The 57,671-nt window shown below is 44.9% G+C and carries 58 protein-coding genes, 1 other RNA gene and 3 pseudogenes (2 of these 62 only partly in view); 37 read left to right on the top strand and 25 right to left on the bottom strand.

All coding sequences use genetic code 11. From position 1 onward, the window contains the following. The 3 genes and pseudogenes from nadA to ACTHTA_RS05130 all read left to right on the top strand — a co-directional run. Positions 1–416, top strand: partial view of a quinolinate synthase NadA gene (gene nadA / locus ACTHTA_RS05140; protein ID WP_440364072.1) — the final stretch only. It extends 697 nt beyond the left edge of the window; the window shows 416 of its 1,113 coding nt (coding positions 698–1,113); the start codon falls outside the window, past its left edge; the stop codon is at positions 414–416. A gap of 194 nt (positions 417–610) precedes the next feature. Continuing rightward, complete coding sequence (nadB, locus tag ACTHTA_RS05135; protein WP_440364073.1) at positions 611–2,119, top strand: L-aspartate oxidase; 1,509 nt, start codon at positions 611–613, stop codon at positions 2,117–2,119. Positions 2,120–2,731: 612 nt separating this feature from the next. After that, positions 2,732–2,950, top strand: a pseudogene (locus ACTHTA_RS05130) (IS5/IS1182 family transposase); the annotation flags it as partial. Between the two features lie 192 nt (positions 2,951–3,142). Here the strand turns inward: ACTHTA_RS05130 and ACTHTA_RS05125 are convergent. Beyond that, positions 3,143–4,459 carry a lipase gene (locus ACTHTA_RS05125; RefSeq protein WP_308887548.1) on the bottom strand — a complete coding sequence of 439 codons (1,317 nt, stop codon included), beginning with the start codon at positions 4,457–4,459 and terminating at the stop codon, positions 3,143–3,145. Further along, a complete protein-coding gene (locus ACTHTA_RS05120; RefSeq protein ID WP_283126924.1) occupies positions 4,456–5,124 on the bottom strand; it encodes a hypothetical protein in 669 nt (222 codons plus the stop codon). Before ACTHTA_RS05120 ends, ACTHTA_RS05125 begins: the two co-directional genes overlap by 4 nt. 503 nt (positions 5,125–5,627) lie before the next feature. On the opposite strand from ACTHTA_RS05120, the gene ACTHTA_RS05115 reads away from it, so the two are divergent. Both ACTHTA_RS05115 and ACTHTA_RS05110 read left to right on the top strand, forming a co-directional pair. Beyond that, complete coding sequence (locus tag ACTHTA_RS05115) at positions 5,628–7,571, top strand: PEP/pyruvate-binding domain-containing protein (protein ID WP_308887549.1); 1,944 nt, start codon at positions 5,628–5,630, stop codon at positions 7,569–7,571. A 91-nt stretch (positions 7,572–7,662) separates the two neighbouring features. After that, positions 7,663–8,295: a histidine phosphatase family protein gene (locus ACTHTA_RS05110; RefSeq protein ID WP_308887550.1), complete on the top strand. Its 633-nt coding sequence runs from the start codon at positions 7,663–7,665 to the stop codon at positions 8,293–8,295. A gap of 282 nt (positions 8,296–8,577) precedes the next feature. On the opposite strand, the gene ACTHTA_RS05105 is transcribed toward ACTHTA_RS05110, so the two are convergent. The 17 genes and pseudogenes from ACTHTA_RS05105 to ACTHTA_RS05025 form a co-directional block, all read right to left on the bottom strand. Continuing rightward, positions 8,578–8,886: an FMN reductase gene (locus tag ACTHTA_RS05105; protein ID WP_308887553.1), complete on the bottom strand. Its 309-nt coding sequence runs from the start codon at positions 8,884–8,886 to the stop codon at positions 8,578–8,580. 32 nt (positions 8,887–8,918) lie between these two features. Next, positions 8,919–9,506, bottom strand: coding sequence for a hypothetical protein (locus tag ACTHTA_RS05100; protein ID WP_308887554.1), 588 nt, complete (start codon positions 9,504–9,506; stop codon positions 8,919–8,921). 39 nt (positions 9,507–9,545) lie between these two features. Further along, a complete protein-coding gene (locus tag ACTHTA_RS05095; RefSeq protein WP_297931765.1) occupies positions 9,546–9,806 on the bottom strand; it encodes a hypothetical protein in 261 nt (86 codons plus the stop codon). Between the two features lie 161 nt (positions 9,807–9,967). Continuing rightward, a pseudogene (locus ACTHTA_RS05090) lies at positions 9,968–10,648 on the bottom strand (autotransporter domain-containing protein); the annotation flags it as partial. A 30-nt stretch (positions 10,649–10,678) separates the two neighbouring features. Continuing rightward, a complete protein-coding gene (locus ACTHTA_RS05085) occupies positions 10,679–12,304 on the bottom strand; it encodes a hypothetical protein (protein WP_440364074.1) in 1,626 nt (541 codons plus the stop codon). Between the two features lie 222 nt (positions 12,305–12,526). Continuing rightward, complete coding sequence (locus ACTHTA_RS05080; RefSeq protein WP_224783485.1) at positions 12,527–13,123, bottom strand: hypothetical protein; 597 nt, start codon at positions 13,121–13,123, stop codon at positions 12,527–12,529. Further along, positions 13,020–13,292, bottom strand: coding sequence for an oxidoreductase (locus ACTHTA_RS05075; RefSeq protein ID WP_283122183.1), 273 nt, complete (start codon positions 13,290–13,292; stop codon positions 13,020–13,022). The genes ACTHTA_RS05080 and ACTHTA_RS05075 overlap by 104 nt, the downstream gene beginning before the upstream one ends. After that, the gene (locus ACTHTA_RS05070) at positions 13,253–13,579 is read right to left on the bottom strand and encodes an oxidoreductase (RefSeq protein WP_283122184.1); all 327 of its coding nucleotides are present in this window, start codon (positions 13,577–13,579) and stop codon (positions 13,253–13,255) included. Before ACTHTA_RS05070 ends, ACTHTA_RS05075 begins: the two co-directional genes overlap by 40 nt. A 74-nt stretch (positions 13,580–13,653) precedes the next feature. Beyond that, the gene (locus ACTHTA_RS05065) at positions 13,654–13,965 is read right to left on the bottom strand and encodes an ArsR/SmtB family transcription factor (RefSeq protein ID WP_070512429.1); all 312 of its coding nucleotides are present in this window, start codon (positions 13,963–13,965) and stop codon (positions 13,654–13,656) included. A gap of 271 nt (positions 13,966–14,236) precedes the next feature. Further along, the gene (gene virB11, locus ACTHTA_RS05060; RefSeq protein ID WP_049329383.1) at positions 14,237–15,256 is read right to left on the bottom strand and encodes a P-type DNA transfer ATPase VirB11; all 1,020 of its coding nucleotides are present in this window, start codon (positions 15,254–15,256) and stop codon (positions 14,237–14,239) included. A gap of 84 nt (positions 15,257–15,340) precedes the next feature. Beyond that, positions 15,341–17,050, bottom strand: coding sequence for a calcium-binding protein (locus ACTHTA_RS05055; protein ID WP_053090744.1), 1,710 nt, complete (start codon positions 17,048–17,050; stop codon positions 15,341–15,343). A gap of 11 nt (positions 17,051–17,061) precedes the next feature. Beyond that, positions 17,062–17,715: a hypothetical protein gene (locus ACTHTA_RS05050; RefSeq protein WP_224783486.1), complete on the bottom strand. Its 654-nt coding sequence runs from the start codon at positions 17,713–17,715 to the stop codon at positions 17,062–17,064. A gap of 63 nt (positions 17,716–17,778) precedes the next feature. Continuing rightward, positions 17,779–19,470 carry a type IV secretory system conjugative DNA transfer family protein gene (locus ACTHTA_RS05045; RefSeq protein ID WP_070748297.1) on the bottom strand — a complete coding sequence of 564 codons (1,692 nt, stop codon included), beginning with the start codon at positions 19,468–19,470 and terminating at the stop codon, positions 17,779–17,781. A 330-nt stretch (positions 19,471–19,800) separates the two neighbouring features. After that, positions 19,801–20,979: a TrbI/VirB10 family protein gene (locus ACTHTA_RS05040; protein ID WP_313971132.1), complete on the bottom strand. Its 1,179-nt coding sequence runs from the start codon at positions 20,977–20,979 to the stop codon at positions 19,801–19,803. Between the two features lie 2 nt (positions 20,980–20,981). Then, positions 20,982–21,707, bottom strand: a complete 726-nt coding sequence (locus ACTHTA_RS05035; RefSeq protein ID WP_003683393.1) for a TrbG/VirB9 family P-type conjugative transfer protein — start codon at positions 21,705–21,707, stop codon at positions 20,982–20,984. A 2-nt stretch (positions 21,708–21,709) separates the two neighbouring features. Then, a complete protein-coding gene (locus ACTHTA_RS05030; RefSeq protein WP_003683260.1) occupies positions 21,710–22,603 on the bottom strand; it encodes a virB8 family protein in 894 nt (297 codons plus the stop codon). Positions 22,604–22,614: 11 nt separating this feature from the next. Then, positions 22,615–23,079 (bottom strand): hypothetical protein, encoded by a 465-nt coding sequence (locus tag ACTHTA_RS05025; protein WP_036472431.1) that lies wholly within the window; start codon positions 23,077–23,079, stop codon positions 22,615–22,617. Between the two features lie 167 nt (positions 23,080–23,246). Here ACTHTA_RS05025 and ACTHTA_RS05020 point away from each other — a divergent pair, with 167 nt between their 5' ends. The 12 genes from ACTHTA_RS05020 to ACTHTA_RS04965 all read left to right on the top strand — a co-directional run bounded on the left by ACTHTA_RS05020 (position 23,247) and on the right by ACTHTA_RS04965 (position 31,684). After that, on the top strand, positions 23,247–23,885 hold the full coding sequence (locus ACTHTA_RS05020; RefSeq protein ID WP_081451764.1) for a lytic transglycosylase domain-containing protein: 639 nt from the start codon (positions 23,247–23,249) through the stop codon (positions 23,883–23,885). Between the two features lie 51 nt (positions 23,886–23,936). Next, a complete protein-coding gene (locus tag ACTHTA_RS05015) occupies positions 23,937–24,326 on the top strand; it encodes a TrbC/VirB2 family protein (protein ID WP_154953599.1) in 390 nt (129 codons plus the stop codon). Positions 24,327–24,335: 9 nt separating this feature from the next. Beyond that, the gene (locus tag ACTHTA_RS05010) at positions 24,336–24,641 is read left to right on the top strand and encodes a type IV secretion system protein VirB3 (protein WP_036490852.1); all 306 of its coding nucleotides are present in this window, start codon (positions 24,336–24,338) and stop codon (positions 24,639–24,641) included. A gap of 62 nt (positions 24,642–24,703) precedes the next feature. Next, positions 24,704–27,154, top strand: coding sequence for a VirB4 family type IV secretion/conjugal transfer ATPase (locus tag ACTHTA_RS05005; protein WP_308887562.1), 2,451 nt, complete (start codon positions 24,704–24,706; stop codon positions 27,152–27,154). A gap of 117 nt (positions 27,155–27,271) precedes the next feature. Continuing rightward, entirely contained in the window at positions 27,272–28,036 is a 765-nt protein-coding gene (locus ACTHTA_RS05000) for a hypothetical protein (protein WP_308887563.1), read from the top strand. A gap of 46 nt (positions 28,037–28,082) precedes the next feature. Beyond that, the gene (locus ACTHTA_RS04995) at positions 28,083–29,210 is read left to right on the top strand and encodes a type IV secretion system protein (RefSeq protein ID WP_308887564.1); all 1,128 of its coding nucleotides are present in this window, start codon (positions 28,083–28,085) and stop codon (positions 29,208–29,210) included. Between the two features lie 40 nt (positions 29,211–29,250). Then, on the top strand, positions 29,251–29,760 hold the full coding sequence (locus tag ACTHTA_RS04990; RefSeq protein ID WP_308887565.1) for a DUF4189 domain-containing protein: 510 nt from the start codon (positions 29,251–29,253) through the stop codon (positions 29,758–29,760). 66 nt (positions 29,761–29,826) lie between these two features. After that, positions 29,827–30,129 carry a TrbM/KikA/MpfK family conjugal transfer protein gene (locus tag ACTHTA_RS04985; RefSeq protein WP_308887566.1) on the top strand — a complete coding sequence of 101 codons (303 nt, stop codon included), beginning with the start codon at positions 29,827–29,829 and terminating at the stop codon, positions 30,127–30,129. Between the two features lie 46 nt (positions 30,130–30,175). Beyond that, a complete protein-coding gene (locus ACTHTA_RS04980) occupies positions 30,176–30,478 on the top strand; it encodes a type IV secretion system protein (RefSeq protein WP_440375721.1) in 303 nt (100 codons plus the stop codon). 9 nt (positions 30,479–30,487) lie between these two features. Beyond that, on the top strand, positions 30,488–30,712 hold the full coding sequence (locus ACTHTA_RS04975) for a hypothetical protein (RefSeq protein WP_440364076.1): 225 nt from the start codon (positions 30,488–30,490) through the stop codon (positions 30,710–30,712). Between the two features lie 80 nt (positions 30,713–30,792). Beyond that, on the top strand, positions 30,793–31,314 hold the full coding sequence (locus ACTHTA_RS04970; RefSeq protein ID WP_308887568.1) for a DUF4189 domain-containing protein: 522 nt from the start codon (positions 30,793–30,795) through the stop codon (positions 31,312–31,314). Between the two features lie 67 nt (positions 31,315–31,381). Then, positions 31,382–31,684 carry a TrbM/KikA/MpfK family conjugal transfer protein gene (locus ACTHTA_RS04965; protein ID WP_308887571.1) on the top strand — a complete coding sequence of 101 codons (303 nt, stop codon included), beginning with the start codon at positions 31,382–31,384 and terminating at the stop codon, positions 31,682–31,684. A gap of 257 nt (positions 31,685–31,941) precedes the next feature. Here ACTHTA_RS04965 and ygiD read toward each other — a convergent pair. Further along, positions 31,942–32,727: pseudogene (gene ygiD, locus ACTHTA_RS04960) on the bottom strand (4,5-DOPA dioxygenase extradiol). 239 nt (positions 32,728–32,966) lie between these two features. On the opposite strand from ygiD, the gene ACTHTA_RS04955 reads away from it, so the two are divergent. The 4 genes from ACTHTA_RS04955 to ACTHTA_RS04940 all read left to right on the top strand — a co-directional run bounded on the left by ACTHTA_RS04955 (position 32,967) and on the right by ACTHTA_RS04940 (position 35,500). Beyond that, positions 32,967–33,485 (top strand): GbsR/MarR family transcriptional regulator, encoded by a 519-nt coding sequence (locus ACTHTA_RS04955; RefSeq protein ID WP_063068990.1) that lies wholly within the window; start codon positions 32,967–32,969, stop codon positions 33,483–33,485. Positions 33,486–33,750: 265 nt separating this feature from the next. After that, positions 33,751–34,140 carry a DoxX-like family protein gene (locus tag ACTHTA_RS04950; protein WP_308887573.1) on the top strand — a complete coding sequence of 130 codons (390 nt, stop codon included), beginning with the start codon at positions 33,751–33,753 and terminating at the stop codon, positions 34,138–34,140. After that, a complete protein-coding gene (locus ACTHTA_RS04945) occupies positions 34,137–34,619 on the top strand; it encodes a DUF2269 family protein (RefSeq protein WP_308887574.1) in 483 nt (160 codons plus the stop codon). The genes ACTHTA_RS04950 and ACTHTA_RS04945 overlap by 4 nt, the downstream gene beginning before the upstream one ends. A gap of 41 nt (positions 34,620–34,660) precedes the next feature. Continuing rightward, on the top strand, positions 34,661–35,500 hold the full coding sequence (locus ACTHTA_RS04940) for an NAD-dependent epimerase/dehydratase family protein (protein ID WP_440364077.1): 840 nt from the start codon (positions 34,661–34,663) through the stop codon (positions 35,498–35,500). Between the two features lie 125 nt (positions 35,501–35,625). Here the strand turns inward: ACTHTA_RS04940 and mobA are convergent, their stop codons facing one another. Then, positions 35,626–36,207 (bottom strand): molybdenum cofactor guanylyltransferase MobA, encoded by a 582-nt coding sequence (gene mobA, locus ACTHTA_RS04935; RefSeq protein ID WP_049328535.1) that lies wholly within the window; start codon positions 36,205–36,207, stop codon positions 35,626–35,628. Between the two features lie 258 nt (positions 36,208–36,465). Here mobA and ACTHTA_RS04930 point away from each other — a divergent pair, with 258 nt between their 5' ends. From ACTHTA_RS04930 to trmB, 3 genes are all read left to right on the top strand, one after another. Beyond that, positions 36,466–38,226, top strand: coding sequence for a histidine kinase (locus ACTHTA_RS04930; RefSeq protein ID WP_440364078.1), 1,761 nt, complete (start codon positions 36,466–36,468; stop codon positions 38,224–38,226). Next, positions 38,223–38,879, top strand: coding sequence for a response regulator (locus tag ACTHTA_RS04925; protein WP_049333503.1), 657 nt, complete (start codon positions 38,223–38,225; stop codon positions 38,877–38,879). Before ACTHTA_RS04930 ends, ACTHTA_RS04925 begins: the two co-directional genes overlap by 4 nt. A gap of 137 nt (positions 38,880–39,016) precedes the next feature. Further along, positions 39,017–39,733: a tRNA (guanosine(46)-N7)-methyltransferase TrmB gene (gene trmB, locus ACTHTA_RS04920; RefSeq protein WP_003683649.1), complete on the top strand. Its 717-nt coding sequence runs from the start codon at positions 39,017–39,019 to the stop codon at positions 39,731–39,733. 59 nt (positions 39,734–39,792) lie between these two features. Here trmB and ilvA read toward each other — a convergent pair whose 3' ends face one another. Continuing rightward, the gene (gene ilvA / locus ACTHTA_RS04915) at positions 39,793–41,316 is read right to left on the bottom strand and encodes a threonine ammonia-lyase, biosynthetic (protein ID WP_313971365.1); all 1,524 of its coding nucleotides are present in this window, start codon (positions 41,314–41,316) and stop codon (positions 39,793–39,795) included. 204 nt (positions 41,317–41,520) lie between these two features. Here ilvA and ACTHTA_RS04910 point away from each other — a divergent pair, with 204 nt between their 5' ends. Continuing rightward, the gene (locus tag ACTHTA_RS04910) at positions 41,521–42,738 is read left to right on the top strand and encodes a D-alanyl-D-alanine carboxypeptidase family protein (RefSeq protein WP_308887579.1); all 1,218 of its coding nucleotides are present in this window, start codon (positions 41,521–41,523) and stop codon (positions 42,736–42,738) included. Positions 42,739–42,967: 229 nt separating this feature from the next. Here the strand turns inward: ACTHTA_RS04910 and ACTHTA_RS04905 are convergent, their stop codons facing one another. Then, the gene (locus ACTHTA_RS04905; protein WP_440364079.1) at positions 42,968–44,590 is read right to left on the bottom strand and encodes an ABC-F family ATPase; all 1,623 of its coding nucleotides are present in this window, start codon (positions 44,588–44,590) and stop codon (positions 42,968–42,970) included. 186 nt (positions 44,591–44,776) lie between these two features. On the opposite strand from ACTHTA_RS04905, the gene ACTHTA_RS04900 reads away from it, so the two are divergent. The 5 genes from ACTHTA_RS04900 to ACTHTA_RS04880 all read left to right on the top strand — a co-directional run bounded on the left by ACTHTA_RS04900 (position 44,777) and on the right by ACTHTA_RS04880 (position 48,446). Beyond that, positions 44,777–44,971: a hypothetical protein gene (locus ACTHTA_RS04900; RefSeq protein ID WP_308887581.1), complete on the top strand. Its 195-nt coding sequence runs from the start codon at positions 44,777–44,779 to the stop codon at positions 44,969–44,971. Between the two features lie 13 nt (positions 44,972–44,984). After that, positions 44,985–45,434 carry a DUF4124 domain-containing protein gene (locus ACTHTA_RS04895; RefSeq protein WP_250600550.1) on the top strand — a complete coding sequence of 150 codons (450 nt, stop codon included), beginning with the start codon at positions 44,985–44,987 and terminating at the stop codon, positions 45,432–45,434. A gap of 160 nt (positions 45,435–45,594) precedes the next feature. Beyond that, positions 45,595–46,431, top strand: a complete 837-nt coding sequence (cysT, locus tag ACTHTA_RS04890; RefSeq protein ID WP_308887582.1) for a sulfate ABC transporter permease subunit CysT — start codon at positions 45,595–45,597, stop codon at positions 46,429–46,431. 84 nt (positions 46,432–46,515) lie between these two features. Next, on the top strand, positions 46,516–47,376 hold the full coding sequence (gene cysW / locus ACTHTA_RS04885; protein ID WP_308887583.1) for a sulfate ABC transporter permease subunit CysW: 861 nt from the start codon (positions 46,516–46,518) through the stop codon (positions 47,374–47,376). Beyond that, on the top strand, positions 47,373–48,446 hold the full coding sequence (locus ACTHTA_RS04880; protein WP_308887584.1) for a sulfate/molybdate ABC transporter ATP-binding protein: 1,074 nt from the start codon (positions 47,373–47,375) through the stop codon (positions 48,444–48,446). The genes cysW and ACTHTA_RS04880 overlap by 4 nt, the downstream gene beginning before the upstream one ends. Positions 48,447–48,500: 54 nt before the next feature. Here ACTHTA_RS04880 and ung read toward each other — a convergent pair whose 3' ends face one another. Further along, a complete protein-coding gene (gene ung / locus ACTHTA_RS04875; protein WP_308887585.1) occupies positions 48,501–49,160 on the bottom strand; it encodes a uracil-DNA glycosylase in 660 nt (219 codons plus the stop codon). A 125-nt stretch (positions 49,161–49,285) separates the two neighbouring features. Between ung and ACTHTA_RS04870 the strand changes: the two genes are divergently transcribed. From ACTHTA_RS04870 to ACTHTA_RS04845, 6 genes are all read left to right on the top strand, one after another. Continuing rightward, complete coding sequence (locus ACTHTA_RS04870; protein ID WP_003683491.1) at positions 49,286–49,711, top strand: NfeD family protein; 426 nt, start codon at positions 49,286–49,288, stop codon at positions 49,709–49,711. A gap of 9 nt (positions 49,712–49,720) precedes the next feature. After that, positions 49,721–50,683: an SPFH domain-containing protein gene (locus ACTHTA_RS04865; protein ID WP_070712929.1), complete on the top strand. Its 963-nt coding sequence runs from the start codon at positions 49,721–49,723 to the stop codon at positions 50,681–50,683. A gap of 75 nt (positions 50,684–50,758) precedes the next feature. Further along, entirely contained in the window at positions 50,759–52,021 is a 1,263-nt protein-coding gene (locus ACTHTA_RS04860) for a multifunctional CCA addition/repair protein (RefSeq protein ID WP_308887586.1), read from the top strand. Further along, positions 52,021–52,632 (top strand): hypothetical protein, encoded by a 612-nt coding sequence (locus ACTHTA_RS04855; protein ID WP_308887587.1) that lies wholly within the window; start codon positions 52,021–52,023, stop codon positions 52,630–52,632. The genes ACTHTA_RS04860 and ACTHTA_RS04855 overlap by 1 nt, the downstream gene beginning before the upstream one ends. A gap of 63 nt (positions 52,633–52,695) precedes the next feature. After that, positions 52,696–53,007: a hypothetical protein gene (locus tag ACTHTA_RS04850; protein ID WP_063075720.1), complete on the top strand. Its 312-nt coding sequence runs from the start codon at positions 52,696–52,698 to the stop codon at positions 53,005–53,007. A gap of 167 nt (positions 53,008–53,174) precedes the next feature. Further along, complete coding sequence (locus tag ACTHTA_RS04845; protein WP_003679234.1) at positions 53,175–54,392, top strand: uracil-xanthine permease family protein; 1,218 nt, start codon at positions 53,175–53,177, stop codon at positions 54,390–54,392. 117 nt (positions 54,393–54,509) lie between these two features. Here the strand turns inward: ACTHTA_RS04845 and ffs are convergent. Then, positions 54,510–54,606: signal recognition particle sRNA small type (ffs, locus tag ACTHTA_RS04840), an RNA gene on the bottom strand. A 260-nt stretch (positions 54,607–54,866) separates the two neighbouring features. Here ffs and ACTHTA_RS04835 point away from each other — a divergent pair. Further along, positions 54,867–57,671 carry the 5' portion of an FAD/FMN-binding oxidoreductase gene (locus ACTHTA_RS04835; RefSeq protein ID WP_308887588.1) on the top strand. Its footprint extends 1,029 nt past the window's final position, so the window shows 2,805 of its 3,834 coding nt (coding positions 1–2,805); its start codon is at positions 54,867–54,869; its stop codon lies off the right edge, out of view.

Genomic DNA, 57,671 nt, shown 5'->3' with positions numbered 1-57,671 from the left:
ATCCCGACGCAGTGGTGCTGGTTCATCCCGAATCGCCGCAAAGCGTCATCGAACTGGGCGACGTGGTCGGCTCGACCAGCAAACTGCTCAAAGCCGCCGTATCGCGTCCCGAAAAAAAATTCATCGTGGCGACCGATTTAGGCATCCTGCACGAAATGCAAAAGCAGGCGCCCGACAAAGAATTTATCGCCGCACCGACGGCGGGCAACGGCGGAAGCTGCAAAAGCTGCGCGTTCTGCCCGTGGATGGCGATGAATTCGCTGGGCGGCATCAAATACGCCCTGACAAGCGGACACAACGAAATCCTGTTGGACAGGAAGCTGGGCGAAGCCGCCAAACTGCCTTTGCAGCGTATGCTTGACTTCGCGGCAGGACTCAAACGCGGGGATGTGTTCAACGGCATGGGCCCCGCCTGATTTGCCGTCCATATTTATAGTGGATTAACAAAAATCAGGACAAGGCGACAGTACAGATAGTACGGAACCAATTCACTTGGTGCTTCAGCACCTTAGAGAATCGTTCTCTTTGAGCTAAGGTGAGGCAACGCCGTACCGGTTTAAAGTTAATCCACTATACCGTTTCAGACGACCTCTCAAACAAGGACAACACCATGCAAACCGATTGCGACGTATTGATTGCCGGAAACGGGCTGGCGGCACTGACGCTCGCCCTGTCGCTGCCTGAATCGTTCCGCATCGTCATTTTGTGCAAAAACCGGCTGGACGACACCGCCAGCCGTCATGCGCAAGGCGGGATTGCGGCGGCGTGGTCGGGAGAGGACGACATCGAAAAACACGTTGCCGATACCTTGGAGGCGGGCGCGGGTTTGTGCGACGAAGCCGCCGTCCGCACCATCCTGTCGCAGGGCAAACCGGCAATCGAATGGCTGCTGGCGCAGGGCGTGGCGTTCGACCAAAATAATAACGGCCTGCACCTGACGCGCGAAGGCGGGCATACCTGCCGCCGAATCGCCCACGTCGCCGATTACACGGGCGAAGCCGTCATGCAGAGCCTGATTGCCCAAATACGCCGCCGCCCGAACATCCGCGTTTGCGAGCGGCAGATGGCGTTGGACATTCAAACCGAATCAGGCGCAGCGTGCGGACTGACCGTCCTCGACTGCCGAACGCAAGAAACCTACCGCATCCGCGCCCGCCATACCGTACTCGCGGGCGGCGGCCTCGGGCAAATTTACGCCGCCACCACCACGCCGCCCGAATGCACGGGCGACGCCATCGCCATGGCGATACGCGCAGGTTGCGCAGTCGAAAACCTCGAATTTATCCAATTCCACCCCACAGGCTTGGCAAGGTCGTCTGAAAACGGCCGCACCTTCCTGATTTCCGAAGCCGTGCGCGGCGAAGGCGGCATTCTGACCAACCAAGCGGGCGAACGGTTTATGCCGCATTACGACCGCCGCGCCGAACTCGCGCCGCGCGACATCGTTGCCCGCGCCATCGCCGCCGAAATCGCCAAGCAAACGCAAGACTTCGTCTCGCTCGACATCAGCCATCAACCCGCAGAGTTCGTCCGTCGGCATTTCCCGTCCATCCATCGACACTGTTTATCCCAATGCGGTTTGGATATCACGCGCCAAGCCATCCCCGTCCGTCCAGTGCAACACTACACCTGCGGCGGCATCCAAACCGACCCCTGCGGCAGAACTTCCCTGCCACAGCTCTACGCCTTAGGCGAAACCGCCTGCACAGGGCTGCACGGAGCCAACCGCCTCGCCAGCAACTCCCTGCTCGAATGCGTCGTTACCGCCAGGCTTGCCGCCCAAACCATCGCAGACGGACAAGCGTTCCAAACCGCACTGCCCCAAAGGTCGTCTGAAAACCCCTCCGCCGAAGCAGGCATCTTTTCAGACGACCTCCAAAACACATTCAGCCGCCCTACCCTGCAAGCGTTCAATCAACGCCATCTGGGCATTCTCCGCAATGATACCGACCTGCACCGCGCCATCGCCCAACTGCGGCTTTGGAAGCAAAACCAAACCGAGCCGTACACCGCGTCCGAATACGAAAACCACAACCTGCTCGAATGCAGCCTCGCCGTCGCCCAAGCCGCATACAGGCGGAGACAGAACATCGGAGCACATTTTAATAGTGATTGTTAAGGCTGATAGTGAAAACATTTCTTCAATAAAGTCATTGACTGAAAAAGAAAAGGTTCACACATGATTAAGGAAAGATTGAAAGAAAGTAGGAGAAACGGTGGAAACTAAAATGCAGGGATTGACAGTAGTTATAAGCGATAATAACTAATCAACAATGGTCTTTGCATTTTGTAGAGAGAAAAAAGATAGGATTAATGAAATAAGACCATCTGAACAGTTTTGAATAAGTTCAAACAAAGTTAGCACAATTCACTATCTTTTCCCTACCCTATTTTGTCAGGGATAATAGAGTCACAGTAAAATTAAACAGCCGGATTTCTATTAAAATCTATTGATTTTATACTAAAAATTAGAATACTATTGACCTACTCTATAGAGTATCATTAATTCTCATTTAACATATAGGAACAAAAAGCGGAATTTGTAGAAGAATAGGAAAAAGGAAAATAATTTATATTATGTTAAATTCATAATGCTAGTATTTTAGCCTGCTAACTCCTGTTTCTCTTAATTCTACAATCACTTACAATATTCAAAAACAAAAAGGCCGAGACCTTTGCAAAATTCCCCAAAATCCCCTAAATTTCCACCAAGACATTTAGGGGATTTTTCATGACCACCTTCTTCCAGCAAACCGCTCAAGCCATGATTGCCAAACACATCGACCGTTTCCCACTATTGAAGTTGGATCAGGTGATTGATTGGCAACCGATCGAACAATACTACCTGAATCGTCAAAAGACCCGTTACCTTCGAGACCACCGCGACCGTCCCGCCTATCCCCCGTTGTCCATGTTCAAAGCCATCCTGCTCGGACAATGGCACAGCCTGAGACCTTTGCAATAACATAGGTTACTAAAATTTTATGCTCAATCTCATTTTCAAAATACAAAACTTTTCTGATTTTTCCTACTTTTTGCTTAATATTAGGAAGGTTTTAGGCAATTGAAAATTTTTTGGCGCATTTTTATGCGTCAAATTTCGTTAACAAACTATTTTTGCAAAGGTCTCATTCCATTTCTTTTACGACAAGCTCATACCTCGTGTCTGGGTTTGCGCTATCTGTCTTTGTTGTTCATCATATTCAAATTGCCGTGTAGCTTGTTGAATTTGATTCAAACTTTCTACTGCTGGTATAGAGGCAGATTCATTTATATGCATTCCAACACGATTTAGATGGGGGTTGAGTTCACCAATTAGATATTGACCTCTTTGCACACTGAACAGAGTGGCATTAGTCATTCCTTGTGATGTCCCTAAAGCAGTAAGAGCCATTACGGAATTTTGGAATTTTTCTTTATCAATAGGCAAACCGTTTTTCTCATGGTAAGCGGTCATATGCCCTTTGACAGAATCAAAAAGTTTTTGTGCCTCAGGTGGAAGAGATTGTGGGTTGAATGAAGCAACTGTCTGCATAAAATTGTACTGCTCTTCCTTATCATTCCAAGACATCAGGTTCGGATCTTCATTATTTTTCCGGACCTTATGGTACATTTCTTGGGTTTTGCTTAAACCTTTGCCTATCTTATGTAACGTGTTACGGTAGTCATTAACATCATCCCTATAATCAGTTATCAATTTTTTATTGCGTTCTGCCAATTCCAAAGCAGGCTGATAATTGCGTTCTGAGAGTATTGAATTAATACCGGTAAAATTAGCAATACCGTGTGACCACAACAGAGATCCAGCAGCTGGTGAAACTGTCTCCTTTAAATAAGGTATACCGTTACTGTCATTGCTGTATCCATTAAGTTTCAGCATGATTAATTCTCTTTCTTTAGCTAGGATAACCATTTTACCATAATGAGGCGCTGCAGCTGATACTGCATCTGACGCCAATGAGTAATTGATTACTTTATCCCCCCCTTTGGGAATGCCATTTAAAGCTGCCGCACCATAGGCGTTAAAGGTAACGCCCTCCTGCTTGAAACGATAAGATTGAATTTGAGCTAACGTCCCTCCTAAGGAATGACCAACTTGTGTTATACGAGGTTGACTTTGTTCAGGATGTTTATTGTGAAATTTATCTGCTTCTTTTAATGCCAGCATAGTTAGTTTTGCTGCATCTTCTGCCTGGATATTGGCCTTATGGATAACCATTTTCAGATCAACTTTGGCATCCATCAGGGATGACGTCCCCCTATGTGCGACAACAATCTCATTGGTACGGACATCTTGATAAACCACACCTTGGTAGTCTGTGGTCGGGTTTTTATGGACAGCTAGGACTTTATAATGATTTCCACCAATAAGTAAGGTTTTATTAGCGGGTGTAACCACACGGTTTTCATAGGAATCTTGAGCAAGGTCTGCATACTGTTGTTTACTTAGTCGGGTCATGGTTTAACTTCCTCTAGAGTAACGGTGATACTAAAAAAATCATTGTCATTATGAGGTCCCGCCCCATAGGCAGACAGGCTTTTTTCACCAAAATCCACATCAGGAGAATCTTCGCTTCCATATGGTAAACCATCTTTATTTTTATAATACGGATACCCTCGCTTCCAATAATATTTGGTCAGTGTTTTTTCTTTTTCAAGATTTTCCATTACATCGCTGATATTGAATTCAGTTTCTTCCTTTTTACCTGTTGCCTTAAATGAAGCTCCAAAATTTTCAGGCTTCCATTGGCAGACACCTTCTCCGAAATAATCTTCGTCCAGTACAGCATCAGCATAGAAGAGTACTTCGTATTCGTCATGTCCGACCAAATTCATTTTGATTGGAACATTTTTTTCAGGAGATGCTTTCGCACCTGCCAACCGACTAATGGTATAAGAACAGTTTCTTGCTGCATAACCAATATACATATCATTTATAGGTTTCATCGGCCCCGGTGCATTATTAATCTTAACCTTGATCCTGTATGGCTGTTTCGGATCGGGGTTCAATTTGAAACGTGCTTCTGTTTGTTCTTGGACACTCATATTATTTCTCTCCGTACAAGCATTTAGGCTAAAAGTTGTCAATAAAGCTGCAGATAACAGCAGGATAAAAGGTTTCATCAGTAAAGTCCTTATTCAATATCATGAGCAAATTAAATATTAATTTAGGATAACTTGATCAGGATACATTCATGTTCGTTGATTGTCTGATGCTCCAACGTATTTACCACATTACTCTAAATAGTGGTTATTGAGGTATATTATAACAATATTCAGACATCTTAACTGAGATGATGCTTATCATAAATAGATAGTGATTAACGGGGAAAATGTAGTCTGAATGGTAATATTTAAGAAATATTGGAAACTCTACTTTACCTTATCCTACTCATTGTTCATCGTTTTTTTTTCATTGCTTCTTACTTCTTATAAATTACAATAACTTGTTTTAAAGTATTCAAGTCTATAAATATTTTAGGAGTGTTGGCAATTTAAAAGGCCGTCTGAAATCACGTTTCAGACGGCCTTTAAAATTGGATTACAAAACTGATTTATCTAGGCAACAAACAGTTTGATTTAGATGGTATATTTCTTTTCATCTGATTTAGATAACCGACAACATCATGAAGCCTACTTTTTGCCTCCCAATATTGCTTTTACTTTCAGCCTGCTGTCCTGAAGCTGAGACAGTCGACACGGCTGCACCAACGGCGCGTAAACCTTCTTATTACGAGTCTGAAAAGCGTCAAACTGTAGCCACTCCAGTTAAAACACAAATTCCTGCGTTATCTGCAATCAAAAGCCAGGCCGATTTTGACTTGCTTTCGCGTATTTATGAGCAAGGTAGTGAATATGAAATTCCTCATATCCTCTTTCTTATCGATCGTGAAGACGATAACCGTACCGACTACATCAATACTCCCAAATTTCGGCTGCATGAACACTATCTGGCTACTATCTTAAAACCCATGCTGTCAAAAACTGAATTGAATCAACAATACCGTAATCCCAACCGGCGTTATCTGTTTGGTACTATCAGTTGGCAAAATAGTACTCAGGAATATGTTTATGAGTTTTGGGAAGGAGATAAAATCACGCCTGAATTATTGAAATTGGCAGCAGACCGTCTGAAAGACAGTTTCTACGCTCCATTGCGTTATAAAACCAATTCTTTATGGCAGGAAACCGTTGCCGAGCAAAGCAAAGTTCCTTTTATTACCCAAGAAAGTTTGATTAAGAATTTCCCCTACCTGCCTCTAAACCAAGGTCTAGCGATAGGTACATTACGCGTTATTGCCAAAGAAGATGATCTTTATAATGTCGGCACCGACGATATTATTATTTTGAAAGAGGTTCCCCTAGAATTGCCCCCTGTGGCGGGGATTATTAGTGAGAAACCATCTACTGCATTGTCCCATGTGAATGTATTGGCACGCGGCTGGGGGATTCCCAATATTTACCTTAAAGACGCAGAAAAAATCCTAGCCTCATATATTGGCCGTCGTATCGAATTTGAAGCGACTGCTAAGCAATACCGAATTGTCCAAACCAATCGGAACACTACCAGCAAAAGCTTTTCAGACGGCCTTACCCTGCCCCAACCTGATGTTTCCGATTACAGCCTTCGGGCTTTGGCAAACTTGCGCCGTGATGACAGCCGTTACTGCGGCAGTAAGGCTGCCAACCTCGGCCATATCCGCGCCCATATTGCAAACAGCAACGTTCCTGACGGATTCTGCATTCCGTTTGCCTACTATCAAGCCATGATGGATAGGCTTGGTATTAACGCAACAACACTGGCACAAATCGAAACGCAAAGTGATGGAGACAACCGCAAGCGCCGCACTGCTTTACTCACGCTGCAGAAAAAAATTACCGATGCCGAAATCCCGTCGGAATGGAAACATAAATGGGCTGAACAATGGCGAAATCAATTAAACAGCAAAGGCGTGTTTGTCCGCAGCTCCTCTAATTCCGAAGACCTACCCAATTTCAGCGGCGCAGGGCTGTACACCACCGTGCCAAATGTTACCGATGAAAACGCGTTAGCCAAAGCGGTGAAGCAATCTTGGGCTTCCGTTTTCAATTACAGCGCATATGAAGCCCGCCGTATTGCCGGATTGCCTCACGATAGCGTGAAAATGAGTGTCTTTGTGCAACAAAGCATCAATGCAGATCTCTCCGGCGTGTTGGTTACCATCAATCCTTATGATATTGCTCAGAAAAATAGCGCCTACATTGCCGCCAAACGCGGGTTGGGTATTCGTGTCGTTGAAGGCAAACGGGTAGCCGAACAGGTGGTCTATAACCGTCGCAATGATTCTGTACAACGTCTCAGCTCCTCTAATGAAACCACAGCGTTGCAACTGGATAAAAACGGTGGAGTACGAGAGGTGCCTGTAACCAGTGGTAACGTGATGAATCAAGAACAAATACGTCGCCTTGACCAAACCGGCCAACAAATCAAACAGCTATTTGCCAATGGTGAGCAGGATATCGAATGGGCGTTTGACAATGGTAAGCTTGTTATCCTCCAGGCACGACCGTATCTAAACGGCACACGTTAAAGTAAAAAGGCCGTCTAAAATTATCGTTTCAGATGGCCTTTGCATCATAAGTTAGTTATACCCTATACTTCCCGGTCTCAAAGGAACTATGATGTCAAAACAACTCACTTTTTATTTTATTCGCCATGGCCGTACCCAATGGAACGAACAAGGGCTTTTGCAGGGATCCGGCAATTCACCACTGACCGAACAAGGAATTACAGGAGCTCAGAAAACCGGGGCGGCGCTACAACAAGTAGAATTTACCGCTGCTTATTCCAGTATTTTACAACGCGCCATTGATACGGCTGGCCATATTATCGGCCAGCGTCCCATCCCTCTTTTTCAACACTGTGGACTAAATGAGCAATCATTTGGAAGTTGGGAAGGTATGCAGATCGCTGACCTGCGGAAGCTAACAGAATTCAAACAACTGACCAATGACCCGGCAGCTTATAAAGCATTAAGCAATGGTGGCGAAACCTTTGAACAATTGGCAGTACGTGCAATGGCCGCCCTTTACGATATCATTAAGGTACATCAATCGGGCGCTAATATTTTAGTGATATCGCATGGCCACACCTTGCGGCTTTTATTGTCCTTATTAGGCGGAGCGACTTTGGAAAACCATCGTGATGAGGGTAAATCCGTGTCATTATTGAATACTTCTATCAGTATTGTGAAATACGATAGTGAAAGTGGTTTTCATATTGATCAGCTTAACAATGTGGCTCATTTACAATGATCACAATCTGTTACCTAATTCACACATCGACACACTGTTAGTCTGTTAGCTCAAGCCCCAATACGCTCGTTTTAAATCTACTCATTATTTTTTATTTTAAATCTCAACCAAAGCAGCGTCTTTTCTGTATTAATGCCTCTACCGTAACTTCTAAAAAACCGTTTGTACTTAACGATTTAAACGGTTTTTTAGTATCAATTTATTTATATTCCATGCTTTTAAATACGGTCAAATTTTCAGATGTTTTTGCAAATCAACTTTAAAATCCAACTGCTTGCCCCATCAAGCTCTACCCGTACTTAACTCTGCCTTGCCGTTTTCCCACAAAGTTTTCAGTAAAACTTTCCACGCCGACAATTTAGGATTGGGCTGTTTGCCTTGTCCGATCAAGTCCATTTGCGTCATATACCAGTTCATTTCCAGCATCGCGCCCGCTTTTTTATCAACCAACGCTACGCCCGTTTGGATGCGGTCGGTCTGCACGGTTTGGTAAGTGCCGTTTTGCATTTTGTTTGCCAAATCAGGGACTAAGGCAAACGGGCGGGCGACGCCGACCAAATCCAAATGGCCGCTGGCGAGTGCATCTTCCATGGCGTTTTGCGAACGGAGGCCACCCGTAATAATCAACGGAGCTTGGCTGAATCTCTACCAACTTCTAATGTACCGTTAGTAATACTGACATTAGAGCTAATATCACTCATGTTTCTTGGTGCAAATAAAGTGGTGCCACTCCCTCTTTGAACAAAGTCAACAATCTTAGTAGTAGGGGAAGCTGAGGTCATTTCAGGCGTGAAGTTAAAATCATCTGTTTGTGCGAAATCAAATTTGACCTTTTGAGGATTCTCTTCAAGTTTAATTTTTTCTACATCAAACGTGCCTGCTTTGTTGTTATCACCAATTTGGATGTTGGTTGTACCATTTCCTACTCTTAATGTCCCCGCAGTAAGTTTACTTTCATCTGCAACTAATACATTAACAGTATTGGTTTTAGAGCTCCAATCACTTGTGGCAACACGAATTTCGGCGTTTTTCGGGTACTGAAGCAATGAACCTTTACCAGTAACTGAAATTACCGTATTGGTGACATCTTCCGGGGTATCACGAAGCCATCCCCAAAAGTGAGGTGTCGGTTCAGTCCCTTCAAATTCACCGATTACCTGCCCACCATTGGAAACATATAAATTACCACTACCAAAGTTACCGATATTCATTGGATTATTGGCATCACTGGTTACAATGAGTTTACTGCCTTACCCGTCAACGACAACAGTTCCTTTAGACTGGCGATGGTTGGCTATATGTAATGTCCCTTGTATATTTACAACAGAGCCCCCATCAATTCTAAGATTACCTTCATTACCATTACCACTACCAACTTGAACTAAGCCGTTAACCGTATCTGGGTTTACTTTCCCAAGGGTTTCCGGAATTCCGTCATTAGTCCCTGACCAAGTAACGCTTGCATTCGCAGCCAATGGCGCGGCTAATAGAAGCAACGTTTTAAATTTCATAGTTTTTTTTCCTCTCTGTCTCAGAATTAAGACGGGGCGCGATCATATCACTTTTTTATTACTGAAACAAATCAGCAACCATATTATAAAAACTAAATCATCTAATAAAAAACCACCTTCAACAGAAGGTGGTTTTTGTTTTTATATATTCGTTATTTGAATTACCAAGCGTAACTATAACCTAACACGGCTTTCGCACCGGAACGGTTACCTTTATTGCCTAGAGAATGTTCTAAACGAAGATCTGCATGAATAGCGTGATTACCGAATGGTACATTTAAACCTGCACCACCTTCCAACCAAGTGCGGGAATAATTCTCGCCATATTTGGTATCACCGATTAAGACAGATTTTGCTTTAACAAAATCATGCCATACGTTTGCGACAAAATACACGTTTGGGTTACGTTGGAAGTCTTTGCTGTGGCTTAAACGCACACCAATACGTCCACGTAAGTTGTTGTCCGAACCTTGTGCAACATCACGAACTCCATCATGGAATGATTGAAGTTTTAAATGTTGGTAAACCAATTGGGTTTGTGGTTCAAGGCGCCAGTTGGAATTGCCTAATGCAAAGCTGTGACCACCCTCAACAGATACCGCACCGCTCCAACCATGTTGTCTTACTTCTGGATTAGATACAAAATTGTATTTGTTAGTTAAGTAAGAGAATTGCGCTACTGTGTCCACATAGGCATTATTTGGTGCACGGTATAAGTGATATACACCGATATTTGCTGCTGTTGTTTTACCTTTACCGGTATATTTATCAGCAGCTACAACACCGTTTTCAGCACGATATTGGTCGTAGAAGCGACTATCTGCACGAGAATAAGCAAAATATACACCGCTTAGAGATTGTGGTACGCCATTTTACATTTCGCTGCGGTTAAAGTCATAACCTACTTGTGCGACATATTGTGAACTATCAACGTCTAAACGGGAACGTCCCTCGGTTTCCAAGCGTTTACCGGAAACACGCGCCCAAACGGAAGAATTTGGTGATTGACTAATTTCACCACGACGTTGGTGTAACGTATCCAACACGCTATAACCTAATTCCATGTTGACTCGTGGCATTTGGATATATGCAGAAACCGGTGCCGCATAAATATCATGACCAAATGCTTTTAATGTCCACGCGTAAATAGAACGATCCTTCTTGGTTAACTGAGCTTCTCCGGCATTTCTTGTTTTAGCCGTTCCAGTAAACGTAGCTTGAGAATTTATATTTGCGTCCCAAACCACAGGAGCTGAATAAGCATCTTCATGAGCTTTACGAAGAATATCTCCTTCAATATAACCACTAGCCGTTTCAACTACAGTATGGCCGGTTGCTGAACGTAGAATATACAAAAGATCTGACTTGGTTGTACTTGAATCATTATTCCAAACGGAACTGACAATCAATTTTCCGTTATTAGAAGTATAGTCAAGCACTCGAAGTGTTTTATCTGCCGATTCATCATCAGAGGCAAGACGAATGGTACCTTCATTATTAACGGTTAACGCATCAGCATTATGACCATTTAATGCTAATGTACCTTTGGAACCAATATTAATCTCATTGTTTTTAGTTCCTGCACCTAAAAAGACATTATCTCTACCGACTTTCAATGTACCATCGGTAATATCAATTTTAGAATTTACGCCTCTCATGCTTGTTGGCGCAAATAAGGTTGTGCCAGAACCACTTTGTATGAAATTAACATGAGATTCTTTCAGTGAACCATACGTGTGGATAATAGGGGTAAAATTCAACTCATCATTTTGGTCAAAGGTGAATGTTGGTTTTGTAAGACCAATAGAAAAACGTTTAACATCTAGTGTTCCACCTTTACCTTTGTTGCCAATTTGGATATTGGCTGTGCCATTTTCTAATTGCAACACACCTGCGCTGAGTTTACCGCCATTAGAAATCAATACATCAACATTTGTTTCTTTGTGGCCGCCACCAACTACACGAATTAATGAGTCTTTATGATAAGAAAGTTCAGAACCTTCACCATCAATAATAATTTTAGTATTAATAGCTGTTCGACCATCTGGCTTATGAAGAAGCCATCCCAAAAAGTGAGGCGCGTTAGGATCACCATGAAATGTTGAGCTTACCTTTCCGCCCTCTAAAATAGAGAGATTCGCATTACTGTAGTTACCGATATTTAATATCCCGCCTACATTTAATTCACTTCCGGCACCAGTGACAGTCAATTTACCACCGAAACCGTCATTGTTTTGATTTCCAATCATTACTGTATCACTGATATTTAACTTAGAGCCATTATCAATGGTCATTTCACCATTTGCTTGCCCTGCAGGGGTTGTTTTACTCCCCTCCGCAATGGTTAAAAACCCATTTATAGTATGCTCTTGATTATCCGTGATGCTTGTAGCTAAGCCACTAGGCAGAACGTTGGTTCCGTTATGAGTGATACTTGCATTAGCAATAAGCGGAGCTGATAATAAAACTAATGTAAGTTTATTAAGCTTAAATTCCATTATTTTATCCTCGTTTTTAATTAAATAGAGCTCAAATTTTAGCACGACATATACCCCAACACAAATCAAAGGAGTGTTTCGGAAAAAACTGACAGAAAACTCACCGCACTTTTCTAATTAAATCCAAAAAGTGCGGTAATTTTTCAAGGTATATTTCATATAAAAAATCGCCTTACTGCGGAACAATAAGGCGATTTATTTTTAGATAAATAAGTCAGAATATTATTTTGCGTCTTGTGCCGGCGCTGCGACCGGTGCAGGATTAAATTTTTGTTCTAATTCGACACTTTGTTTTTGTAACTCGGCCATTGCTTTTCTTAATACTTCAGCTTTTTCAGCATAAGCTTTTTGTTGCTCCGGTGTTTGTGTCGGGTTAGTGAAACTCATATTAGCTTGATCAACCAATAAACCACTCGCAAAGCTTAATACATTTTTGGTTTGCTCTTTGATAGATTTAATTGATTCTGCTTTTACATCTAATGCATCTAAGCTTGTAATTGTATCTTTTACTGATTGATTAAATGTTTCAATCGCTTCTTTCACTTTTTTCTCATCTTGAGCTTGAACTGCAGCCACCAAATCTTGTTGGAATTTTTGTTGTGATTGTAACTGTGTTTGTTCTTGTGCCTTGTTCCAAAAATTATGAATGGTGAAAACCGATTTAGCCGGACGACCTTTATTAAATAAATAGGCTGCGGTTAAACCGGCATGCGCCTCATTGGTCTTGGCGGCGGTTGTGGTGCGGCGAGAGGAATTGGCTGATGAGATAGCCGTGCGTGGCGTGAATTTGTACGCCTGAAAAGCCTGCCTGCTCGGCAATTTTGGCGGTTTGCACGAATTGCTGAATCAGCCCGTTGATTTCATCGGCAGTCAATTCGCGCGGCGGATTGATAAAGCCATCCATGCCTACCAATGGTACAGCGCTCGGTGCAAGCGGCGTTTTATTGACTACCGCAGGTGACTGTTTGCCCGCATGATTGATTTGCATGATGAGCAGCGTGTCGTTTTGCGTGCCGGCTTTCGCCCATTTTTCAGCATCTCAAGCCCCCGGTCGTCTGAAATCACCACATCGTTTATCAAACCTTTGCCGCTTTCAGCGACCATCACATTGCCCGTAACCAAAACACCCGCGCCGCCTTGCGCCCAAGTGCCGTACAGGCGGACGAGTTTTTCAGACGGCTGGTCGTTTTGGGCAAGTTGCTCTTCCATGGCGGATTTGAAGATACGGTTTTTAGCAGTCTTTCCGTTTGGAAAAGTGAACGGGGTAAATAACATAATTCTTTCCTTTAAGTTGATAAGTTTAAAAATGTAAACGTATTTGGGTAAAAATAAAGGGTTAACGGATAACCCTATTTTGAAAGCGGGCAATTTTGAGCCATCAAATCAGCAAGTTGTTTCAATCTCGCCACCGCATCCGCCATGGCAATACTGTAAAACCGCTCTTTGCCGACCTGCTCCACCGCCACCGCCCCGGCTTGCAGCATGATTTTCAAGTGATGCGACACAGCAGGGCGCGACAGATGCAGATGTTCGGTCAGCTCATTCACATTCATCCTACCGTGTTCCCACAGCACGCGCAGGATTTGATGGCGGTTTTCATCACTCAACACGGTAAAAATGGGAATGCACTCGCGCATTAGATTCATGGTTTGTTGCGGCATATTCGGCTTCTTGAGTTTATATGTTTAAAAACTTAAACTCATTTTAAAGGGAATGAGGGGGAATGTCAAAGGGAATTTAAGAAGGTTTTTTAAATCAGGATTATTTAACCTTAGCTGCTTAAAAGAAAAGGCCGTCTGAAAGATTTTCAGACAGCCTTTAAACCTTCATTAATATCACAACCTTAACAACATAAGCCTACAGTTGCTTTGCATGTTTCACACATTCTGTATCATCCAATGATATATTGCTTCAATTGCGTCATCTTCAACATTAAGTTTTAATAGGGTTAAAATCAATACCCGTAATATAACGTTGTCCAGCATGAGCTTTAATGTGCACAACAATATCAATGGTCTGCCTAAGCAGGTTTTTAATAACTTCAAACTCCAGACCACTTCCTTCTGGTGATGCTTTTACCATTAATGCCAATTGATCCCATGTTTGTTCTGTGCTACCAGCATGGCAACTTGTAATAGATCCCGGGTGTCCAGATGCACAATTTCGAATAAAATAAAATGATTCGTCACCACGTAGCTCTGCTAGAATAATTCTGTCCGGCTTCATACGCAGACAGGATTCCATACAACTTTTTGCCGTAATATTTGAACTACCTTGTCCACCTTTTGAGTAAAGCAAATGAACTACATTTTCATGAGGAATAAATAGTTCCCTAGCATCCTCAATGCTGATTAGTCGCTCACTTAAAGGAATGTGATTAACCAATGCTTTCATGAAAGTAGTCTTACCACTGCCAGTTGCACCTGAAACGACTATATTCTTTTTATATTCAACGGCTTTTTTAAAAAATTCTTCGTAGTTCCGATTGTTCTTCAGTTCTACTAATTCCTTATCTTGAGGAGATAATTCTCCATTTAACTCAATAATCTGACTAAAGAAACCATCTTTACTATACTGACTTAAGCTCTTTGTGTGTTTTGATGGCAAACGGATCGTAATTGAAGCTTTTCCTGCATCACAGGCAGGAGGAATCACAAATTGGGCACGTTGTCCTGTTGGGAATGTCAACGATACCATCGGCTCTGCTTCTGTAATTCGTTGACCAGTATTACTTTCATTAACAACAGCTGTACAGAACTGACGTGCCCTATCAAAGTTTAGCGTATTTACTTCTACCTTTTTCCAACCCTGAGAGGTTTCTAAAAATACCTCTCCTGGTCTATTAATACAAATCTCAGTCACATCAGGATCTTTTAAGAAAGAGGTAATTCCCAATACTTCATATTGATAATCTAAGAAATCCGCTGAAATTGTTGAGTTTAATTCATCCATAGTTAAAAATAAATTAATTTAAAATATGCGATTATAATGAAATTTAAAACTTGAGGAAGTTTTTTATTCAAGATTAAGAAACACCTATATTCCCCGAGCTTGTACTTGTGACAACTGTCTTTGCTGTGTTTCTAATTCAAATTGCTGAGCTGTTACCTGTACCTTTATAAGACTTTCCTCTATCGGTGTAACTGCAGCTTTTTGCATATCCACAGAAGCAGTTCTTAATTCAGGAGCCTTATCACCAATAAGAATCTGACCATTCTCTTTGATATTGATTAAAGAAGCCCCTCGCATCTTATTTGCATATCCTTCAGCAGCCAATGCCATAGCAATATTATCTAAGCTTCTTTCATCGTAGCTAATATCCTTTTTATTACAGAATTCAGTAAAAATTTGTTTACTTTGCTGATAGATATTTTGAGCATGTTGTGGGATAGCTTCCAACTTTAAAGGCTTCACAGATTGCATATTATCCCAATCGCCAGGAACAGGAGCATGCGCTATGTTGCTCTTAGGTTGATGTAAAATCTTAGTACTCTCTATTCCTGTAGCAGAATGTACTCTAATACTATTACTATCTCTGACACCACTACTATATTGGCCTGTTTTCTTTTCTTGTAAATGAATGCCTAAATCCCCATTTTTGAAATTTTCAATTTTAAGACCATTTATATCTAATGTCCCCGTATTTCTATCCCATTCATATACCATTCCAGCACTACGGTAAACGAAACGGTTTGGTTGAGATAAATCACGTACACCACCCTGTAATATATAGCCATTCAATGATACTTCACCCTTGCCGTCTGAATCTCGGATAATATCTAAATTGTCAGCACGATATTTGTCATGTCCTTTACCACCAAACAATTTATCTCTTCCAGAATTACCGGCTAAAATATCATTACCATTACCACCAATTAATACATCATTACCACTACCGCCTAATAAAATATCATTTTGATTAGTACCTTTTAAAACATCATCTCCGGCATCTCCATACATATATGCCCCACTTTTTAAATAAGTCTTAGCCCTGCCTATTAATAAACTATCACGGCTATATGATCCATCAGCAACAATTTTATTGTTGCCCTTATTTCCAAAAGTGTCATAATTTGCCATATGTTTAACAAATACTTGTTTGGAATTAGGGCTTATGGATGCTTCTTTAAAGTCTTTGGAAAAATTAGTACGGGTATTCAGGAAATGTTCAATATCAGTTTCATAATAAGTCATTCTGATTGATCCAGTTCCATTACTTGGGTACATACCATACATATTCTGGCGAGCAATTAAATCTTTAACCTCTCCAAAACTCTTACCTTTAACGTATGGGTAAAGATTACCACTAATTCCTGTACTATATGCCCTACCATTATATCTTTCTTCGTAAGCAACCATACGCGCTTCGTTAAAGATCGCCTCAGCTTCTCCATAGCCTCGCGCTTGAGCATAAGCCTTAGCAGTATCATAATAACTAGCTGATTTAGCTTGATGTTTACCTAATGCATGTCCTACCTCATGAGACATTGTTCTAGCGGTAATATATCGGATATCTTGTTCAAAATGGATACTTTTATTTTTCGGATCATAATATGCTCCTTCACGATTTTTTGGAGCAGGTTTGATATGTCCCCCTTTACTAGCGAAATGGTTAATTTGCTCCACTAATTCTGAGTCTTGCTTAATTCTATCTAGTTCAGACATTTGATTATTGAATCTTATTTTATGAAAACCAAGTGTCATCAATTCTGCTTCTGCTCTTTTATTCAGTATAATCTTTGGCATCCTAAAACTCCTTATGGCATTGGGCTCATTTTAAGATTGCTACAAAACTCTAAAGCTAAAATTGCACCTCCCCCAGAATTAGTAGCAATTATTTCACGGCCTGATTCTCTCCAATAATAATCTAGTCTTTCTTTTATTGAATCATCATCTTTTCTTTTGGCTGAATACTCAAAATCTAAATACACCCCCTCAGGTATTTCATGTGTCATAGGCTTTGGAAAAAATTTAGGGAATGCATTTTCAGGAAATATGCTACCTATTTTATCTAGGTACTCTTTTGTTTGAGTAATATATAAACTAGATTTAAGTTCAGTATGCCTGAAAACGACATACATACCTATAGATGAATGAATATCTTGATTATGTTGCATATAATCATATGCCTCTATTACGGGTATTTGCCAAATCTCTTGTAATTCACTTGCGTACATCGTATAAAGGCAGTCATCTTTAAATGCCGTATCATACATCTGCTTAATTAGATCATCCCGATTTTCCACTTTGTGCAACATACTTCGGCAACGATTGCGCACTTGTTCCATAGTTATTTCCTTTTGTATATTCTGCATCTTGGAAGAATCCTTAATATTTTTATTACTAATCTGCGGAGTACAGGAGGTCACCAAGCATACAGTTAATATGGCTGTAATCGCTGATAGTTTCATATAAATTCCTTTTTAATCATTCTGGAAATTTAATTTTCAGACGGCCTTGAGCTTTTATTACTATTACCGTTTTCCTTTTAACGAGGCAACTTTCACTGCCTCCATCAGTCGTTTGGTAAATGTTCCATCTTGGTAATAACGGATTTTCCCCACTTGCGCCGGATGTGACATACCTTCGTAAAGGATAATTTCTTTATCTTGGCTCATTGCCTTTAACTCTTGCGGCAACATCAGTGCGCGACGCTCTTCGCTTTCTGAGACACTACGTTCACGTCCACGGCTGACATTTTTTCTTTTCACTGTGGTATAACCTAGCATTTCGGAGTATTCATTTGCATCCTGCTGTTCTCTAGGTGTATAGATGATTTGCAAAGCATGGTTAGTGATAATAGTACGCGCATATTCTTTGCCATAAACAGCATCTAGCTGGGCGACTGATTGGATAATCGGAAATAGGCGAATGTTGTAACCTGCCATATAGCTGACGGAATGAGCAATAATTTCAACTTTACCAATACTTGTGAATTCGTCCATTAACAACATACATTGGTGTTTCAAATCTGGGTTGTCCTGAGGCAGCTCTTTCGTATTTTGGTTGATAAGTTGAGAGAAAAAGAGGTTAACAATGACTCTTGACTCAGCAAGTTTGTTAGGAAGAATGCCGATATAAATAGTCATTTTCTTTTTACGTACGTCAGTCAACAGAAAATCATCAGCGGAAGTGGCGGCATCAATGACAGGATTAATCCACGGGTTGAGGGGTTCTTTAAATGTACCCATGATAGAACCGAAGGTTTCTTTTTCTTGAGAGATTAAACCGGAAAAAGCGGTTTTTGTAGCCTCGCTGAGGTATGGTTGTTGTGATAGAGATGTAAAGTATTCCTTGAGTTCTGTTCCATTACCTGATGAAAGACGGTATATTTTTCCTAATGTACAGGCCGGCTCATTTTCTTTGCCCACCACGGGAAAATCAGCCATTGCTTCATACTCATCAAAACAATAAAGTGAAAACGCCAAAAACGCATTTCTTGCCTGCGCTACCCAGAACTTATCACGACTATCCCCATCAGGATATAGCATTGCAGCTATCGACATTAAATCCGATACTCGCTGGTCAGGATTGGAAGAAACATAGGTAAACGGATTCCAACGGTGCGTCCTTCCATCTTCGGCAAACGGGTTGAACAAATAGACTTCCTGACCTAATACTTCTTTGCGGTAGCCACTAGTCAAATTGAAGTTCTCCTGTTTGATGTCCAAAACCACTACCGATCCTTTATAACTTAACAGGTTCGGAATAACGATACCGACACCTTTACCCGAACGTGTTGGCGCTGCCAACAATGCGAATTGCTGGCCATTGTAATGTAACAATTTGCCGTTGTATTTACCGACGACAATTGAAGTATCCGTTTGTTTGAAAAATCCTGCTTTTGTCAAATCAGCCATCCCGGCAAATCGTGCTTCTCCATGAAGACTTTGGGAAGCTGTACGCCAAATAGGAATTAAACCAAGCAGACCAATCAGAAAAGTAAAACCAAATCCAACAATTCCTGATGTTTTAATTTGTAGTGAATATTTGGCAACCTGAGGAATATCCAGCGTATTATAATATTTGAACCATGTTGTAAGTAGTAAGGGAGTTTTATCTAAGCCTAACCATTGCAGCAGGATAAAGCCTGAAAGGTAACAGCCTAATATGAAAGAAATTAATAGTAAAACTACCGTAATAATAGATTTGTTTTTTAGAGTCATTTCAATACCTGTAAGTCAAAGTAATAGATTATTTTAGCTTTCTAGTGAAGATATTAGTTTTCAGATAGCCTAAGGTTAAGGTGATGAGTGTATTATGAAACTTATCACTCTCTTTTAGTACTATCCTTGGCAGTTTCACTGTATGTTTGAACTAAATATTTTTTGCTTTTTTTGATAATACTCATGCACACTGCTCTATACAAACTCTTAGGGATACAGCTGGCAATAGAACTATAGATAATAGTAGGACGAGAGGCTTCATCAGCAATTATCCTTTATGATAAACACATAATGATTAGGCCGTCTGAAAAAACAGACGGCCCTTTAAAATTACTGCATAACCGAACTAAAATCAATGTCCTGGGCAGTATAAATATTAATCAAGGTCCCTTGGTTGATCGTTACTGTATTAGGACGAGCATTATTTCGCTCAAGCTGGCTGATAGCCTGTTGCTTCAATGTATTGGCTGTATCACTCTCGTAAGGATTAGTGGTAGTCGATGTGTTGGTTGTAACTGTTTGTCCTTGTGGACCATATTCAGTAGCAGCATATTTAAAAGCATCTGAAATCATACTAATCAATAAAGCCGATGCCAAACGTGATCCCCAATGAGACTTAAATTTACCAACATGGCCAGCCGCACCAAGATTATCTACTCCAGGGGATTCTAGTGTTACATCAACGCCTTCTGGTGTTATGATTCGATTCCAAATGACCTCCATCCGCGGGCCAGTAGGATTGCTGGAACCATATTGTCCCATTACTTTCGAACCTTTCGGCAACAAGAGATATTTTCCACTTGCAGAGTATACAGGCTCAGTGATGATACAAGATGTAAACCCTTTTACTTCAGAAACAATTTTAGTTTCTAATACACAGCGCAGATAAGTACCCTGTAGAAGTAATTTATCCCTGTTATGCATATAACGAACAGCATTAGTTTGAGCTGTACTTGCTCCCGACTCTTTCTGAGCAGCCTCTCCATCTTGAACAAATGCATTATTCATATTAGCATACATATCACCTGTTGGAATAATCGGCTGTATAGGAAGATTAGGAGTTGTAGGAGTTGTAGGAGTTGTAGGAGTTGTAGGTGGCAAAGTCTCTACTACCGAAGGGATGGATACATTTATTGGTTTCGTAGTCGATGTATCCGTTTCTGATTCAGACTTTTTTTCTTCTAGCAGGTCAACAGGTTGTGTTTCAATAACTTGAGGTTCTGGAGCCGGTAGATCTGGCACTGTAACCACCTGAGGACGTTCTGGAGGAGGGGCTTCCTCAGAGCCACTAAATTGATGGTAGGCAAATGCACCTAGTCCAGCCAGCCCAAAACCCGCAGCTACAATAAATGCAATAGCTTTTTTGTTGACTGTACGATCAACGGGGGCATTTAGCTGAGGAGCATTCTCCTCAAGTCCCGCTAGTTGTTCTTGCTCGTATTGACTTGAATATAAGTTTTGTGATGATTCACTATCTTTGTGATATTCATTATTTAGCTTATCAGACATTCTTAATTTCTCCTTAATCCAACTACATCATTTCCATGTCTCAAAACTAAGAATGGATAAGTCCCATGGACAATAACTACACTACCCTCAACATTACTGTTTAAAACAAACTCGGTTCCTTTCTCAGATTTCCGGCCATAAATGGTAGGAAAATCACCTGTGAATTTACCCTTATTCAAGTGAACATAGGTAAATCTACCATCATCATAGACCTTTAAAGGAACTAGCCAACGAGATGTGTCACTTACAGCCACATCATAATTAGTATTGTAAGTTTTAGAAGAATCATATTTCAGGCTATAACCAGCCAAAGTACTAGCACGAAGACTAAAATCTGTAGAATCGGGATATCTGAATTTAACTTGATAATTTACCCCCTTGTCTGAGGCTTCTGCCAAATTACCAACAACATTTTTTAAAACTTTAAGCTCAAAAATATATTGGTGAGCCTGGGTACGAACAATAAGATTAGTATCAACTGCATCAGACTTTGGACGCAGATAAAATACATTCTCTCTACGTACCAAATCCCATCCACCGCTTAGGCCTGCACCAAAATCTTTAACCTTTTCACGAGAATCAAGTTCAATTTGTGTAACTACACCCTGTGCAGTATGAACTGGATATGTCATATTTTCTTGAAACGTATACTCTTGAATAGCTGCAGCATAGACGCTTCCTTGCAACAACCACGATACTGCTGTCGCTAAAAACATTTTTTTTAACATTATTAATTCCCACTTTCAACAGATATAGGAGAAGTACCAGAAACATTATTGTCTAAAGATGTAGGAGCTTCTGACTGAGGAGTACTTTGCATTTGTTGCTGAGACTGACTTTCAGACAATGCTCCTACGGAAAGATAATCCGAGGATAAATCTTGAATAGCTGATTCACTAGCATCAGGATCAACACGATAAGACAACACTTGGAATCCTAGAGGATTTTTTAACCTATACTTTTCATCCATCTTCAAATTACTGTTATAAGTGTAGGTCAGAGTAGCAACATTACTATCTATGAATCTTGATATACCAGTACTCTTATTCAATAAAAATCTTTGGAATCTGACTGTCGCACTGGCATCACGACCATCAGCCTTTCCGCTATTATTAAGAACGATACTCAAAATTTTAACGCGAATTGACTGAGTTGAGCCGTAAAGATTGAACGGGCTGTTAGGATTACTTTTATTCATTAGATTACGATAACTGTCAGACACACCTGCTACCGACATAGAATAAACTGTAGCCCAATCATTATCATAAATAATTTGGCTATCAAAAGATTCTCTAGCAATAATAAAGTGAGAAATATTACTCTTATTTACCGCCTCATTTTTAGTAATATCGAAATTATTCCAATTACCAGCCAACTTGGCAACTGTTGCCTGCCCTGTATAAATATCAGCCATGACAAGATAAGGTTCTTTTTCTTTCAACGGCAAGATATAAAATAACCCCCCGAGCAAGCACAAAGAAGAAAAAGTAGCAACACCGGCAACTACCCATGCCCTTTTCTCACTTTTCTTGCGGATATCGACTAGAGTCGTTTCGAAATCCAAAGATTTTTTGACAGCTTTTTGAATTTTATCATTGGTAGTATTTTTATTTGAGTTAAACATATATTCCCATTTTAGTTTTGAGATTTAACATCAGTTTTTACTGATTTCTCATGCTTTCTCTTTTCGCTGTTTTTTACAGCAGCCCCCATTTTTTTATGCGCCATAATGACACCATTCTGAATGTAGAAAACCATTCCACGATCCTCATAGAGTTTGGATAATTCACCTAACGCATTTTCAAGATTGGTATTTCGTACAGTCAATACCTTCTTATACAATGTAAAATCAAGCGTATGGTCATAAACGACAGGCATTTTTGCCTCTTCCCCCCAACGCTCTAGCAAACCTTTTACAGTCGTATCAAGTTGCGTCACCTGATAAACATGGGGCCTAACAAGAGGAATTTCAGTTACCTGATCTGGCAATTCATTTAATTGCTTCCATGACTTTGGAAAATCTGGAGCAGACTGGCTTGCGCAACCCACCACTAGCACGCCTACACCCACAGACAGCAACAACGTTCTTAAAAGAAACATACATAGCACCTTAATAAAACAACTGTAGTAACAACCAAAGCACCTTAACCAAAAGTTAAGAAAGACAATTTACGCTTGGTTATTTTTATTGATTAAAATCTTGTGAATTATTTTAATCTGTGCTAAATTTCGCGTCAATACAAATTCATATTTTCATCTCTACTATCATGTTTTTTTCCTGCACTGACTTAGCTGTTCCTCATGACGTCATGCATCATGTTGTGAGAGTTGAATCCTCAGGCAATCCATATGCCATAGGTGTTGTAGGTGGCCGACTACAAAGACAACCAAAAAATTTAGCTGAAGCAGTTGCTACTGCCAAGATGTTGGAACAAAAAGGATTTAACTTCTCCTTGGGACTAGCTCAAGTCAATCGATACAACTTGAAAAAATACGGATTGCATTCCTACGAACATGCGTTCCAAGTATGCCCAAACGTAAAGGCTGGCTCTCATATATTGCGAGAATGCTACAATCGTGCGAAAGACTGGGGAAAATCTTTCAGCTGCTATTATTCCGGCAACTTTGTAACAGGATATAAGCATGGATATGTGCAAAAAATTTTTTCATCCATGAGGCAAGGAAGAAAAACTCTTCCACAAAATGCTATCCCTGTCATCAGTAATACCTCAAATGCTCCTCGCACTATAGTACAAATGACAGCGCAACAGCCTAACCGCCAAAATTCGACAATCGCAACTAATCCACAATCATATCCGGTCACTGTCTCCAAAAACCGACATAACCTGCAAGACAATAACACTGCACCAAGCAATATTTATACAGATAGTGCAGCAGTCTTTTAGACAATACGATTTTTTTCCACATCAACCTGTAATAAACATAGGAAATTTCAAATGAAAAACACTCAGATCCAAAAAAAATCCCGCTTTACTGCTGAAAATGTTGCAACAGCAGCTTTTGTTGCTGCAGCATTTTTAGCACCAGCTGCAGGTATGGCAGCCGATGATTTCACCTCAGCTTCTGGTGGTGCATGTAAATTTATTAAAAACATCCATACCGTATTGAACTTGATGTCTGTCGCTGTCGTAACCATCGCCATTATCTTTGCCGGTTATCAAATTGCTTTTGCTCACAAACGCATTTCCGATGTCGCACCTATTTTAATTGGTGGTGTGTTGATTGGTGCAGCTGGTCAAATCGCAAAAATGCTGGTTGGTAATGCAGACTCCTGCTCTGCAGGTACAACTTCAGCAATGATGCAAGTATTGCAATTCTTCGCATAATTATTCATTATGCAAAAAAACATCGTTTTTCGAGGATGTACTCGTCCGGCAACCTTTCTCGGCGTACCCTATATACCTTTCTTTATAGGAGCCGGTTCAGGATTATTAATGGGAATGTACTTCAATATGTTTTTTTTGCTAACCATCCCATTCATCATTCTGATTATGAGGCAGATGGCCAAGCGAGATGACATGATTTTTCGTTTTCTAGGCTTACGCCTGAAATTTAGGCTTAAAGCCAGAAATCGAGAAGAGTTTCCTGACACATGGTGCTTCTCGCCTAACGAGTACCGCAACAATCCTCCCAAACAATGACAACAAAACGTCCGACAGATACTTTTGTCTGTCGGACAATTCCAACACAAAAAACAAATAAAATGTTTACTCCTGACGCATCAATCAGTCAATTCGTATCCCTCTCCACTCATGTCTCTCCAACCATTGTTAAAACCACTGGTGGAGATTACCTGACAACATGGCATCTATCTGGCCTTCCCTTCGTAGGTCGTGAAGAATGGGAGCTTGAGCACAAGCACAATACATTTAACCGTCTGCTCCAATCCTTGCGTGCACCCGACTACGTAAATGTCGCCTTTTGGGTACATGACATTCGACGTCATCGTAGTATCGATTTACGTCCTGAATTTCAAGAGTCTTTCAACCAAAGCCTCTCTAATCGTTATTTCTCTCGACTCTCCCAAGAAAAGCTCATGAATAACGAGCTTTACTTGACCATGATCTATCGCCCAGTTGTTGATGGCAAAAAATTCGTTGATAAATCGGGTAATATCGATCGTCTGAAGGCCGAGCAGGAACAAGCTATTGGTACACTTAACGAATTAGCAACCAACCTTGAGGCTGTTCTCAAAGACTACCATCCATACCGACTTGGTATGTATGAAGGTAAAAACGGGACTGTATTCTCTGAAACCCTCGAGCTTTTCGGTTACATCCTTAACCGTGTTAACGAGCCAGTTCCCGTACTTCCAGCCCCAGTTTACAACTACTTACCCCTCAGCCGACATCTCTTTTCTGCCAAAACCGGCGACTATATCGTCCGTACTCCTGAGGGTAAAAACCACTATGGTGCCATACTCAACCTTAAAGAATATCCTGATGGTACCTACCCGGGGATACTGAATGGTCTCAAATATTTAGATGTTGAATACGTCATCACCCATAGCTTCAGCCCAATGAGCCGATACGATGCTATGAAAACCCTCGAGCGCACTCGTGGCATGATGATCTCTTCCGGCGACAAATCATTTACCCAAATTGCAGAACTCGACCATGCAATGGACCAGCTCGCATCTGGCAATTTTGTTCTTGGCGGCTACCATTTTAGCCTTGCTATCTATGCCGACAGCCAAGAGCAACTTTCCCAAAACATTGCCTCTGCCCGAGCCGAACTTTCCAATGCAGGCTTTGTAACGACTAAAGAAGACTTGGCCGTCTGCGCCGCATATTATGCCCAGCTTCCAGGCAACTGGAACTACCGCACCCGCATTGCCAATCTCTCATCGTTAAATTTCTTGGGCCTCTGTCCTCTTCACAACTTTGCCGTTGGTAAACGTGAGGGCAACCCATGGGGGCAATGCGTTACCGTTCTTCAAACAACCAATGGTCAGCCCTACTACTTCAACTTCCATGCAACCCTTGAAGGTGAAGATTCCGAAGGTGAAAAAGCCATTGCCAACACCATGGTTATTGGTAAGTCTGGTACAGGTAAAACAGCTCTTATCAACTTCCTCCTTAGCCAGGTACAAAAATACGATCCCAAACCCACTATCTTCTTCTTCGATAAAGACCGTGGTGCCGAGATCTTTGTCAGAGCTTGCGGCGGTGCTTATATGGCGCTGGAAAGCGGTCAGCCTACCGGCTTCAACCCCTTCCAATGCGAAAATACAGAGGCAAATGTCCAATTCCTCTGTGGCCTTATGAAGCAATTAGGTGGCAAGGCGCACTATTCAGCAGCAGAAGACGACGACATCCTGCGCGCCGTCCGAGCCATGCTTGATACCCCACCAGCGCTGCGCAGTATTTCTAACTTCCAAAAATCGCTGCCCAATACCGGCGACGATTCCCTCTATGCCAATATCCGCAAATGGACTAGAGGAAACAGTCTCGGCTGGGTCTTTGATAACCCACAGGACAAAATCGACTTCAGTGGTGCCAACATCATCGGCTTCGACTACACCGACGTGATTGAAAACCCACAGGTACGCGATCCAGTCATCGGTTATCTTATCCATCGAATGGAAGAGCTTATCGATGGTCGCCGCTTTATCTACATCATGGATGAATTCTGGAAAATCCTTGATGGCGAAGGCGGCTTGAAAGAGTTTGCCAAAAACAAACAAAAAACCATCCGTAAGCAAAACGGTATGGGTATCTTTGCCACCCAGTCACCAGAAGACGCCCTCAAAAGCGACATTTCCGCCGCTCTGATTGAGCAGACAGCTACCATGATACTGCTGCCAAATCCAAATGCAGATAAAAAAGATTACATCGATGGACTGAAGCTGACCGACTCAGAATTTCAAGTAGTCAAAAGCCTGGATGAGCGCAGCCGCTGCTTCTTGGTCAAACAAGGCCATGCGTCTGCAGTATGTCAACTTAACCTGCGTGGATTTGATGACGAATTGGCTGTTATCTCCGCCAGTACCGACAACATCGACATTATGGACGGCATCATTAAGCAAACAGCCGAACGTTTGGGCGTCGAAATCGATGCAGTAAGACCACAGGATTGGTTACAGACTTTCTACGAAGAGCGTAAGGGTTCCGGTAAGAAAGCTGCTGCGAATGTGATGCGTAATGCGGATTAAGCCAATTTGACTAAAAATGAGACAGGGTTGTCTAAAGACTGTAAGTCTTCAGGCAACCCTAAGACAGAAAATTTAAATATTTTAAAATTAACCGATTTAAAGAAAGATTGAATTGTAATGAAAACTAAAATGAAACGGATAATCGCCTCAGTTTTAGTGGGGGCGACAATGCTTACTTCCATGCCGATAGCTAATTCATATGTATTGCCTGTTATTGATGGAGCTAAAATGATGCAAGATGCTATCAACTGGGCTATGGATGCGGCAGACCGTGCTGTTACGCTATCTAACTGGGTCACTCAGCTGCAAAACTGGCGTACTCAGTTGCAACATTGGGTACGCGGTCAAATGGAACAGATTCCAGAATTGAAAGAGCTACTCGATAAAAAAGAAGAAAACGCAATTAAAAAAATGTTCCAAAACCGTAAGGATCGCTGTAATAGAATTGCTAATCAGACATCAAAAAATTTATGTATTGGTACAGTAACTCTTGAAGAGAAAAAATTCTCACTTTTAAGAGAGATGGAAACAAAAATTAATGAGACCTTTTCAGAAATAAATAAGACTTCGATTAAAAAACAAAATTCCAATGCTCAAGGACAAAGTAATACGGCGGCCTCTGCCGAAGCTGAAGTTATTGCGAAATTGCAGCAGTTGGAAATCAAACTAAAAAATTACCAATCGGCAATAAACTCTATCGACCAAATGCTTGATCAATACAAATGGGCAAGGGTAAATCTGACCAAAGACCAGCTCTCAGGCTCGAACAACAGCAACCTGACCAAAGCGTCAGCTTCGCTCGTTTTACAAAGTAAGGTAAAAAAATTCCACGATGAAGCAAAAGCAAAAAGAGCCATTAGCACTGGCTATAAACTCCGCTAATTTTAATGTTATTTTTACCCAAACTATTTAACAGGAAAACATCATCATGATGGATCTTCTCCTTTATTCCAGTATTCGTGACTATATCTATGCACGAATAAGCTTCTTTACTGAACATGTATTGTCTAAAAACCTAACGCTTGTTTTTACCATTATCGTTGCCTTATTGACTTTATGGATAATGATTCAAGGTTATCTGATTGCAACCGGCAGAAGCCAGGAAGGACTGAAAGGCTTTGTGTACGGTCTCGGCAAGACCTACCTCATTGTAGCCGTTGCACTGGGAGTAGCAGCCGGCAGTGATTTTAGCGTACGGGTTCTGACCGATACCCTTTCAGACGGCATTTCCCAAATCATGACCGGCGACAGCGATGTCGGCAGTAAATGTCTGACACAAGACAGTAAATCCATCATAGGCTGCCGAATAGACCAAAACCTGACGGCAACCCAAAGTATGATGGGCATACTTGACGGTATCGATACTGCCGACAGCGAATATCTCGAAGGGAAAGTGACACAGGCAAGATGGTTTGTCGGCGTCGGTACCGCAGGGCCTGCCATCGTAGCAGGTACCATGCTAATCATGTTCCGCATCGCCATGGCTCTCTTTATCGGCTTTGCGCCCATCTTTATTTTATGCCTTCTGTTCAAAAAAACAGCACCCCTGTTTCAAAAATGGCTATACTATGGACTGGCAACGATCTTTTCCAGCGTGATGCTTGGCGTCATGGCGGAAATCTCTATGGATCTAGTAGCCAATATCGCCATTACCGATGCAGTATCCAATATTGCTTCGGCACTGATCGGTGGAAACGTCGGCGGTATTATGCAGACAGTTACCCAGCAGTTGGGCTTGGGTCTGATGCTTTCTACCCTATTGATTACCGTACCGCCTATGGCAGGTGCTTGGTTTAATGGCATGATGGCTGGTTTCAGTGCCTATTCTGTTATTGGTAACGGAAATCGCCAAGAAGTTCCGCCGCATTTGGATGGCGGAGCAAGTCAGCGGGCTAGTTATGACGCAAAGGGTATAGCTAGTAATAATGACAATAATTTAAATTTCAATACCACTCATCAACACGTCTGGTCAACTGGTGGAAGCCAATCAGGAGCTAAAACTACCGATACTTTAAAACTTGCTGACCAACCCAGCAAAAATGATAACAAATCTTAGTACTTATAGATAAAAAATTAAAAAACAGACTGGACTTGAAATGAAAAAATTATATTTTGTGTTATTAGGATTGGCAAGTATTAACGTTTGTGTCGCTAATCCTACCTATGATGCGACTAAAGGTGCATTACAAAATGATCCTGGTTTATGTCAATACGGCTATAATCCCAACTGTGTATCATCTCGTCAGCATCAACGAAATCAACCTACGGAAATTGTTCATATTAAAGTACCTTCAAAATACGGAGCATGGGCAGTCAACCTTAAAACAGGGATATCAGGTGGAGCACTAGAGATGGATTCACTTGCTGCAGCAAAAAAAGAAGCTATTAAAACCTGCGAGAGAAATGGGAGTAATAAACCGTGTAAAGTCAAGGCTTGGGTTCGAAATGGCTGTATAGCAGTTGCTCAAAGAAAAGATGGTAAAGCTTTTTTTGGAATAACTTCACCAGGCTTGGCTGAAACGGAGGCTTTAAGGAAGTGCCAAGCTTCAGGAGGGATTCAATGTGAAATTACAACTCCCGAGGGTTGTTCAATGCCTAAATTCTAATAAGTAAAGGTCGTCTGAAATTTCAGCCACTTCCCTTTCAAACACCATTAAATAACAGAGTAAATTATGAAATTCATTTCAACAATTACTGTCTTGGTAATGGGCTTCTCCTCAATTGCCGCTATGGCTGCCAATCCTCTTAATCCTCCGCAAATGGGTGGAGACGAGCGTTTGGCTTGCGAGGCGCTTATGTGCTTGGTCAATCCGGCATCTCAGCCGTCTGAATGTCAATCTGCTTTGAAAAAGTTTCACTCTATCAAGCATAAACATGGACATGATACGATTACCGCACGGCGCAATTTCCTAAAAAAATGCCCTGCTCAGGATCGTTCTGGTTTTGATGATTTTATTGATTCAATCATCAAATAATTTTTACTTACAAAAGGCCGTCTGTTATTCAGACGGCCTTTTGTAAATAATCGGTTTCTCGCCCATCTTTATTTTATGCCTTCTGCTCAAAAAGACCGCCCCGCTCTTTCAGAAATGGCTATACTATGGACTGGCAACCATCTTTTCCAGCGTGATGCTTGGCGTCATGGCGGAAATCTCTATGGATCTAGTAGGCAATATCGCCATTACCGATGCAGTATCCAATATTGCTTCGGCACTGATCGGTGGAAACGTCGGCGGTATTATGCAGACCGTTACCCAACAGCTGGGCTTGGGTCTGATGCTCTCTACCCTATTGATTACCGTACCGCCTATGGCAGGTGCCTAGTTTAATGGCATGATGGCTGGTTTCAGCGCCTACTCAGTCATTGGCAATGGAAATCGCCAAGAAGTTCCGCCGCATTTTGATGGAGGGGCAAGTCAACGAGTTAATTATGATGTGCAGAATCCCTCTAATAATTCTATTGATAAAATGCCAAATAATGTTCAATATACAAAATGGACAACTGGAGGTTCTCAATCAGAGGGAACAACTACTGATGCCATGAAACACCAAAGTTAACCTAGTAGCGGAAATACACCAATCTGGTATTTCTACATTTAAAAACTAAGATATTTGAACTAAAAAGATTGGATGCTTAGATGAAAAAGCTGCTTTTTATATTGTTAGGTCTGACGAGCCTAAATATTTGTATTGCTAACCCCACTTATGATGCAACCAGAGGCGCATTGCAAAATGACCCTAGCCTATGTCAATATGGATATAACCCTAATTGTGGTTCATCTAGCCAACGCCAACAAAAACGAACTACTGAAATTATCAATATCAAAGTCCCTTCAAAATACGGTGCTTGGGCATTTAATCCTAAAACTGGTATTGCAGGTGGCGCACTTGATATGAATTCTCGTGAGGAAGCAGAAAGAGAAGCCATTAAAACCTGCGAACAAGGGGGTAGAAATAAACCATGTAAGATAGGTGTTTGGGTACGTAACAGTTGTATCGCCGTTGCACAAGGTAAATTGGGCAAGAAAGTAAAAACCTTCTATGGAACGGAACGTTTCCCTGGTGATGCCGAGCCATCTGCCTTGAGAAAATGTCACGCATCTGGAAGCTCTCAATGTTCTATCGTTGCCAACGAAGGTTGTTCATTGCCTAAATTTTAATAGACAGAGGCTATCTGAAATTTCAGATATCTACCTTTACTAATTCCATTCAATAACAGAGTAAATTATGAAATTCATTTCAACAATTACTGTCTTGGCGATGGGCTTTTCTTCAGCTACCTCTATGGCTGCCAATCCCCTCAATCCTCCGCAAATGGGCGGGGATGAGCGTTTGGCTTGCGAGGCGCTTATGTGCTTGGTCAATCCGGCATCTCAGCCGTCTGAATGTCAATCTGCTTTGAAAAAGTTCCACTCTATCAAGCATAAACATGGACATGATACGATTACCGCACGGCGCAATTTCCTAAAAAAATGCCCTGCTCAGGATCGTTCTGGTTTTGATGATTTTATTGATTCAATCATCAAATAATTTAATACTTATCAAGGGCCGTCTGATATTCAGACGGCCTTTTCTCTTACAAAGAGATTTTGCAAACTACCTTCAAACCTAACACCCTTTTTTGCTAAATTATTTACATCCAAAGCTTATAGGCTTAATCTCATCTTTGCCTATATAAGTTACGGCTTTTATATGAACATAAAATGCCGTCTGAAAAAATTGAGTACGATCTGCAAAGTGAGCCGGACAAATAAAGAATGGTTTGTTTTGTTCTGATTCTTCCCTTTTTACCCCACCAAAACCGACGTCATACTGAGCGATCCCGCAATCAAATTATCGTTGAAAAACGTAATAGGATCATCCGGTTCGCGTAATGCCATGATATACAGCAAGGGTAAGTAATGATCCGGAGTTGGCACGGAAAGTTCAGCCTTTTCGCCTAACTGCTGATAATGCACCAAGGTTTCATCATCCTGCGTCGCAATCGCCTGATTGACCGTTTCACGGAAAGCAAACGCCCAATCATACCCTGCACCGATTTGATCAATATGTTCCCAACTTATCGCTCTTAGATTATGCACAATATTGCCACTGCCGATAATCAGCACGCCTTGTTCTCGCAAAGCAGCCAACTTTTTCGCCAAGTTGAAATGCCATTCTGCCGATTGCAAACGGTTAAGGCTAAGTTGCACCACGGGAATATCGGCATCGGGATAGAGATATTTCAACACCGTCCATGCGCCGTGATCAAAGCCACGCGTTGGGTTTAATTCGACATTTTCCGGCTATAATAATGACCGTACCTGCTCCGCCAACTCTGGCGAGCCCGGCGCGGGATATTGCACTTGGCTGAGTTCATCGGGGAAGCCGTAGAAATCGTAAATCATTTCAGGATGTTCACCTGAGGTCACCTGTAAACGGCTGCTGTACCAATGTGCGGAAATCATCAAAATGGCTTTTGGTTTGGCAAACTTTTGCGTAATTAGGCTGAAATTCTGATTGAACGGGTTTTCTTTATCTAACGCATTCATCGGGCTGCCATGCCCAACAAACAATACAGGCATTTTTTTCATAATTTACTCCTCGTTATCGGATACGGCAGATTATACGGATAAATTCTTATTCAAAAAATACCGGTTTATGAACAACATCTTTTACTGATAAGAAATCATGACTGGTAATGTTAGATATAGTATTGATGCATTTAGAAGAGTTCATTCAAAAGGCCGTCTGAACACTTTACTTCAAACGGCAAAAAATTTTTTTATTTCTGTATTGACAGAAATAAAAAATGGAATAGAATATCATCACTATGAAACTGAATCCGACCACTGAAAAATTTATCCTCCATTGGGGCGAAATGGGTACCAAATGGGGCGTAAACCGTACCGTTGCGCAAATCCATGCCCTGCTCTACATCTTAGGCAGACCGATGAACGCCGAAGAAATTACCGAAACGCTCGGCGTAGCGCGCTCCAATGTCAGCAACAGTATCAAAGAGCTGCAAAACCTGAGACTGGTGCATACTGTGCATATCTTGGGCGACAGGCGCGATCATTTTGAAACTTCGGATGATGTCTGGACTTTGTTCCGCACCATTGCAGAAGTGCGTATGCAGCGTGAAATCGAACCGACGCGGCAATTTTTGCAAAGCCTGATCGACAGCCCTGAATTTAGCCAGGAAAATGAAACTGCCAAGCAGAGAATCCAACAAACCCATGATTTCATTAGTACGCTGACCGTGTGGGCAAATGAAATGCTGAAGCTTTCCACTTCAACCATGGTGAAAATTTTGAAAATTGGCGCAGGAATACAAAAATTTTTCCGTTGATGGCAATGGACTTGTGAGCAATAAACACAGGCAATATTATTTTAGGATATGGAAACATGCTCATGGCAGCCTTGTATGGGCATGTTTATCTGAAGCTTAATGTTCCTTTGTAGATTTTGAATCACTGGATATGGATTTCCCTCCTAAAGAAATAATCCAAAAGCCTATCTAAAATTTTTTATCCTATAATTTCTCTTTTAACAGAAATTATAGAAATTACAGACAGTATGTATATTTAAACACTAAAACAAAATAGGAAACCAGCATGTCTGACAACTCTACGCACACCCTCCCCGCCTACCTGCCTTACTCGATGGGGCTGCTATGGCTCTGGAGCGGTACCCAACCTCTGTTTTTCATTCCTGGAATGTCATTGGATTTGCTGCACTCGGTCGGCATTCCCGATCCGTTGCAATGGCCGACATTAATTGTCGCTTCACTATTGGATATCGGTTTTGCCTTTTTATGCTTCAGCCGCTTGCGCTCCCGTTCCGAAATATGGCTGCTGCAATTGATAACCGTCGCGGCATACAGCCTGATTATTGCCTTTAGATTGCCCGAGATGTGGGCGCATCCATTTTCGCCTTTGTTAAAAAACCTGCCGATTATGGCTACTTTGTTTTTCCTGTATCAATCCGTAGGAGATAAAAAATGAACACCTATTTAATCGTTAAAACCCTGCACATCATCTCGGCTACCTTAATGGTCGGCACCGGTTTTGGTACAGCATTTTACCTCTTTTGGACAAACCGTAGCGGTTCGGTTGCCGCGCAGTCGGTCGTCTCGCATTGGGTTATCAAAGCCGATTGGTGGTTTACGACCCCCGCCGTCATTTTCCAACCCTTATCCGGCTTATGGATGCTGTATGAACGCGGCTACACTATTGCCACTATGCTGGAACAAAATTGGGTATGGATGACGCTTGGCTTATACGTTCTCTCGGGTATTTGCTGGCTACCCGTTGTTTGGCTACAAATCCGCATGGCAAAGATTGCCGAAAAAGCGCACAAAGAAAACGCAGACACCATTCCGGAACCCTATTGGCGTTACGCCAGACGCTGGGAGTTGCTGGGCTATCCCGCCTTTTGCGCCACTATTGTGATTTACTTCCTGATGGTGATGAAACCGATTTAAAGGTTTTCAGACGGCCTCAGCAACAATATAAAGAAAAACATATGAACATCATCATTTTCGGAGGCAGCGGCTTCATCGGCAGCCGTACCGTTCAAATCCTCAAAGAACAAGGTTACCAAGTTTGCACGCCCGACCGCCGCGCCTTCGACTTTCTTCATCCAAATGAAACAGCCGCACGCCGTTTATTGGAAGGACAAGACGTCCTCATCAACTGCATTGGAATTATGAGCCGTCATGCCGAAATACTCGAAACCGTACACCACCACACGCCCAAACAGCTTGCCGCATGGGCAAAAGCAGCAGGCATCAAACGCTGGGTGCAACTATCCGCACTGGGTGCCGACCCATCTCAATCCATCAACTTTGTCGGCAGTAAAGGACGTGGAGATGATGCCGTCGTCCAAAGCGGTATGCCGACTGCCATAGCCAGACCATCCGTCGTTTACGGACGTGGAGGAACCAGCTGCGAACTGTTCATCAAATTAGCCTGCCTCCCTTTGCTTCCTCTGCCGGAAGGCGGACACTTTCATTTGCAGCCCGTACACCTTGCCGATGTTGCCGAAGGTTTGGCGAAACTTGCCGTTCTAACTGGCAATAACCATAGCATCATCAATATGACCGGCAGCCAAACGCTGACTTTGGCGAAATACCTGACCACCATCCGCCAAACCCTGCACCATAAACCGCCGCAACGTATCCTACCCGTTCCCCTGCGTCTGATTAACCCTGCGCTACCATTGGTAAATATCCTCAGCAACGACATTATCAGCCGCGACAGCTTTGCCCTACTCAAGCAAGGCTCATGCGCCGACTATTCTAATTTTGCAGCTTTACTAGGCAGGGAACCATTGGCAGCAGAAAACTTTGCTGGTTGCCTATAATTCATTTATCTTTAAAATGATAAAACAAAGGCCGTCTGTTTTTCAGACGGCCTAAAGTTTTAATAAAATACTTTAATTGCAAAACAATTCAGTTCATCAGAGACTTATTGCTTCTATCTATCCAACTACAAAGGCTGGGCCAAATCGTTTTCCGTGTTGTAGCTGATAAAATCCTGTTCATGAGGAAAATGGACAACCCTTGCACGCTGTTGCTGCAGCCAGCCGCGGATGCTGCGCATTCCTGAATAAAGGTATGGCACGGTGCTTTGCAGGATTTGCGGCCGGATAAACATCACGCTGTAATGCGGTCTGGCAGGGGTCTCCACATAAAACGCATTGCACAATGGCGTGCGCCGCGCGATGGTTTCAAACTGGGAAACCAAGTTCTCCGGCAAACGCGGCATATCGCAGGATACGATAAGCAGCCAATCGGCAGTGGCAATTTGCAAATCATTGGCGGCGGTACACAAAGCAGCTAAAGGGCCGTAATGCTGCCATTGGCGCGCGTCCGAGAAAACGTGTGCGCTACGTTGGGCGTAAGATTCGAGATTACGGTTGGCACTGATGGCGATATGGCTGACTTGGGGGCGGATTTTTTCGATAACATGATCTATCAAGGCTTTGTTGTGCCATTGCACCAACCCCTTATCGACACCTCCCATCCGGCTTCCCTGCCCGCCGGCCAATATCAGTGCGAAAATTTTCATTTTGGTAGTCCTTTGCGAAGCAGAGTATGGAGTATGGTTCAAGATGTTGTGTTTATTGGATAAGTTTCAAGATTTCAGGCTGTCTGAAACCTTATTTTTATGATTTAATTCACTTGAGATGAATTTTATCATAACATGATTTTACATTAAACCCCTGTTTTTTCTTATCATAACCATACAATTATTTTAGACAGGTTGTTTATAGACCAAAAGAATGATATTTTTATAAGATTATCGGATTAGTTCCCTGCGTGCTTTATGCGATTATTCTCCGGATCTTCAGACGGCCTGAGCCTGTCTTCGCGTTTAAAACTGCTGACTTTTTTATGGGTCAGTTCGGCGTTTTTGTCGATTGTCTTTACCCTGCTGCTTTCTTGGCGTTTGGAAAGCGCAGCCAAAACGATTGAAGATGCGGGCAGTTTGAAAATGCAGGTGTATCGTTTGGCTTATATGGCAAGCGTCCGTACACCCAATGCGCAAATTGACAACCAAATCAAAGAATTTGAGCGTACGCTGGCCAATGTGACGCAAAGCGATGCTATTCATCCGCTGATTCCGTCTCAAATGCCTCTGGCTTACGACTTGATTCAATCGATGCTGTTGATTGATTGGGAATCTAACATCAAGCCGTCTTTGCAGCATTACGAGCGTCCGACCCAAATCGGCCTATACCGTTTTGCCGGCAATATCGAGCTGTTTTTACAGGCGATGGAAAATGCCAACGAGCAAAATACCTTGTGGCTTCGCCGCTTTCAAATGGCCATGATGCTGATGATCTTTGTGGCTGCAGGCTTGATGATTGTTTGGCATTATTCATGGATTATCCGACCCTTGGAAAAACTGCGTGATGGTGTAGAGACCATCAGCAAAGGGCATTTCGGCGTTCAAATCGAGACAGACCAGATCCGTGAGTTTGCTCAAGTAAGCAAGGGCTTTAACCAAATGAGCCGCCGTCTGCATACGCTTTATACAGACTTGGAAGGACAAGTTGCCAAACAAACCCAAGACTTAGCGCGGCAAAACCGTGATTTGACCCTGCTCTACCAAACCACGCGTAATCTGCACCAAACCTTTACGCCGCAACAGGCGGCAGAAGAATTTTTAACTCAAATTCTACCGGCGTTTTCAGCTTTGGGCGGTACGGTATATCTTTCCGATGAGGAGCGGAAACGTTCTGATTTGGCGGCAAGTGTCGGTGAAACCGAAGAAGGAAATCGTGTAGAATTTCCGATCGTTTATCAAGACGAACAGCTCGGCGTACTGACCCTATATTTTTCAGACGGCCATATGCCTGATGAGCAAGACGAAAAACTGCTGCATACTTTAAGCGGACAACTGGGCATCTCCATCGCCAACAACCGCATGGAACAAGAGCGCCGCCTGCTTGCAGTCTTGCAGGAGCGTAACTTGATTGCGCAAGGTTTGCATGACAGCATCGCGCAAGCTTTGACCTTTTTGAATTTGCAGGTACAAATGCTGGAAAGCGCGTTTGCCTCAGACCAACGCGAGCAGGCCGAAGAAAATATCGGCTTCATCAAAGACGGCGTGCAGGAATGCTACGAAGACGTACGCGAACTTTTGATGAATTTCCGGACCAAAATCAGTAATAAAGATTTTCCTGAAGCGGTAGAATCGCTGCTGGCGCGTTTTGAACGACAAACCGGTATTCCAGTTGATTTAAAATGGCAGGACGACGGGCAAGCTTTGAATTATGATGAGCATTTGCAGATCATCTTCATCCTGCAGGAAAGCCTATCAAATATCCGGAAGCACGCGCGTGCGCAACATGTCAGCGTCGAAATTGCCAACCACGGCGATTTTGTCATGACCATTCGTGACGACGGCGCAGGCTTTAATAAAGAACACCTATCAAACCGGCCTTCAGGCGAACATGTCGGCTTGGGCATTATGCAAGAACGGGCCCAACGGATTAACGCAGAATTGGCCATTACATCGCAGATTGGGCAAGGTACGGCGGTTATGCTGACTTTGCCGCAACAAATGAGAACAGCATCATGACGATTAAAATTACCCTTATTGACGACCACACCCTATTTCGCAGCGGTATCAAGGCCTTGCTTTCGCGCCAGCCTGATTTTGAAGTCATCGGCGAAGCTTCAGACGGCCTAGCCGGCGTAAAAATGGTTGAGCAGCTCAAGCCTGATGTGGTCTTGCTGGACTTGGATATGCCGGTTATGAACGGCCGCGAAGCATTGGCTCAAATTTTAAGTATCAATCCGCAGCTGACCGTCATCATGCTGACTGTTTCCGAAGACAGCGATGATTTGACCGAATGTATGCGTATGGGTGCAAAAGGCTTTTTGCTGAAAAACATCAATGCCGACTTCCTGTTGGAAAGCATCCGCAAAGCTGTCGATGGCGACAACGTCTTTTCTCCAGAAATGACCAGCCGCTTGGTGCAATCGCTGATTTCTCCCTCTCCTTCCCGCTCCGACCATCTACTGGAGCAACTGACCCCGCGCGAGATGGAAATCTTGGGCTATCTTGCTGCCGGACACAGCAACAAAATCATTGCCCGCCATTTGAACTTGGCAGAGTCAACCGTCAAAGTGCATGTGCAAAACCTGTTGCGCAAGTTAAACCTAAGCAGCCGCGTCCAAGCTGCGGTTTATGCGGTGCAACACAAAGTACCGCAACCGGTATTGTCTTAAAAAGGCCGTCTGAAACCTTCTTTTTAAAAGGTTTCAGGAAAAGCGTTTATTCGCTATAATCACGCCGATTTATATGCAGGGTTGTCTGATTCTTTCAGACGGCCTTTTTATTTGATTTTTCACTGATTTAAAACAACATGTCCGAAAACATTCCAGAAAATACACCCGAAAATACCGTTCCGGAAGAACACAAACGCAGCATCCGCAGTTTCGTCTTACGCCAAGGCCATATGACCGCGGCCCAACAGCGCGCCATTGATACGATGTGGCCGCAATTTGGTGTGGACTTTCAAGATGCTCCTTTGGATTTGAACCGCGCTTTTGGACGGGACAATCCTAAAGTATTGGAAATCGGTTTCGGTATGGGTGTTGCGACAGTGGAAATCGCCAAACGTCTGCCCGATACCGACTTTTTAGCGATTGATGTTCACGGCCCAGGTGTCGGTAATATTTTGAAGCTGATTGAGGAAGAACACATTTCCAATATCCGTGTGATGCGTCATGATGCGGTGGAAGTAGTGGAAAAGATGCTGGAAGACGGTTCTTTAGACGGCATTCATATTTTCTTCCCTGACCCTTGGCACAAAAAACGCCACAATAAACGCCGCTTGGTACAAGTGCCGTTTGTTGAAAAGCTGCTGCCCAAACTCAAAAGCGGCGGCTATGTCCATATGGCGACCGACTGGGAAGAATACGCCGTGCAAATGCTGGAGGTTTTGAGCAGTTTCGACGCTTTGCAAAACACGGCTGCCGATTACGCCCCTACACCTGATTATCGCCCTGAAACCAAATTTGAAGCCCGAGGCAAACGATTGGGTCATGGCGTTTGGGACTTGGTGTTCCGTAAGAAATAAAGCCAAACATAAAACACAAGGCCGTCTGAAAAATTTCAGACGGCCTTTTATCTTACTGATTAAGCCAAGAAAAGTTTATAAGCCGGATTATCGGTTTCTTCTTTATAAACATAACCCAAGCTCTCCAAAAAGTCGGTAAAGGCTTCATTGTCGCTTTCAGGTACATCGATACCGACCAAAATACGGCCGTAGTCCGCACCATGATTGCGATAATGGAACAAAGTGATATTCCATTCGGCGCGCATATGGTTCAAGAAACGGGACAATGCGCCGGGGCGTTCCGGAAATTCAAAGCTGACCAAGCGTTCGCTGGAAACTTTTTCCGTCCGCCCCCCGACCATATAACGGATATGGATTTTGGCGATTTCGTCATTGGTCAGGTCAACATTCGGCAAGCCTGCGTCAGCCAGTTGTTTGCTGATGACGGCCAAGTCTTGCGCACCGGCAGTTTGCAGGCCGACAAAAATATGAGCATTGTTGTCATTGCCGTAGCGATAGTTGAACTCGGTAATATTCCGACTGCCCAAGACATTGATAAATTTAAGGAAGCTGCCTTTTTCTTCAGGAATGGTAACGGCAAAAATACCTTCGTTGCCCTCGCCCAGCTCACTGCGTTCTGAAACATGGCGCAGACGGTGGAAGTTCATGTTGGCACCGCTGGTGACGGCAACCAAATTTTGACCTTGGATATTGTTTTTCGCAACGTAAGCCTTCAGGCCGGCAAGGGCCAATGCGCCCGCAGGCTCGGTAATGCTGCGCGTATCGTCAAAAATATCTTTAATCGCGCCGCACAACATATCCGTATTGACCGTAATAATCTCGTCCAGCAGCTCTTTACACAGGCGGAAGGTTTCATCACCGACAACCTTGACCGCCGTGCCGTCTGAAAACAGGCCGACATCTTTCAAATGTACGATTTCCCCTGCCTCAACCGATTGCTTCATACAGCAAGAATCATCGGTTTGCACGCCAATGACTTTAATTTCAGGGCAAACCTGTTTAATAAATGCCGCCACGCCAGCCGCCAAACCGCCGCCGCCAATCGGCACAAAAATCGCATTGATATTGCGGTGTTGACGGAGGATTTCCATGCCGATGGTTCCCTGACCCGCAATCACATCAGGATCATCAAACGGCGCGATATAGGTCAGTTTTTCCTTTTCTGCCAACTCCATCGCATAATCATAGGCATCGTTGTAAGACACACCTTTCAATACCACTTCACCGCCACGGCTCTTTACTGCATCAATTTTGATTTTCGGCGTAGTTTCCGGCATCACGATGACGGCGCGGCAACCCAAATATTGAGCCGATAAAGCCACACCCTGCGCATGGTTGCCCGCGCTTGCTGCAATCACGCCACAATCCAAGGCTTCTTTTGGCAGCTTCGCCATTTTGTTGTACGCGCCGCGAATTTTGAACGAAAACACCGGCTGCAAATCTTCACGTTTGAGCAAAACCTGATTGTTCAGACGGCCTGACAAACTGCGCGCCAAATCCAAAGGCGTTTCTACGGCCACATCATAAACTGAAGCGGTCAAAATACGGGTTAGATAATCAGAAAGAGGAAGGGAATGGTTCATGGTATTTTAGTGTTCGGAAATAAATTGCAATTCGGCCAAATCGACCGGAGGAAAAAGTTAAAACCATACCCCTGAGGCCGTCTGAAGGCAAGAAAAATCTTAGCAAAGCCTAAATGAGACGGTATAATGTCCGCTTAATATCTATTTAATATGCCAAACTGTTTGCCTCATAACAGTGTCCACTCATATTCAAATCCACAAATAATGATGAAAAAAACGCTACTTAGCTTAATTTTTGCTACTCTTATTAGTACTCCTGCCCTTGCTGCCGATCCGGTTGTATCCGCACCTGCCGTACAAAACGAGGCTCAAACGCAGCCGCTGCTGCACAGCATCAACAGCCCGACAACGCCGCCGGAAATTGCGGCAACTGCCTATATCGTTACCGACTTGCACAGCAAGCAAACCTTGGCATCCAACAATGCCGACACGCCTATCGAGCCTGCCGCGTTGACGCAAATGATGACTGCTTACCTTGCCTTTAAAGCACTGGAAAACGGTACGCTTGAGGCAGGCCAAATGCTGACTGTTTCCAATGCTGCATGGAAAGTCGAAGGTTCGCGCATGTTCCTCGATCCCAAAGTTCCTGTCAGCGTCAGCTCCTTGATTAAGGGTACAACCATCCAATCGGCCAACGATGCCGCCATTACCCTTGCTGAAGCCCTTGGCAACGGCTCTATCGATGAATTCGTCAAACAAATGAACGAAGAAGCCAAACGCTTGGGCATGAAGCACACCCACTTCAACAACCCGACCGGTATTTCTTCTAACGGCCATGTTTCAACCGTTGGCGACCTTGCCATCTTGGCTGCCGCGCTCATCAATGACTATCCGAAATATTATCCTTTATTTGCAAACAAATCTTTCAAATACAATAATATCGAGCAGCCCAACCGCAATCTCCTACTCTATCGCGACAGCAGTATCGACGGTTTGAAAACCGGCTATAGCGAAGGCGCAGGCTACCATCTCGCCGCTTCCAGCAAACGCAACAACCGCCGTATTGTTTCCATTCTTGCCGGTGCCGAATCCACCGAAGCGCGCGCCAGCGAAAGCAGCAAACTGCTCAACTGGTCATTGCAGGCATTTGATACGCCTAAACTATACAACGGCGGAGAAGTGATTTCCCAAGTCAAAGTTTACAAAGGCAGCACCAAAGCCGTAGATATCGGCTTCTTGGACGATGTTTACATTACTATTCCCCACGATACCGGCAAAAACGTCAAACCAATCTTAGAAACGCTTCAGCCCGTCCTCGCTCCGATTGAAAAAGGCCAAGTATTGGGCAAGCTGAAAGTCATGAAAGACGGTAAAATCATTGCCGAAAAAGACGTCGTCGCCCTGACCGGCGTAGAAGAAGGCAGCTGGTTGCGCCGTATGTGGGACGCGATTGTGTTGTGGTTTAAAAGTTTATTCAGTTAATCCTCTTTCTATCAAAACATAAATAAAGGCCGTCTGAAATTTTCAGACGGCCTTTTGTATATCTGTTTTATGGCTTTAATAAAAATTCCTAACAAGAAATTTATCCATTTTAATCTTAGCAGTTTCAGTGATTGCCAATATGAAACGCTTCAAAAAAATGTCGTCTGAAAACACAACGGTTTTCAGACGGCATTTCAATACCTTAATAGGTTATCAGTATGGGCTTAAACTAAGCCTTTTTCTCCAGATAGCTTTCGTAATCGCCCAAGTAGTGTTCATATCCGCCCTTGCCATCCAGCTCGATAATCTGTGTGGCGAGCGAGGAGACAAACTGGCGGTCGTGCGACACGAAAATCAACGTGCCGTTGTATTTTTCCAGTGCCATATTCAGCGATTCGATGCTTTCCATGTCCATGTGGTTGGTGGGTTCGTCCATAATCAGCACATTGGGTTTCAGCAGCAGGAGTTTGCCGTAGAGCATACGGCCTTTTTCGCCACCGGAGAGAACCTTCACTTTTTTCACGACATCGTTGCTGCCGAAGAGCAAGCGGCCCAAAGTGCCGCGGATGACTTGTTCGTCATCGCCTTCCTGACCCCATTGGCGCATCCATTCGCTCAGGTCCATATCGACGTCGAAGTCGTTTTCATGGTCTTGCGGATAGTAGCCGACACTGGCTTTTTCCGCCCATTTGATGGTGCCTTCGTCCGGCAGCAGGCCGTCTGAATATTCGGGGTTGTATGCGCCGGCCAAGAGTTTCAGCAAGGTAGATTTACCCGCGCCGTTCGGGCCGATGATGGCGAGGCGCTGACCAGCTTCGAGAATGAAGCTCAGGTTTTTGAACAACTGGGTTTCAAAGCGTTTGGCCAAGTTTTCGACTTCTACTGCCTGACGGTGCAGCTTGGCTTTTTCATCGGCTTCAAAGCGGATATACGGGTTTTGGCGGGTGGAAGGTTTGACTTCGACCATCTCGGCTTTGATTTTGTCTGCCTGTTTCAGACGGCTGGTTGCCTGACGGGCTTTGGATTTGTTGGCGGAGAAGCGGGCGACGAACTCTTGTAGCTCTTGCAGTTTTTCTTTTGCCTTGGCGTTGTCTTTCAGAGCGCGTTCGCGCGATTGGGCGGAGGCGAGCATGTAGTCGTCGTAGTTGCCCGGATAGATGGTGATGGTGTTGTAGTCCAAATCCGCCATATGGGTGCAGACTTCGTTCAAGAAGTGACGGTCGTGCGAGATGATAATCATGGTGGAGTCGTATTGGTTTAACACCCCCTCCAGCCAGCGGATGGTGTTGATGTCCAAGTTGTTGGTCGGCTCGTCAAGCAACAACACATCAGGTTTGGAGAACAGGGCTTGCGCCAGCAATACGCGCAGCTTGAAGCCCGGGGCGACTTCCGCCATGGTGGCATTGTGCAAATCTTCGGAAATGCCCACGCCGCTCAATAATTCGGCGGCGCGCGCTTCGGCGGTGTAGCCGTCGTATTCGGCGAACTTGGCTTCCAGTTCGGCGGCTTTCATGTAGTCGTCTTCGGTGGCTTCGGGATTGGCGTAAATCGCATCACGCTCGGTCATTGCCGCCCACATTTCAGTGTGACCCATCATCACCACGTCCAGCACGCGCATGTCTTCGTAGGCAAACTGGTCTTGGCGCAATTTACCCAAACGCACGCCGTTTTCAATCGCTACTTCGCCGGCAGTCTGTTCCAAATCGCCGCCGAGGATTTTCATGAAGGTGGATTTGCCCGAACCGTTCGCGCCGATCAAGCCGTAGCGGTTGCCTTCGCCGAACTTGACGGATACGTTTTCAAACAGCGGCTTTGCGCCGAACTGCATGGTGATGCCGTTGGTAGAAATCATTATTCGTAAAACCTTTATAAATAGAATGTTATAATCGGACGCGATTGTAGCATATTTTTGCAAAGACCTCAGGATTGAGGCCATGGCAAATGTGTCCAATACCCGATGCAAGATGAAAACAGGCAGTGCTTCACGCAAAAACGCGTTGTAGTCAGCATTTCAGGCCGTCTGAAACGGAGAATCTATATGGAAACGCACAAAATCTATTACGCCGTGATTATTTTGGTATGTGCCGCCTCCATGCTGCTCAGCCCGTTTTTCTATATCCGCCGCACGCGCTCTGGCACTGAATTACGACGTGCACCCAGACAGTGGAAACCCATCCTCTTCGCCAACATCATCATGATTGTGGCTTTGTTTGTTTGGTGGAAATGGTTTTAAGGAAAAATAAAAAATGAACAAAATCTGGATCAGCACATTACTGCTCACTTTGACAACCGTGGTTGCCGCCGCGCCCATTTTTGAATGTACCGATTCTGCCGGCCGCAAAGTTTATACCCAAGCCGGCGGCAAAAACTGCAAAGCCAGCAATATCGGCAAACCGTCCGTATATACTTCTGCGCCTGTTTCAACAGCGACAACACCGATTTCCCCAAGCAAAACCGAGCAGGCGGAAGAAACTGTCGCCCCGGTCAATCCGGCTGATGTCGGCGCGGCCAAGCGTGCTTTAGATACCGCCAAGAAAAATTTGGAAGAAGGCAAAAAAGTGCGTTATGGCAATGAACGCAACTATGCCCGCTATCTCGATCGGATCAACGGTTTGGAAAAAGCCGTCCGCTCGGCTCAGGAAAACTATGATGCGGCGCAACACCAGCCTGCATCTCAAGATCCTGTTGCCTATTAATCCTTACCACACCAGCAAGGCCGTCTGAAATTTGATGTTCAGACGGCCTTTTCATCTTTTCAATATAACAAAATCGTCTTTATACCAAACAAAGCATTCTTTCCAGTTTTCAGACGGCCTTGTTAAAGTAAGCGTGTATTAAATTCTGACGATTGCCATTATGTTGTTACTCAAAACGCCTTCTGTATTGCCGGGTTTCAAACTCAGCCTGGGTTTGACGGTTTTGTGCCTGTCGCTTTTGGTGGTTTTGCCGTTTGCAATGATGGCGGCCAAAGCGGCGGAAATCGGCTGGAGCGGATTTTGGAACACGATTATCGAACCCAATGTCTTGGCGGCCGTCTGGCTGAGTTTGCGGATGTCGTTTTATGCGATGTTGACCAATACCGTATTCGGCACGTTGGTCGCTTGGGTATTGGTGCGCTATGAATTTCCGGGCAAAGGGTTGGTAAACGCTTTGGTCGATTTGCCGTTTGCGCTGCCGACGGCGGTAACAGGCATTGCGTTGGCAACCCTGTATGCGCCCAATGGTTGGATAGGCCGTTTTTTCGAGCCTTTGGGCATCAAAATCGCCTTTACGCCCATCGGCATTTGGATTGCACTGATTGTCGTCAGCATGCCCTTTATCGTCCGGGCCGTGCAGCCGGTATTGGAAGAGTTGTCGGGCGAATATGAAGAAGCGGCGGCAACTTTGGGCGCAAGCCGTTGGACTACGTTCCGCCGTGTCCTCTTGCCTGAAATCACACCGGCCCTGTTGACCGGCGCAGGCATGATGTTTGCCCGCTCTACTGGCGAATACGGCTCGGTCATTTTTATCGCGGGCAATATTCCGATGGTGTCTGAAATCCTGCCCTTGATTATTACCGGCAAACTGGAGCAATACGATGCTCAGGGTGCATCAGCCGTTGCTCTGTTTATGCTGATGATTTCGTTTGTCATCCTGCTGATTTTAAACATCATGCAATGGACTTTGAGCCGCCGCGCCGGAGCGAAGGTTTAACAAACAACAGGCCGTCTGAAACATCAAGCAAACATTTTTCAGACGGCATAACCGGATACAAGAATAAATAGAGGCTTCACTAACATGAAAACCCATTCTACCAATCCAAACCTGACCGAACCGCGCTGGCTGCGTGTGCTGCTGACCGCCGTCGCGCTGGGGTTCCTGCTGCTGATGCTGGTCGTGCCTTTGGTTGCCGTATTCTACGAGGCCTTAAAAGGCGGTTGGGATTTATACCTGCAATCCTTGACCGATCCCGAAGCTTGGTCTGCCATCAAATTGACGCTGATTACCGCGCTGATTGTCGTTCCCGTCAATGCCGTATTGGGCGTGGCGATGGCGTGGCTGCTGACCCGTTTTGACTTTCGCGGCAAGCAGTTGCTGACCACCCTGCTCGATTTGCCGTTTTCCGTATCGCCCGTGGTGGCCGGTTTAATGTTCGTCTTATTGTTCGGCGCGCACACGGCATTGGGCGGCTGGCTGGAAGCGCAAGGCATACAGATTATCTTCGCCATCCCAGGCATTATTTTGGCAACGCTGTTCGTTACCTTTCCCTTTGTCGCACGCGAAATTATTCCTTTAATGCAGGCGCAGGGCGACAGCGAAGAACAGGCCGCCTTGATACTCGGCGCAAGCGGCTGGCAGATGTTTTGGCGCGTTACCCTACCTAACATCAAATGGGCGCTGCTCTATGGCATCATTCTCACCAACGCCCGCGCAATGGGCGAGTTCGGTGCGGTCAGCGTAGTATCGGGACACATCCGCGGCGAAACCAACACCATCCCGCTTTTGGTCGAAATTTTCTACAACGAATACAACTTCACCGGCGCATTCTCCCTCTCCGGCGTATTGGCACTTTTAGCCTTGGCCACCTTGCTGGTGCAAAACATCATCACAAAATTACAAGATAAAAAACTCGCCGCCGCCGAAAGGAACGCAGCATGAGCATCACCATTCAAAATTTAAACAAACACTTCGGCAGTTTCCACGCGCTGAAAAACATCAACCTCAACGTCCCCACCGGCAAACTCGTTTCCCTGCTCGGCCCTTCCGGCTGCGGCAAAACCACGCTCCTGCGCATTATCGCCGGATTGGAAAACGCCGACGGCGGCCAAATTCTCTTTGACGGCCAAGACGTTACCGCCAAGCATGTGCGCGAGCGCAAAGTCGGCTTCGTGTTCCAACACTACGCCCTTTTCCGCCACATGAACGTGTTTGACAACGTCGCCTTCGGTTTGACCGTATTGCCCAAGTCCGAACGCCCGTCCAAAGAACAAATCCGCGCCAAAGTCGAAGAATTGCTGAAACTCGTGCAGCTATCCCACCTCGCCAAATCCTATCCGCACCAGCTCTCCGGCGGGCAACGCCAACGCATCGCCCTCGCCCGCGCCCTCGCCGTCGAACCCAAACTCCTGCTTTTGGACGAACCCTTCGGCGCGCTGGATGCCAAAGTGCGCAAAGAATTACGCACTTGGTTGCGCGACATCCATCACAACTTGGGCGTAACCAGCATTTTGGTCACACACGACCAAGAAGAAGCCCTCGAAGTTTCTGACGAAATCGTCGTCATGAACCACGGCAAAATCGAACAAACCGGCAGCGCCGAAGCCATTTACCGCAAACCAGAAAACGCCTTCGTTACCGAATTTCTCGGCGAAACCGACGCATTTGAAGGACGTATCGAAAAAGGCATCTGGCACTACAACGGCTTCGCGTGGAAATTGGATGCACACTACAAATGGCAGGAACAAACCGCCACCGGCTACATCCGCCCGCACGAATGGCAACTTGCAGCGGAACACGAAACCCCGATGATTCGTGCCAAAATCGAAAAAATCCACGCCGTCGGCGCATTGACGCATATTTTGGTAAAACACGACAAACAAGACGTGCATATCACGCTGGCAGGCAGCGATGCCGCGCGTTACCAAATCGTCGAAGGCAAAGAATTGAAGCTGATTCCAAAACAGGTTTATGTCTTTTCTCAAAACGAACTGATTGAATATTCGATTTGAGACTAAATCATAAGGCCGTCTGAAAATCTGCTTTCAGACGGCCTTTCATCTTATTTAAACCTGCCAATCAATCGGCTCTAAACCATGTGCCTGCAAATAAGCATTTGCCTGCGAAAAATGTTTGCAGCCGAAAAAGCCACGATAGGCCGACAAGGGGGAAGGATGCGGTGCGGTCAGCACCAAGTGACGTTTGCGGTCGATAAACGCGCCTTTCTTCTGCGCATAGCTGCCCCACAGCATAAAGACCAAATGCTCGCGTTCCTTATCCAATTGTCGGATAACTTCATCGGTAAACGCCTCCCAGCCAAAGGTCGCATGAGAATGCGCCGCACCGGCACGGACAGTCAATACCGTGTTCAACAGCAATACGCCCTGTTCTGCCCAATACTGCAAATAGCCGTGTTGCGGAATCTGAAAGCCCTCAATATCCGTCGCCAGCTCTTTATAAATATTGACCAGTGACGGCGGCACCGCAATTTCAGGCTGGACGGAAAACGCCAAACCATGCGCCTGCCCCACGCCGTGATACGGGTCTTGCCCCAATATCACTACTTTTACATTTCCGAATTCAGTCGTCCGAAAGGCATTGAATACATCGCGCTCAGGCGGATAAACAGTTATCCCCGCCTGCCTTTCATGGCGAACCTTCTCCAAAATCGTTTGAAAATACGCCTTTTCTTTTTCTGCACCAATTGCCTCGTGCCAAGTCTGCATTATTTGCCGCTCCGTATTTGAACGGACTTATTATAACTGAAATAAATTTCAACCTTAGCCTTTTCATTTCAAGCTGTTGCCATTATGATAAGGATTATCAAAAGATTATTAAAAGGATATGCCGCATGACGATATGGTTTGTTGCCGCCGCCGTTGTTCTGATTGTCGAATTATTTATCGGAACGGTTTATCTTTTGGTAGTCAGCGTAGCGCTGGTCGCCGCCGGAATCATGTACGGATTAAGCGGACACTTTTCTGCCGCCGTTTTGACTGCCGCCATCATCAGTGCACTCGGTATCTGGCTGGTACACGGCCGTCTGAAAAATCAGTTGGCTCCCCAAGTGCTTAACGATGATTTGGATATTGGGCAAAACGTCCGCATCCTACGCCATCTGCATGACAATATTTACGAAGTCGCCTACCGCGGCACACATTGGCAGGCACAAGCCGAACGGCCTCAAGATACTTTTCAGACGGCCTCAAGCGCAGTCATTACCGCCAAAAACGGCAATCTTCTGATTATCCGCACACTCTCCCAACCATCATCATAAGGAAACATTATGGAATTTCTGCTCAGTCTCCCCGTCCTCATACTCATCGTCGTTGTTGTTTTTGGTTTCAAATCCTTTATCGTTGTACCGCAACAGGAAGTTTATGTGGTCGAACGATTAGGCCGTTTTCACAAAGCACTGACTGCAGGTCTGAACATCCTTATCCCATTTATCGACCGCGTCGCCTATCGTCATTCGCTGAAAGAAGTTCCTTTGGATGTTCCCAGCCAAGTCTGCATTACCCGCGACAACACTCAGCTGACTGTGGACGGCATCATCTACTTCCAAGTTACCGATCCTAAACTCGCTTCATATGGTTCCAGCAACTACATCATGGCGATTACCCAGCTTGCGCAGACAACTTTGCGCTCTGTCATCGGCCGTATGGAATTGGATAAAACCTTTGAAGAGCGTGACGAAATCAACAGCATTGTTGTTGCTGCTTTGGACGAAGCGGCAGGTGCATGGGGCGTGAAAGTATTGCGTTACGAAATCAAAGACTTGGTTCCGCCGCAAGAAATCCTCCGCTCAATGCAGGCGCAAATTACCGCCGAACGTGAAAAACGCGCGCGTATTGCCGAATCCGAAGGCCGTAAAATCGAGCAGATCAACCTCGCCAGCGGTCAGCGCGAAGCAGAAATCCAACAATCCGAAGGTGAAGCGCAAGCCGCCATCAACGCGTCAAACGGTGAAAAAATCGCTCGTATCAACCGCGCACAAGGTGAAGCCGAAGCCCTGCGCCTGGTTGCCGAAGCCAACGCCGACGCCATCCGCAAAATCGCCGAGGCTGTCCGCTCCGAGGGCGGTTCCGAAGCTGTTAACCTGAAAGTTGCCGAGCAATACGTTGCCGCCTTCAGCAATTTGGCTAAAGAAAGCAACACGCTGATTATGCCTGCCAACGTTGCCGACATCGGCAGCTTGGTGTCCGCCGGTTTGAAAATCATCGACGGCAACAAGCCTAAAGCGTCATAATAGCGTTCTGACTCAGGCCGTCTGAAAACCCAATACGGCTTTTCAGACGGCCTTTTTATATCGTTTGATTTTTATATGAATACACAAACCATCAAAACCTATCTTGTCGGCGGAGCCGTCCGCGACCATCTGTTAGGCCTGCCCGTCAAAGACCGCGATTGGGTAGTCGTCGGTGCAGATGCGCAAACCATGCTGGCTCAAGGCTATCAACCTGTTGGCAAGGATTTTCCCGTCTTTCTCCATCCAGACAGCCACGAAGAATACGCCCTTGCCCGTACCGAGCGCAAAACCGCCAAAGGTTATGCCGGATTTAGCTTTCATACCGATAAAGACGTTACGCTGGAACAAGACCTGATGCGCCGCGACCTGACCATTAATGCCATGGCTCAAGATTCAGACGGCACAATCATCGATCCTTTTGGCGGACAACAAGATTTGGCAACCGGCATCCTGCGCCATGTTTCGCCTGCCTTTGCCGAAGACCCCGTGCGGATTTTGCGTATTGCCCGTTTTGCCGCGCGCTATGGTTTTCAAATTGCCGATGAAACCATGTCGTTGATGCGGAAAATGGTAGAAAACGGCGAAGTAGATGCCTTGGTTGCCGAACGCGTCTGGCAAGAGCTGGCCAAAGGCCTGATGGAGAAAAATCCGCGCCGAATGATTGAAGTTTTGCGCGAATGCGGCGCACTCAAAGTTTTGCTGCCCGAGCTTGATGCCCTTTTCGGCGTACCGCAACGCGCCGACTATCATCCCGAAATCGACACTGGCATTCATACGCTGATGGTTTTACAACGTACTGCCGAGATGAATTTGACTTTAGCCGAACGCTATGCCGCCTTATTGCACGACTTGGGCAAGGCAAAAACACCGGCCGATATCCTGCCGAAACACTACGGACACGACGTCAACGGCGTCGAGCCCGTCCGCGAAGTCAATCAACGCCTGCGTGCGCCCAAACACTGCGCCGAGCTTGCCGAACTTGTCTGTCGCTGGCACATCATGCTCCATCAAGTCGGGCAGTTCAAAAGCAAAACCATTTTGAATGTTTTGAAAAAAACCGACGCATTCCGCCGCCCCGAACGTTTTCAGACGGCCTTAAACGTCTGCGTGGCCGACAAACAAGGCCGTCTGAATCTTGAAGATACCCCCTATCCGCAACGCGAACACTGGCTGGCCTTACTTGAGGCCTCCAACCAAGTAGATGCAGGCAAAATTGCCGCCGAGTGCCGCGCACAAGGCAAAGCCCATTTAATTGCCGAACAAGTCGATCATGCCCGCTTGGCACAAATTACACCGCTGCAAAAAGCGTATCAGGCTGAAAAAATAGGAGGCTATTGATGGCATCTTCGCGTTATAAAATTGAACAAACACCTAGCAAAATTACCTTGTCAGCAAAAATTATACGCAACAGACTCAAACTTCTATTAACTTGCAGAGATCTTGTAATCGTACTATTGATATTGGCAAACATTCCAAATTTAAACTTTGAATCAACATTTAATATCATACTCCTCATATTTTTAGGCCTACTTTCTTGCCAATGTATTTATGACTTACTGTGGCAACTTTTTGGACAAGAACATATCCATGTTCAAAATGGAATACTTTCACACCAATTCGCGCTGTTTGGATTGGGAAAAGGTAAAAAATTTTCACTCGTAGAAATATCGCAATGGCAGCCACATGAGAACTATGCAAATACTAAAAACACTAAAATCACACTGCGTAACTATTTGAGTCAGAGAAGGAATACATCCACCATCTCCAGTCCCTTACGACAACCAAATAGTAAACAAGGTGCATGGTCATTTGTTTATCATGGGAAAACCATATACATCGGAGAATTTTTTTATAGCGACGATTACCAAGCAATTAACTCTAAATTAAACAACCTAATACCGAAAAAAGCCAAAACAGAGACATTTTCCGAACCAGAACACGGACTTTAAAACAGCCGCCACAATATCCGCTATAATCCTCACCTTGACCATCTTATTTCAACAATAAAAATCATGACTATCCAGACCGATTTACTTCACGAAAAAATCAGCAATGAAGATTATCAACGCCTCATTGTCAAACACAGCGAATCTTTCAGCGAAGGCGAAATCCGCCTATTAAACGAAATCCTTGAAAAATTCCGCTTTGATGTCGTACAGGCGCAGGCTTTGGCGCAAGCCGTCATGCAGCAGGTGCGCTTCGATCCAAACGACTACCATATCGACAGCGACGATGAAGACACAACCGGCATCTGTCCGCACTGCATCAATCCGCCCATGCCGCCCCTGCGCGATTATTTGGTTTGGCGCGAAACACGCGGCTGAAAATTTTCCTAATCGATTTTGATAAGTTATTAACCATTCACTATCGAACAAGGCCGTCTGAACAGGTGTCATCGTTACATTTGTTCAGACGGCCTTTTGTAAATAAATGTTCACGACTAGGATAAATCAGTATAATCTGCGCCGTTTAAATTTTCTTCGGAGCTTTTATGAACCAGCTTAAAACGGCTGTAGCCGGTGCGCAAATTTTGTTTGTCGCATTCGGTGCCATGGTGCTTGTGCCGCTTCTGACGGGACTGAACCCGGCTTTGGCATTATTAGGCGCAGGCTTGGGCACCTTGTTGTTCCAATTGGTTACCAAACGTAAAGTGCCGATTTTCCTCGGTTCTTCTTTTGCCTTTATTGCACCGATTATCTACTCCATCGGTGAATGGGGCCTGCCTTCTACCATGTTCGGTCTGTTTGCAGCAGGTTTCATGTACTTTGTCTTTGCCGCATTGATCAGATGGCGCGGTCTGGATGCGGTACACAAGCTGTTGCCGCCCGTGGTTATCGGCCCGGTGATTATGGTAATCGGCTTGTCCGTAGCCGCTGCAGCCAGCAGCATGGCCATGGGTCAGGCAGATGGAAAACAGGTCATCGACTACATTGACTCGCTGATTCTGTCCGGCTTTACCTTTGCGGTAACCGTCATCGTTTCTGTCTTCGGCAGCAAAATGATGAAGCTGATTCCGATTCTTATCGGCGTGGCTTCCGGCTATGTATTGGCTCTAATTATGGGCTTGGTTGATACCAGCGCCATCATCAACGCTCCTTGGTTTGCCGTCCCTCATTTTGAAACGCCTCAAGTCAACTGGCAGGCTGCCTTGTTTATGTTGCCCGTCGCCATTGCCCCGGCCATCGAACACATCGGCGGCATTATGGCCATCGGTAATGTAACCGGCAAAAACTACACCAAAGATCCAGGCTTGGACAAAACCCTCGCAGGCGATGGCTTGGGTGTGTGCGTGGCCGGTTTGATTGGCGGCCCTCCTGTGACCACTTACGGCGAAGTAACAGGCGCGGTGATGATTACCAAAAACAGCAACCCCGTCATCATGACTTGGGCGGCAATTTTTGCGATTTTTATGGCGTTTTTCGGTAAGTTCAACGCGTTTTTGGCTTCGATTCCTATGCCGGTTATGGGCGGTATTATGTTGCTGCTGTTCGGTACAATCGCCTCTTTGGGCATCAAAACATTGATTGATGCGAAAGTCGATTTGATGCAACCGAAAAATCTGGTTATCGTCAGCTCCGTATTGACGACCGGTATCGGCGGCATGATTATCAAAGTAGGTACTTTGAGCTTCGCCGGTGTAGGTTTGTGCGCCGTATTGGCCATTATCCTGAACTGCGTTTTGCCCAATACCAAATCAGAAGAAGCATAAATAGCTGGCTCATAAACTCAAAGGCCGTCTGAAAATGAGATTTCAGACGGCCTTTTTATTACGCTTTATACAATGAAAAATACCGGAGACTTAACCATCTCCGGCATTTTTGAATAAGGTGGCGAGCCGAACCCCCGGCACTGGCTCATCAGAGTGGGCTGCTGGCTTCCGCCCCTGACCCGGTGTTCCGAATTACCATGCGGGGAGACCCGCCATAGAAGAAACGCATTATAGCGGTTTTACAGAAAAACTCAAGCGATAAAATCTGTCAGGCCGTCTGAAAACCATTTACACGACAAGATTGTAAACAATATTACCTAGTTGCAAATCATTCCCATTGAAATGTTTATTGTCTTTTCCGTTGAAAAATATCGAAAATTACACTACATTAACACTTTACGCCATCAAGAAGAAATTGCATTTTTCAGACGGCCTTTAATATAAAAACATTACATCCATCAACGGAACACGACCATGACCACGACTACTGCCCCTCAGCGTATTCGAGAAATTCCCTATAACTATACTTCTTATACCGACCGCGAAATCGTCATCCGACTGTTGGGCGACGAAGCATGGCAAATCCTGCAAGATCTGCGCGGTCAACGCAAAACAGGACGTTCGGCACGAATGCTGTTTGAAGTATTGGGCGATATTTGGGTGGTCGTGCGCAATCCGTATCTGATCGATGATTTGCTGGAACATCCGAAACGCCGCGCCGCGCTGGTGCGTGAAATGCGCCACCGGTTGAACGAAATCCGCAAACGCCGTGACGACAATCAGCAAGTGGATGTCCTAGTTACCGCAGCAGAAAAAGCAGTCGAGCGTTTTGATAGCAGTTTTGATGAAACCATCCAAAAACGCCATCAGATTTTGGAACGCTTAAGCAAAATCACCAAACCGCACAACATCATGTTTGACGGATTGGCGCGCGTAACGCACGTTACCGATGCAACCGACTGGCGCGTGGAGTATCCGTTTGTCGTCGTCAATCCTGATACCGAAGCAGAGATCGCTCCTTTGGTGCGCGCCTTAATCGAGTTGGACTTGGTCATTATCCCACGCGGCGGCGGTACGGGTTATACCGGCGGCGCGGTACCTTTGGATGCAAACAGCGCAGTCATCAATACCGAAAAACTCGATAAGCATCGCGGCGTCGAATATGTTGAGCTGGCAGGCTTGGACGGCAGACATCCGATTATCCATTGCGGCGCAGGCGTGGTAACACGCCGAGTAGAAGAAACCGCGCATCAGGCGGGTTTGGTGTTCGCCGTCGATCCAACTTCCGCCGACGCGTCCTGCGTGGGTGGCAATGTGGCGATGAACGCGGGCGGCAAAAAAGCCGTGCTGTGGGGGACGGCGTTAGACAACCTTGCCTACTGGCAAATGGTCAACCCGCAGGGTGAATGGCTGCGCATCGAGCGCGTGCGCCACAATTTCGGCAAAATCCACGATGAAGAAACCGCCGTATTTGACGTACATACGCTGGATTCAGACGGCATTAATGTTGTTAAAACCGAACGTTTGGAAATCCCCGGCCACAAATTCCGCAAAGTCGGTTTGGGCAAAGACGTTACCGACAAATTCTTGAGCGGCCTGCCCGGCGTGCAAAAAGAAGGTACAGACGGCATCATCACCAGCGTTGCCTTCGTATTGCATAAAATGCCGAAATACACGCGCACCGTGTGTATGGAGTTTTTCGGTACGGTCGCTACCGCCACGCCTTCTATCGTCGAAATCCGCGACTTCCTGCTTGCCAATGAAAGCGTGCGGCTGGCGGGTTTAGAACATTTAGACTGGCGTTACGTCCGCGCTGTCGGCTATGCCACCAAAGCGGCGGGCAAAGGCCGACCTAAAATGGTCTTGCTGGCAGACGTGGTTTCCGACGACGAAGCAGCCGTACAGGCAGCCGCCGAACACATCTGCGAACTCGCCCGCGCTCGCGACGGCGAAGGCTTTATCGCCATATCTCCCGAAGCGCGCAAAACCTTCTGGCTTGACCGCAGCCGCACCGCTGCCATCGCCAAACACACCAACGCCTTTAAAATCAACGAAGACGTGGTGATTCCGCTGGAGCGGCTGGGCGAGTATTCGGACGGTATCGAACGCATCAACATCGAGCTTTCCATCCAAAACAAACTCAAACTCTGTGCAGCCTTAGAGCAATATCTGTCCGGCAAACTCCCCATCGACAAAATGGGAACAGACCTGCCGACCGCCGAACTATTGGGCGAACGCGGTAAACACGCCCTGGCCCACGTTTCCGCTGTCAAAGCGCGTTGGGAATGGTTGCTTGCTAACTTAGACGCGCCGCTTGCCGACTATAAAGCACGCTATGGCTCAGCCGTCCATGCCGCGCCCGAAGCCAAAGACAATGAAAGCTGCTTTATTGCCTTCCGCGATTTCCGCCTGCGCGTGTCTGTCAAAGCGGACGTAATGAAGCCGCTTTCAGAAATCTTCAGCGGCAAAACCGATACCAAAATTATCCAAGGTTTGGGCAAAATCCACGCCAAAACCGTACGCAGCCGCGTCTTCGTCGCCCTGCATATGCACGCCGGCGACGGTAACGTTCATACCAATATTCCGGTTAACTCAGACGATGCCGAAATGCTTCAGACGGCCTACCGTTCTGTGGAACGCATCATGAAAATCGCCCGTTCGCTCGGCGGCGTAATTTCCGGCGAACACGGCATCGGCATCACCAAGCTCGAATTTTTGACCGATGAAGATTTGCAACCGTTTTGGAACTACAAAAACCAAGTCGATCCGAAACACACCTTCAACCGTCACAAACTCATGAAAGGCTCGGACTTACGCAACGCCTACACGCCATCTTTCGAGCTTTTGGGGGCGGAATCGCTGATTATGGAAAAATCAGACCTTGGCACCATCGCCGATTCCGTCAAAGACTGTCTGCGCTGCGGCAAATGTAAACCTGTTTGCTCTACTCACGTTCCGCGCGCCAATCTGCTGTACAGCCCGCGCAACAAAATCCTCGGCGTGGGGCTGTTGACCGAAGCCTTCTTATACGAAGAGCAAACCCGCCGCGGCGTTTCCATCAAACACTTCGAAGAACTCATGGACATCGGCGACCACTGCACCGTGTGCCACCGTTGCGTCAAACCTTGCCCCGTCAATATCGACTTCGGCGACGTAACCGTAGCCATCCGCAACTACCTTGCCGATTCCGGCCACAAACGCTTTGCCCCCGCCGCATCGATGGGCATGGCGTTTTTGAACGCCACCGGCCCTAAAACCATCAAAGTCCTGCGCGCCGCT

Source organism: Neisseria sp. P0013.S005, from assembly GCF_051958425.1.
GTDB classification, from domain to species: Bacteria; Pseudomonadota; Gammaproteobacteria; order Burkholderiales; family Neisseriaceae; genus Neisseria; species Neisseria subflava.
The sequence above is the reverse complement of the archived record's forward strand: the minus strand, read 5'-3'. Positions and strand labels throughout refer to the sequence as shown.

Coding starts and splice junctions, on each gene's coding strand:
- ACTHTA_RS04925 (WP_049333503.1), top strand. CDS start 38,223: ATGACGATTAAAATTACCCTTATTGACGACCACACCCTATTTCGCAGC.
- ACTHTA_RS04965 (WP_308887571.1), top strand. CDS start 31,382: ATGAAATTCATTTCAACAATTACTGTCTTGGCGATGGGCTTTTCTTCA.
- ACTHTA_RS05075 (WP_283122183.1), bottom strand. CDS start 13,292: ATGCAAATCAATCATGCGGGCAAACAGTCACCTGCGGTAGTCAATAAA.
- ACTHTA_RS05085 (WP_440364074.1), bottom strand. CDS start 12,304: ATGGAATTTAAGCTTAATAAACTTACATTAGTTTTATTATCAGCTCCG.
- cysT (WP_308887582.1), top strand. CDS start 45,595: ATGTTGTTACTCAAAACGCCTTCTGTATTGCCGGGTTTCAAACTCAGC.
- ACTHTA_RS05045 (WP_070748297.1), bottom strand. CDS start 19,470: ATGACTCTAAAAAACAAATCTATTATTACGGTAGTTTTACTATTAATT.
- ACTHTA_RS04975 (WP_440364076.1), top strand. CDS start 30,488: ATGATGGCTGGTTTCAGCGCCTACTCAGTCATTGGCAATGGAAATCGC.
- ACTHTA_RS05020 (WP_081451764.1), top strand. CDS start 23,247: ATGTTTTTTTCCTGCACTGACTTAGCTGTTCCTCATGACGTCATGCAT.
- ACTHTA_RS05015 (WP_154953599.1), top strand. CDS start 23,937: ATGAAAAACACTCAGATCCAAAAAAAATCCCGCTTTACTGCTGAAAAT.
- trmB (WP_003683649.1), top strand. CDS start 39,017: ATGTCCGAAAACATTCCAGAAAATACACCCGAAAATACCGTTCCGGAA.
- ACTHTA_RS04900 (WP_308887581.1), top strand. CDS start 44,777: ATGGAAACGCACAAAATCTATTACGCCGTGATTATTTTGGTATGTGCC.
- ACTHTA_RS04845 (WP_003679234.1), top strand. CDS start 53,175: ATGAACCAGCTTAAAACGGCTGTAGCCGGTGCGCAAATTTTGTTTGTC.
- ACTHTA_RS04970 (WP_308887568.1), top strand. CDS start 30,793: ATGAAAAAGCTGCTTTTTATATTGTTAGGTCTGACGAGCCTAAATATT.
- ACTHTA_RS05110 (WP_308887550.1), top strand. CDS start 7,663: ATGTCAAAACAACTCACTTTTTATTTTATTCGCCATGGCCGTACCCAA.
- ACTHTA_RS05035 (WP_003683393.1), bottom strand. CDS start 21,707: ATGTTAAAAAAAATGTTTTTAGCGACAGCAGTATCGTGGTTGTTGCAA.
- ACTHTA_RS05030 (WP_003683260.1), bottom strand. CDS start 22,603: ATGTTTAACTCAAATAAAAATACTACCAATGATAAAATTCAAAAAGCT.
- virB11 (WP_049329383.1), bottom strand. CDS start 15,256: ATGGATGAATTAAACTCAACAATTTCAGCGGATTTCTTAGATTATCAA.
- ACTHTA_RS05105 (WP_308887553.1), bottom strand. CDS start 8,886: ATGGAAGATGCACTCGCCAGCGGCCATTTGGATTTGGTCGGCGTCGCC.
- nadB (WP_440364073.1), top strand. CDS start 611: ATGCAAACCGATTGCGACGTATTGATTGCCGGAAACGGGCTGGCGGCA.
- ACTHTA_RS05115 (WP_308887549.1), top strand. CDS start 5,628: ATGAAGCCTACTTTTTGCCTCCCAATATTGCTTTTACTTTCAGCCTGC.
- ACTHTA_RS05025 (WP_036472431.1), bottom strand. CDS start 23,079: ATGTTTCTTTTAAGAACGTTGTTGCTGTCTGTGGGTGTAGGCGTGCTA.
- ACTHTA_RS04895 (WP_250600550.1), top strand. CDS start 44,985: ATGAACAAAATCTGGATCAGCACATTACTGCTCACTTTGACAACCGTG.
- ACTHTA_RS04880 (WP_308887584.1), top strand. CDS start 47,373: ATGAGCATCACCATTCAAAATTTAAACAAACACTTCGGCAGTTTCCAC.
- ACTHTA_RS04945 (WP_308887574.1), top strand. CDS start 34,137: ATGAACACCTATTTAATCGTTAAAACCCTGCACATCATCTCGGCTACC.
- ilvA (WP_313971365.1), bottom strand. CDS start 41,316: ATGAACCATTCCCTTCCTCTTTCTGATTATCTAACCCGTATTTTGACC.
- ACTHTA_RS05055 (WP_053090744.1), bottom strand. CDS start 17,050: ATGCCAAAGATTATACTGAATAAAAGAGCAGAAGCAGAATTGATGACA.
- ACTHTA_RS05050 (WP_224783486.1), bottom strand. CDS start 17,715: ATGAAACTATCAGCGATTACAGCCATATTAACTGTATGCTTGGTGACC.
- ACTHTA_RS04910 (WP_308887579.1), top strand. CDS start 41,521: ATGATGAAAAAAACGCTACTTAGCTTAATTTTTGCTACTCTTATTAGT.
- ACTHTA_RS05010 (WP_036490852.1), top strand. CDS start 24,336: ATGCAAAAAAACATCGTTTTTCGAGGATGTACTCGTCCGGCAACCTTT.
- ACTHTA_RS04985 (WP_308887566.1), top strand. CDS start 29,827: ATGAAATTCATTTCAACAATTACTGTCTTGGTAATGGGCTTCTCCTCA.
- ACTHTA_RS04955 (WP_063068990.1), top strand. CDS start 32,967: ATGAAACTGAATCCGACCACTGAAAAATTTATCCTCCATTGGGGCGAA.
- ACTHTA_RS04855 (WP_308887587.1), top strand. CDS start 52,021: ATGGCATCTTCGCGTTATAAAATTGAACAAACACCTAGCAAAATTACC.
- ACTHTA_RS05095 (WP_297931765.1), bottom strand. CDS start 9,806: ATGAAATTTAAAACGTTGCTTCTATTAGCCGCGCCATTGGCTGCGAAT.
- ACTHTA_RS04905 (WP_440364079.1), bottom strand. CDS start 44,590: ATGATTTCTACCAACGGCATCACCATGCAGTTCGGCGCAAAGCCGCTG.
- ACTHTA_RS04995 (WP_308887564.1), top strand. CDS start 28,083: ATGATGGATCTTCTCCTTTATTCCAGTATTCGTGACTATATCTATGCA.
- ACTHTA_RS04865 (WP_070712929.1), top strand. CDS start 49,721: ATGGAATTTCTGCTCAGTCTCCCCGTCCTCATACTCATCGTCGTTGTT.
- ACTHTA_RS04990 (WP_308887565.1), top strand. CDS start 29,251: ATGAAAAAATTATATTTTGTGTTATTAGGATTGGCAAGTATTAACGTT.
- ACTHTA_RS05100 (WP_308887554.1), bottom strand. CDS start 9,506: ATGAATATCGGTAACTTTGGTAGTGGTAATTTATATGTTTCCAATGGT.
- ACTHTA_RS04940 (WP_440364077.1), top strand. CDS start 34,661: ATGAACATCATCATTTTCGGAGGCAGCGGCTTCATCGGCAGCCGTACC.
- mobA (WP_049328535.1), bottom strand. CDS start 36,207: ATGAAAATTTTCGCACTGATATTGGCCGGCGGGCAGGGAAGCCGGATG.
- ung (WP_308887585.1), bottom strand. CDS start 49,160: ATGCAGACTTGGCACGAGGCAATTGGTGCAGAAAAAGAAAAGGCGTAT.
- cysW (WP_308887583.1), top strand. CDS start 46,516: ATGAAAACCCATTCTACCAATCCAAACCTGACCGAACCGCGCTGGCTG.
- ACTHTA_RS05120 (WP_283126924.1), bottom strand. CDS start 5,124: ATGAAACCTTTTATCCTGCTGTTATCTGCAGCTTTATTGACAACTTTT.
- ACTHTA_RS04870 (WP_003683491.1), top strand. CDS start 49,286: ATGACGATATGGTTTGTTGCCGCCGCCGTTGTTCTGATTGTCGAATTA.
- ACTHTA_RS05005 (WP_308887562.1), top strand. CDS start 24,704: ATGTTTACTCCTGACGCATCAATCAGTCAATTCGTATCCCTCTCCACT.
- ACTHTA_RS04860 (WP_308887586.1), top strand. CDS start 50,759: ATGAATACACAAACCATCAAAACCTATCTTGTCGGCGGAGCCGTCCGC.
- ACTHTA_RS05040 (WP_313971132.1), bottom strand. CDS start 20,979: ATGTCTGATAAGCTAAATAATGAATATCACAAAGATAGTGAATCATCA.
- ACTHTA_RS04850 (WP_063075720.1), top strand. CDS start 52,696: ATGACTATCCAGACCGATTTACTTCACGAAAAAATCAGCAATGAAGAT.
- ACTHTA_RS05000 (WP_308887563.1), top strand. CDS start 27,272: ATGAAAACTAAAATGAAACGGATAATCGCCTCAGTTTTAGTGGGGGCG.
- ACTHTA_RS04930 (WP_440364078.1), top strand. CDS start 36,466: ATGCGATTATTCTCCGGATCTTCAGACGGCCTGAGCCTGTCTTCGCGT.
- ACTHTA_RS05065 (WP_070512429.1), bottom strand. CDS start 13,965: ATGCCGCAACAAACCATGAATCTAATGCGCGAGTGCATTCCCATTTTT.
- ACTHTA_RS04950 (WP_308887573.1), top strand. CDS start 33,751: ATGTCTGACAACTCTACGCACACCCTCCCCGCCTACCTGCCTTACTCG.
- ACTHTA_RS05070 (WP_283122184.1), bottom strand. CDS start 13,579: ATGTTATTTACCCCGTTCACTTTTCCAAACGGAAAGACTGCTAAAAAC.
- ACTHTA_RS05125 (WP_308887548.1), bottom strand. CDS start 4,459: ATGACCCGACTAAGTAAACAACAGTATGCAGACCTTGCTCAAGATTCC.